Source organism: Demequina activiva, assembly GCF_016862815.1.
GTDB classification, from domain to species: Bacteria; Actinomycetota; Actinomycetes; order Actinomycetales; family Demequinaceae; genus Demequina; species Demequina activiva.
On record NZ_BONR01000004.1, the window covers coordinates 166737 to 223635 of the forward strand.

At 69.5% G+C, this 56899-nt stretch carries 55 protein-coding genes (2 of these 55 only partly in view); 30 read left to right on the forward strand and 25 right to left on the reverse strand.

What is annotated here, in order from left to right:
* The 4 genes from Dac01nite_RS09860 to Dac01nite_RS09875 form a co-directional block, all read left to right on the forward strand.
* Positions 1-163, forward strand: the 3' portion of a protein-coding gene (locus Dac01nite_RS09860; protein WP_203656465.1) for an NADPH-dependent FMN reductase. 401 nt of this gene lie to the left of the window's left edge; 163 of the gene's 564 nt are visible here — the last part of the coding sequence; its start codon lies beyond the left edge, outside the window; its stop codon occupies positions 161-163.
* Between the two features lie 177 nt (positions 164-340).
* Positions 341-652, forward strand: coding sequence for a hypothetical protein (locus Dac01nite_RS09865; protein ID WP_203656466.1), 312 nt, complete (start codon positions 341-343; stop codon positions 650-652).
* A gap of 54 nt (positions 653-706) precedes the next feature.
* Positions 707-2026, forward strand: a complete 1320-nt coding sequence (locus tag Dac01nite_RS09870) for a cryptochrome/photolyase family protein (protein ID WP_203656467.1) — start codon at positions 707-709, stop codon at positions 2024-2026.
* Positions 2027-2042: 16 nt separating this feature from the next.
* Entirely contained in the window at positions 2043-2414 is a 372-nt protein-coding gene (locus Dac01nite_RS09875) for a DUF1801 domain-containing protein (RefSeq protein WP_203656468.1), read from the forward strand.
* 3 nt (positions 2415-2417) lie between these two features.
* Here Dac01nite_RS09875 and Dac01nite_RS09880 read toward each other — a convergent pair whose 3' ends face one another.
* Entirely contained in the window at positions 2418-3368 is a 951-nt protein-coding gene (locus Dac01nite_RS09880) for a 2-hydroxyacid dehydrogenase (RefSeq protein WP_203656470.1), read from the reverse strand.
* A gap of 131 nt (positions 3369-3499) precedes the next feature.
* On the opposite strand from Dac01nite_RS09880, the gene Dac01nite_RS09885 reads away from it, so the two are divergent.
* Positions 3500-4678, forward strand: a complete 1179-nt coding sequence (locus Dac01nite_RS09885; protein WP_203656472.1) for an ATP-binding protein — start codon at positions 3500-3502, stop codon at positions 4676-4678.
* Positions 4679-4684: 6 nt separating this feature from the next.
* On the opposite strand, the gene Dac01nite_RS09890 is transcribed toward Dac01nite_RS09885, so the two are convergent.
* The gene (locus Dac01nite_RS09890) at positions 4685-5284 is read right to left on the reverse strand and encodes a polysaccharide deacetylase family protein (RefSeq protein ID WP_239066608.1); all 600 of its coding nucleotides are present in this window, start codon (positions 5282-5284) and stop codon (positions 4685-4687) included.
* Between the two features lie 38 nt (positions 5285-5322).
* A complete protein-coding gene (locus tag Dac01nite_RS09895; protein ID WP_203656476.1) occupies positions 5323-6381 on the reverse strand; it encodes a LacI family DNA-binding transcriptional regulator in 1059 nt (352 codons plus the stop codon).
* A gap of 127 nt (positions 6382-6508) precedes the next feature.
* Here Dac01nite_RS09895 and Dac01nite_RS09900 point away from each other — a divergent pair, with 127 nt between their 5' ends.
* Genes Dac01nite_RS09900 through Dac01nite_RS09925 form a run of 6 tightly spaced genes read left to right on the forward strand, consistent with a single transcriptional unit; the run spans position 6509 to position 14479 of the window.
* A complete protein-coding gene (locus Dac01nite_RS09900; RefSeq protein WP_203656485.1) occupies positions 6509-7870 on the forward strand; it encodes an ABC transporter substrate-binding protein in 1362 nt (453 codons plus the stop codon).
* Between the two features lie 42 nt (positions 7871-7912).
* Positions 7913-8962, forward strand: a complete 1050-nt coding sequence (locus tag Dac01nite_RS09905; RefSeq protein ID WP_203656486.1) for a carbohydrate ABC transporter permease — start codon at positions 7913-7915, stop codon at positions 8960-8962.
* A 2-nt stretch (positions 8963-8964) separates the two neighbouring features.
* Entirely contained in the window at positions 8965-9858 is an 894-nt protein-coding gene (locus Dac01nite_RS09910) for a carbohydrate ABC transporter permease (protein WP_203656487.1), read from the forward strand.
* A 6-nt stretch (positions 9859-9864) separates the two neighbouring features.
* The gene (locus tag Dac01nite_RS09915) at positions 9865-12129 is read left to right on the forward strand and encodes a beta-xylosidase/alpha-l-arabinosidase (protein WP_203656488.1); all 2265 of its coding nucleotides are present in this window, start codon (positions 9865-9867) and stop codon (positions 12127-12129) included.
* 2 nt (positions 12130-12131) lie between these two features.
* Complete coding sequence (locus Dac01nite_RS09920) at positions 12132-13427, forward strand: endo-1,4-beta-xylanase (RefSeq protein ID WP_203656489.1); 1296 nt, start codon at positions 12132-12134, stop codon at positions 13425-13427.
* Between the two features lie 5 nt (positions 13428-13432).
* A complete protein-coding gene (locus Dac01nite_RS09925; RefSeq protein WP_203656490.1) occupies positions 13433-14479 on the forward strand; it encodes a LacI family DNA-binding transcriptional regulator in 1047 nt (348 codons plus the stop codon).
* A gap of 33 nt (positions 14480-14512) precedes the next feature.
* Here Dac01nite_RS09925 and Dac01nite_RS09930 read toward each other — a convergent pair whose 3' ends face one another.
* The 6 genes from Dac01nite_RS09930 to ligA form a co-directional block, all read right to left on the reverse strand.
* Positions 14513-14896: an SHOCT domain-containing protein gene (locus Dac01nite_RS09930; RefSeq protein WP_203656491.1), complete on the reverse strand. Its 384-nt coding sequence runs from the start codon at positions 14894-14896 to the stop codon at positions 14513-14515.
* A 153-nt stretch (positions 14897-15049) separates the two neighbouring features.
* Positions 15050-16558: an Asp-tRNA(Asn)/Glu-tRNA(Gln) amidotransferase subunit GatB gene (gatB, locus tag Dac01nite_RS09935; RefSeq protein WP_203656683.1), complete on the reverse strand. Its 1509-nt coding sequence runs from the start codon at positions 16556-16558 to the stop codon at positions 15050-15052.
* Positions 16559-16563: 5 nt separating this feature from the next.
* Positions 16564-18069 (reverse strand): Asp-tRNA(Asn)/Glu-tRNA(Gln) amidotransferase subunit GatA, encoded by a 1506-nt coding sequence (gene gatA / locus Dac01nite_RS09940; protein WP_373307247.1) that lies wholly within the window; start codon positions 18067-18069, stop codon positions 16564-16566.
* A gap of 8 nt (positions 18070-18077) precedes the next feature.
* On the reverse strand, positions 18078-18377 hold the full coding sequence (gene gatC, locus Dac01nite_RS09945) for an Asp-tRNA(Asn)/Glu-tRNA(Gln) amidotransferase subunit GatC (RefSeq protein WP_203656495.1): 300 nt from the start codon (positions 18375-18377) through the stop codon (positions 18078-18080).
* Between the two features lie 44 nt (positions 18378-18421).
* On the reverse strand, positions 18422-18997 hold the full coding sequence (locus Dac01nite_RS09950) for a GNAT family N-acetyltransferase (RefSeq protein ID WP_203656496.1): 576 nt from the start codon (positions 18995-18997) through the stop codon (positions 18422-18424).
* 73 nt (positions 18998-19070) lie between these two features.
* The gene (gene ligA, locus Dac01nite_RS09955) at positions 19071-21170 is read right to left on the reverse strand and encodes an NAD-dependent DNA ligase LigA (RefSeq protein ID WP_203656498.1); all 2100 of its coding nucleotides are present in this window, start codon (positions 21168-21170) and stop codon (positions 19071-19073) included.
* A 112-nt stretch (positions 21171-21282) separates the two neighbouring features.
* Between ligA and Dac01nite_RS09960 the strand changes: the two genes are divergently transcribed.
* Genes Dac01nite_RS09960 through Dac01nite_RS09970 form a run of 3 tightly spaced genes read left to right on the forward strand, consistent with a single transcriptional unit; the run spans position 21283 to position 24593 of the window.
* Entirely contained in the window at positions 21283-22173 is an 891-nt protein-coding gene (locus tag Dac01nite_RS09960; protein ID WP_203656500.1) for a M15 family metallopeptidase, read from the forward strand.
* A 46-nt stretch (positions 22174-22219) separates the two neighbouring features.
* Positions 22220-23188 (forward strand): serine/threonine dehydratase, encoded by a 969-nt coding sequence (locus Dac01nite_RS09965; RefSeq protein ID WP_203656502.1) that lies wholly within the window; start codon positions 22220-22222, stop codon positions 23186-23188.
* A gap of 43 nt (positions 23189-23231) precedes the next feature.
* Positions 23232-24593, forward strand: a complete 1362-nt coding sequence (locus Dac01nite_RS09970) for an 8-oxoguanine deaminase (protein WP_203656507.1) — start codon at positions 23232-23234, stop codon at positions 24591-24593.
* Positions 24594-24809: 216 nt separating this feature from the next.
* On the opposite strand, the gene Dac01nite_RS09975 is transcribed toward Dac01nite_RS09970, so the two are convergent.
* Genes Dac01nite_RS09975 through Dac01nite_RS09990 form a run of 4 tightly spaced genes read right to left on the reverse strand, consistent with a single transcriptional unit; the run spans position 24810 to position 28432 of the window.
* A complete protein-coding gene (locus Dac01nite_RS09975) occupies positions 24810-25691 on the reverse strand; it encodes an ABC transporter permease (protein WP_239066609.1) in 882 nt (293 codons plus the stop codon).
* The gene (locus Dac01nite_RS09980; RefSeq protein WP_203656508.1) at positions 25688-26479 is read right to left on the reverse strand and encodes an ABC transporter permease; all 792 of its coding nucleotides are present in this window, start codon (positions 26477-26479) and stop codon (positions 25688-25690) included. The genes Dac01nite_RS09975 and Dac01nite_RS09980 overlap by 4 nt, the downstream gene beginning before the upstream one ends.
* Positions 26479-27300: an ABC transporter ATP-binding protein gene (locus Dac01nite_RS09985; protein ID WP_203656510.1), complete on the reverse strand. Its 822-nt coding sequence runs from the start codon at positions 27298-27300 to the stop codon at positions 26479-26481. Before Dac01nite_RS09985 ends, Dac01nite_RS09980 begins: the two co-directional genes overlap by 1 nt.
* Before the next feature lie 28 nt (positions 27301-27328).
* Complete coding sequence (locus Dac01nite_RS09990; RefSeq protein WP_203656517.1) at positions 27329-28432, reverse strand: ABC transporter substrate-binding protein; 1104 nt, start codon at positions 28430-28432, stop codon at positions 27329-27331.
* 255 nt (positions 28433-28687) lie between these two features.
* Between Dac01nite_RS09990 and Dac01nite_RS09995 the strand changes: the two genes are divergently transcribed.
* Entirely contained in the window at positions 28688-29491 is an 804-nt protein-coding gene (locus tag Dac01nite_RS09995) for an FAD binding domain-containing protein (protein ID WP_203656519.1), read from the forward strand.
* Positions 29488-32211 carry a molybdopterin-dependent oxidoreductase gene (locus Dac01nite_RS10000; protein ID WP_203656524.1) on the forward strand — a complete coding sequence of 908 codons (2724 nt, stop codon included), beginning with the start codon at positions 29488-29490 and terminating at the stop codon, positions 32209-32211. Before Dac01nite_RS09995 ends, Dac01nite_RS10000 begins: the two co-directional genes overlap by 4 nt.
* Before the next feature lie 13 nt (positions 32212-32224).
* On the opposite strand, the gene Dac01nite_RS10005 is transcribed toward Dac01nite_RS10000, so the two are convergent.
* Complete coding sequence (locus tag Dac01nite_RS10005) at positions 32225-33181, reverse strand: XdhC family protein (RefSeq protein ID WP_203656525.1); 957 nt, start codon at positions 33179-33181, stop codon at positions 32225-32227.
* 121 nt (positions 33182-33302) lie between these two features.
* On the opposite strand from Dac01nite_RS10005, the gene allB reads away from it, so the two are divergent.
* The 7 genes from allB to Dac01nite_RS10040 all read left to right on the forward strand — a co-directional run bounded on the left by allB (position 33303) and on the right by Dac01nite_RS10040 (position 40612).
* Positions 33303-34670 (forward strand): allantoinase AllB, encoded by a 1368-nt coding sequence (gene allB, locus Dac01nite_RS10010; protein ID WP_203656526.1) that lies wholly within the window; start codon positions 33303-33305, stop codon positions 34668-34670.
* Positions 34671-34682: 12 nt separating this feature from the next.
* Positions 34683-35594, forward strand: a complete 912-nt coding sequence (gene pucL / locus Dac01nite_RS10015; protein WP_203656527.1) for a factor-independent urate hydroxylase — start codon at positions 34683-34685, stop codon at positions 35592-35594.
* A gap of 12 nt (positions 35595-35606) precedes the next feature.
* Entirely contained in the window at positions 35607-37019 is a 1413-nt protein-coding gene (locus Dac01nite_RS10020) for an amidohydrolase family protein (protein WP_203656530.1), read from the forward strand.
* Positions 37020-37069: 50 nt separating this feature from the next.
* Positions 37070-37348 (forward strand): hypothetical protein, encoded by a 279-nt coding sequence (locus tag Dac01nite_RS10025; protein ID WP_203656532.1) that lies wholly within the window; start codon positions 37070-37072, stop codon positions 37346-37348.
* A gap of 198 nt (positions 37349-37546) precedes the next feature.
* A complete protein-coding gene (pgi, locus tag Dac01nite_RS10030; RefSeq protein ID WP_203656534.1) occupies positions 37547-39226 on the forward strand; it encodes a glucose-6-phosphate isomerase in 1680 nt (559 codons plus the stop codon).
* A 91-nt stretch (positions 39227-39317) separates the two neighbouring features.
* Positions 39318-40076 (forward strand): heliorhodopsin HeR, encoded by a 759-nt coding sequence (heR, locus tag Dac01nite_RS10035; RefSeq protein WP_203656535.1) that lies wholly within the window; start codon positions 39318-39320, stop codon positions 40074-40076.
* A gap of 50 nt (positions 40077-40126) precedes the next feature.
* On the forward strand, positions 40127-40612 hold the full coding sequence (locus tag Dac01nite_RS10040) for a hypothetical protein (RefSeq protein WP_203656537.1): 486 nt from the start codon (positions 40127-40129) through the stop codon (positions 40610-40612).
* 12 nt (positions 40613-40624) lie between these two features.
* On the opposite strand, the gene Dac01nite_RS10045 is transcribed toward Dac01nite_RS10040, so the two are convergent.
* A complete protein-coding gene (locus tag Dac01nite_RS10045) occupies positions 40625-41233 on the reverse strand; it encodes a TetR/AcrR family transcriptional regulator (protein WP_203656539.1) in 609 nt (202 codons plus the stop codon).
* Between the two features lie 91 nt (positions 41234-41324).
* Here Dac01nite_RS10045 and Dac01nite_RS10050 point away from each other — a divergent pair, with 91 nt between their 5' ends.
* Both Dac01nite_RS10050 and Dac01nite_RS10055 read left to right on the forward strand, forming a co-directional pair.
* Positions 41325-42224 (forward strand): ABC transporter ATP-binding protein, encoded by a 900-nt coding sequence (locus Dac01nite_RS10050; protein ID WP_203656541.1) that lies wholly within the window; start codon positions 41325-41327, stop codon positions 42222-42224.
* Positions 42221-43855: an ABC transporter permease gene (locus Dac01nite_RS10055; protein WP_203656543.1), complete on the forward strand. Its 1635-nt coding sequence runs from the start codon at positions 42221-42223 to the stop codon at positions 43853-43855. The genes Dac01nite_RS10050 and Dac01nite_RS10055 overlap by 4 nt, the downstream gene beginning before the upstream one ends.
* A gap of 106 nt (positions 43856-43961) precedes the next feature.
* Here Dac01nite_RS10055 and Dac01nite_RS10060 read toward each other — a convergent pair whose 3' ends face one another.
* From Dac01nite_RS10060 to Dac01nite_RS10090, 7 genes are read right to left on the reverse strand one after another with little or no spacing between them, the layout of a single operon-like run.
* Positions 43962-44945, reverse strand: a complete 984-nt coding sequence (locus Dac01nite_RS10060) for an aldo/keto reductase (RefSeq protein ID WP_203656544.1) — start codon at positions 44943-44945, stop codon at positions 43962-43964.
* Positions 44946-44995: 50 nt separating this feature from the next.
* Entirely contained in the window at positions 44996-45832 is an 837-nt protein-coding gene (locus Dac01nite_RS10065) for an aldo/keto reductase (RefSeq protein WP_239066610.1), read from the reverse strand.
* Positions 45833-45882: 50 nt separating this feature from the next.
* Positions 45883-46215 (reverse strand): hydroxyisourate hydrolase, encoded by a 333-nt coding sequence (uraH, locus tag Dac01nite_RS10070; RefSeq protein ID WP_203656547.1) that lies wholly within the window; start codon positions 46213-46215, stop codon positions 45883-45885.
* The gene (uraD, locus tag Dac01nite_RS10075; RefSeq protein ID WP_203656548.1) at positions 46212-46676 is read right to left on the reverse strand and encodes a 2-oxo-4-hydroxy-4-carboxy-5-ureidoimidazoline decarboxylase; all 465 of its coding nucleotides are present in this window, start codon (positions 46674-46676) and stop codon (positions 46212-46214) included. The genes uraH and uraD overlap by 4 nt, the downstream gene beginning before the upstream one ends.
* A gap of 43 nt (positions 46677-46719) precedes the next feature.
* Positions 46720-48141, reverse strand: coding sequence for a glycosyltransferase family 2 protein (locus tag Dac01nite_RS10080; protein WP_203656549.1), 1422 nt, complete (start codon positions 48139-48141; stop codon positions 46720-46722).
* Entirely contained in the window at positions 48138-49025 is an 888-nt protein-coding gene (locus Dac01nite_RS10085) for a HEAT repeat domain-containing protein (RefSeq protein WP_203656550.1), read from the reverse strand. The genes Dac01nite_RS10080 and Dac01nite_RS10085 overlap by 4 nt, the downstream gene beginning before the upstream one ends.
* Positions 49018-49383 carry a response regulator transcription factor gene (locus Dac01nite_RS10090; RefSeq protein WP_239066611.1) on the reverse strand — a complete coding sequence of 122 codons (366 nt, stop codon included), beginning with the start codon at positions 49381-49383 and terminating at the stop codon, positions 49018-49020. Before Dac01nite_RS10090 ends, Dac01nite_RS10085 begins: the two co-directional genes overlap by 8 nt.
* Before the next feature lie 105 nt (positions 49384-49488).
* On the opposite strand from Dac01nite_RS10090, the gene Dac01nite_RS10095 reads away from it, so the two are divergent.
* Positions 49489-51498, forward strand: a complete 2010-nt coding sequence (locus Dac01nite_RS10095; protein WP_203656552.1) for a sensor histidine kinase — start codon at positions 49489-49491, stop codon at positions 51496-51498.
* 10 nt (positions 51499-51508) lie between these two features.
* Complete coding sequence (locus Dac01nite_RS10100) at positions 51509-52066, forward strand: nucleotidyltransferase family protein (protein ID WP_203656554.1); 558 nt, start codon at positions 51509-51511, stop codon at positions 52064-52066.
* A gap of 14 nt (positions 52067-52080) precedes the next feature.
* On the opposite strand, the gene Dac01nite_RS10105 is transcribed toward Dac01nite_RS10100, so the two are convergent.
* Positions 52081-53040 (reverse strand): diacylglycerol/lipid kinase family protein, encoded by a 960-nt coding sequence (locus tag Dac01nite_RS10105; protein WP_239066612.1) that lies wholly within the window; start codon positions 53038-53040, stop codon positions 52081-52083.
* 45 nt (positions 53041-53085) lie between these two features.
* Positions 53086-53937 carry a PhzF family phenazine biosynthesis protein gene (locus Dac01nite_RS10110; protein WP_203656558.1) on the reverse strand — a complete coding sequence of 284 codons (852 nt, stop codon included), beginning with the start codon at positions 53935-53937 and terminating at the stop codon, positions 53086-53088.
* Between the two features lie 66 nt (positions 53938-54003).
* On the opposite strand from Dac01nite_RS10110, the gene Dac01nite_RS10115 reads away from it, so the two are divergent.
* Complete coding sequence (locus Dac01nite_RS10115; protein WP_203656560.1) at positions 54004-54441, forward strand: VOC family protein; 438 nt, start codon at positions 54004-54006, stop codon at positions 54439-54441.
* A 369-nt stretch (positions 54442-54810) separates the two neighbouring features.
* On the opposite strand, the gene Dac01nite_RS10120 is transcribed toward Dac01nite_RS10115, so the two are convergent.
* The gene (locus Dac01nite_RS10120; protein ID WP_203656562.1) at positions 54811-55650 is read right to left on the reverse strand and encodes a hypothetical protein; all 840 of its coding nucleotides are present in this window, start codon (positions 55648-55650) and stop codon (positions 54811-54813) included.
* Between the two features lie 342 nt (positions 55651-55992).
* On the opposite strand from Dac01nite_RS10120, the gene Dac01nite_RS12230 reads away from it, so the two are divergent.
* Positions 55993-56241 carry a 4-fold beta flower protein gene (locus Dac01nite_RS12230; RefSeq protein ID WP_373307245.1) on the forward strand — a complete coding sequence of 83 codons (249 nt, stop codon included), beginning with the start codon at positions 55993-55995 and terminating at the stop codon, positions 56239-56241.
* Between the two features lie 183 nt (positions 56242-56424).
* Positions 56425-56899, forward strand: partial view of a DUF3800 domain-containing protein gene (locus Dac01nite_RS10125; protein ID WP_203656564.1) — the 5' portion only. 392 nt of this gene lie beyond the right edge of the window; only the first 475 of its 867 coding nucleotides appear in the window; it begins with the start codon at positions 56425-56427; the stop codon falls past the right edge of the window.

The window sequence follows — 56899 nt, forward strand, 5'->3', positions numbered from 1 at the left end:
CCCCACGCTGGGCCAGCCCGAGACCTTCTTCCACTTCAGCGCGGACGCCTTCGGCGCGGACGGCTCGCTGCAGGACGAGGCTCAGCTCGCCGTCCTGAGGAACTTCGCAGAGGCCGCCGTGGCTCACATCGAGAGCCACGCTCACTCCGCTGCAGCGGTCTGACCTCACCTCAGCGCACGACAGGGTCCCGTCCGGCACACCGCCGGGCGGGACCCTCGTGCATGCGCCCGTCTGCGCTTGCGTCGAGGCCCGGTGTGCGGCGAGGATCGGGATACCTGGCGTGGCAGTGTCACCCGCCCCAGGAGCAGCGTCGCTCCCACGCTCACCGAGAGGACCATCATGCGCACCATCGTCGGCTTCGCCGCCGCAGTCGCAACCGGGTGCGTCCTGCTGGCGGGCTGCTCTGACTCCGGTGACCTCGCCATCACCAACGACAGCGGCGTGGCGGTGGAGGTCTCGACGGGCGACGACCTCACCTCGATCGGTCCCTACGGAGGGGTGGTGCTGCTCGAGTACGGCTGCACCCCAGGCGACGTCACCCTCACCTTCGCTGACGACGCCCAGGTGATCGTCCCCGGGCCCGTGTGCCCTCCGGACTCGATCGCCATCGCGCCCTCCGGCACCGTCACCGTCATCGAGGCCCCCGTCTGACCCCGTCTCGATCGCCGGGGAACACCGCGGCCGCAGTGCGACGTTGTGCCTGGCATGACACACCTGTGGTGGGCCCGGCGCGACCTGCGCCTGCACGACAACCCAGCCCTCATCGATGCCCAGGCTGACGGCCCCGCTGCCGCAGTCTTCGCATGGACACCGGCCCTGCACTTCTGGTCAGGTCGCCGACGGGCGCACCTGGCCCGCACGCTCTGGTCGTTGCGCGACAGCACCGGCGGCGCGCTCGCGGTGCGGCGAGGAGAGGCGGCCGATGTGGTGCTCGCCGCCGCGCAGGAGGCCGATGCGGGGGTGGTGCTGGCCGCTCGCGAATTCAGTCCTGCGGGAGTGGCCCAGCAGGAGGCCGTGGCCGCGGCGCTGGAGGCCGAGGGCCGCGAGCTGCGGTTCGTGGGATCGCCGTACGCGGTCGCGCCGGGCCGCGTGACCAAGGGTGATGGCACGCCCTACCGAGTCTTCACGCCGTTCCGGGACGCCTGGCGCCAGCACGGCTGGCGCCAGCCCGCTGACGCAGCGGATCCGCGCGGGTTCGTCCCGCTCGACAGCGACGTGGACCTCGATCAGCACGCCGCGCACGGCGATGCCGAGGACCCTCTGCTCGAGCCTCACGAGTTTCGCGAGCAGCGCGTGCTCGACGCGCTCGAGTCGTGGATCGACGACGCCCTGATCCACTACGACGACGAGCGGGATCGGCCCGATCTCGACTCGACGTCACGACTGTCGGTGCCGCTCGCGTTCGGGCAGGTGCACCCGCGCACGGTACTCGCGCTGACGGCTCCCAAGCGCTCCGACGGTTCGCGCGTGTTCGAGTCTGAGATCGCGTGGCGCGACTTCCACGCGGACACGCTCTGGCACGAGCCGCAGGCGCGTCGCGAATCGCTGTCGCGAGTGATGCTGGAGGAGGACTGGGTGACCGGCCGCGAGGCGGACCAGGCGTTCGTCGCCTGGCGTGACGGCCGCACCGGATTCCCGCTGGTGGACGCCGGGATGCGTCAGCTGGCCCAGACCGGCTGGATGCACAACCGCGTGCGCATGGTGGTCGCGAGCTTCCTCATCAAGGATCTCCGGATCCCGTGGCAGCGAGGTGCTGACCACTTCCGCCGCACCCTCGTGGACTACGACCACGCCCAGAATCAGCTCAACTGGCAGTGGGTCGCCGGCACCGGGCGCGACGCCTCGCCGTTCTTCCGCATCTTCAACCCCGAGGCGCAGCTCGACCGTCACGATCCCCAGCGCCGGTATGTGCAACGCTGGGTGCCAGAGCTCGACACCCCTGACTATCCAGGACCGATGGTGGACCACAAGGCCGAGCGCGAGACGACACTCGCGCTCCATCGCCGGGCGAAGGATCGCGGGTAGCGGTAGCGTCGGAGACATGACGCACGAGGAGGTCGAGCGCTGGATGGGGCACTACGACAACCCCATGAAGGATGTCGTGCAGCGCATCCGCCAGATCATCCTCGCCAGCGACGACCGCATCGAGGAGACCATCAAGTGGTCGACCCCCACCTTCACGTACAAGGGCAACCTCGCCAGCTTCTTCCCCAAGTCCACGCATCACGCCACTCTGATGTTCCACGAAGGCGCGCTCATCCCCGGCACGTTCCGTCACCTGGAGGGCAGCGGCAAGGAGGGGCGCGCGATGAAGATCGTGTCCATCGCGGAGGCCGAGGAGCGACGCGACGAGATCAACGCGATCGTGCAGGCATGGATCGCGTGGAAGGACGGCGCGTCCACCGCGTCCTGACGGTCAGGCCGGGAAGGCTCCCATCGCGACGAAGTTGACCGGGTCGTCCCCGTGGCGCGCTGCCTCGATCTGCCGCCGCAGCAACGCGATGTAGCGCTTGTCCGTGAGCAGGGCGAAGCCAGCGACGTGCGGGACCACGATGCACCCGGGTGCACTCCACAGCGGATGCCCGTCCGGCAGCGGCTCGGGGTCCGTCACGTCGAGCGCGGCACGCAGGCGTCCTGTCTGGAGCTCAGCCAGGAGCGCATCCGTGTCCACCACCTTGCCGCGGCCCACGTTGACCACCAGCGCATCGTCCGGGAGCGCCGCGAGGAACATCGCGTCGACGAGCCCCTCGGTCTGCTCGGTCAACGGAGTCACCAGGAACACGATCTCGGTGTCCGGAAGCAGTGCAGGGAGGTCCTCGATCGCTCGCACATCCGTGCCGTCAGGCGCGGTGCGGGCAGTGCGGGCGACTCCGGTCACGGTCGCCTCGCTCGCCCGCAGACGCGCCCCGAGCGCGCTGCCGATGCTGCCGTAGCCCACCACCAGGCAGCGCCTGTCAGCGAGCGACGGCGCGTACGGGTCCGCGTCCCAGGTCTCACGTCGCTGCGCGTCCAGGAACTTCGGCAGCCGGCGCTGGCTCGCGAGCGCGAGCGTGAGCGCCATCTCTGCCGTGCGCGAATCATGGACGCCGCGCGCGTTCGCGAGCTTCTTGCCAGCGGGCACCAAGGGCACGGCGTGCTCGTAGCCCGCTGAAGGGATCTGGATCACCCGCAGGTCAGGGCACTCAGCGAGGCGCTGGTAGACCTCGCGCCCGCCGGACAGGTGCGGGATGCACGCGATGGTGACGCGTTCGCGCTCCTCGTCGGGGATCGGACCGGCGCTGGGATCCCAGACGATCACGCGAGCGTCGTCGCCCACCTCCCCCAGCGCATCGGCGATCTTCTGGTGCGGGACGGCGACGGTGATCATGGCTCCAGTCTTCCACCACCGCGCTCGCCCCATCGCTTCCCCCGCACGTGGCATGCGTCCTCGGGGACGCTCCAACGAAAGTTTCGCGGTTGACTATGCGAGAATCCGCATACTCCCGTATACGTTGACCTATGCATCCCAACAGCAACCCGTTCAACCCCGGAGCTGGCACCCCTCCTCACACGCTCGCCGGTCGCGACGAGGAGGTCCAGGCGATCGTCACCGCGATCGAGCGATCCTCACTGGGACGAAGCGCGAACGGCATCGTGCTGCACGGACTGCGCGGCACCGGCAAGACGGTGCTGCTGGGACGCTTCTGCGAGGTGGCCTCGGACCGAGGCTGGATCGCGGTGAGGATCGAGGCCGCGGCGTCCACCTCCGCCACCTTCGCGGAGCAGCTCGTCACCCGCCTCACCCCCTTCATGCTGCGGCTGGACCGGCCCAGTGCCAGCGACCACATCAAGCGCGCGCTCGGGGCCTTCAAGTCCTTCTCCATCTCGGTGGGACTGCAGGACGTCTCCGCCGGCATCGAGGTGGAGCCGCGCCACCTCCTGAACTATGGGAAGTCCATCGAGCACTCGCTGCCAGACATGCTGCGCACGCTCGCCCAGGCGTGCGCTCAGGACGGCACCGGCGTGCTGATCGCCGTGGACGAGATGCACGACATGAGCCGCGCGGACCTGCGCGCACTGCTGGCCGTGGGTCAGGAAGCCAACGAGTCCCGCGCGCCGCTGCTGCTGTGCGGCGCAGGGCTGCCCGCACTTCCGCGCGTGCTTTCGGAGGCGCGCACCTACGCCGAGCGATTCTTCGAGTTCCGGGCGATCACCTGGCTGGCACGGGCCGATGCACGGCGCGCCCTGGTGGCGCCCGTCGAGGCGCTCGGAGAGTCGTGGACGGAGTCCGGGTTGGACGTCATCCTCGCCTCGGCGGGCGGCTACCCCTACTTCCTGCAGCACTTCGGGCGCGCGGCGTGGAACGTGGCCGCCTTCTCCCCCATCGGCGCTGGCGACGCGAACCTCGCCCGATCCATCGGCTTCGCCGAGCTCGACCAGGGCTTCTTCCACATTCGCTGGGAGCGTGCCACCACCGCGGAGCGTGCCTACCTGCGCGCGATGGCGATCGACGGCGACGGCCCATCGCGCTCGGGAGACGTGGCGGACCGGCTCGGCAAGCCGGCATCGGCTCTCAGCGCGATCCGTACCCGGCTGATCGACAAGGGGATCGTGTACTCGCCGGTCCGCGGCCGCATCGCGTTCACCGTGCCAGGAATGGCGACCTTCATCCGGCGTCGGGACGAGGCGGGCGCCTAGAGCGCCTCACCCGGCGGGGAGGACGAAGCTCCAGCCGTCTGCGAGTCGCTCGTCGACCACGCGAATCACCGCGTCCACGGTGCCGGCCCGGTCCCCGCCGCCGTCGTGAGCGAGCACCATCGAGCCAGGCGTCATGGCGGCGCGCAGGCGATCCGCCAGCACCTCCGGGTCCTGCTCGGCCCAGTCGCCGATGTGATTGACCACGCCGAGCGGCTGCATGCCCAGCTCCACCGCCACCTCCGCGGTCGCTCCCCACGACCCGTTGGGTGCCCGCCAGTACGGCACAGGGTGTCGAGGCCCCAGGACGGCGCGAATGACGTCGAGCGTGCGCGTCAGGTCCACCCACACCCTATCGGCGGGCCACTCGCCCATGTCGGCGAAGGACATCGAGTGGTTCGCGAGCACGTGACCGTCCGCGGCGATGCGGCGCAGCACCTGCGCGCCGTCGCCGCGCTCGATCTGCTCGCCCACCACGCAGAACACGGCCGTGATCTCACGCGCCCTCAAGGCGTCGAGCAGCCTGAGGGTGTCGCGACCGTTGGGCCCGTCGTCGAAGGTGAGGGCGCACACGAGGCCGTCGCCGGCCGCGGCGTCGACGGGCGTCACGCGGGGCGCGTGGTGCCCGCCGTGGGGTGGCGGAACGCTCACGCGTCGACGGCGCCGCGCGCTGCCGGCACCACGAGTGCGGGTTCGACCGCGGTCACCAGTTCGACCGGGGGCTCCGTGGTCGTGCCGCGCACCACCAGCTCGGTGGCCATGCGCACGTGCGGCTCGCGCTCGACTCCATTGATGAGGTCGAGGAGCATCGTCATGGCCGCCGCGCCCATGGACTGCATGGGCTGGCGCACGGTCGTGAGAGACGGGGTGGCCAGCGAGGCCTCGGGGACGTCGTCGAAGCCCACGATGGAGAGGTCCTCCGGCACCGCCAGACCGAACTCGTGCGCGACGTCCATCGCACGCATCGCGGTGATGTCGTTGGCCGCGAAGATCGCCGTGGGCCGGTCCTTCATCATGAGGAGCTCACGGGTGACCTCGGCCGCACGGTCGGGGACGTACCGCGTCTCGCGCACCAGCGCCTGATCCACCGGAATGCCGGCCTCCGCCATCGCGTTGCGATATCCCGCCTCGCGCAGGTGAGCGGAGTCCAGCTCCGAACGGCCGCCGAGGAACGCGATGCGGCGGTGGCCCAGGGAGATCAGATGCTCCGTGGCCTGCTCCGCACCCGTGAAGCTGTCCGCGTCGATGGTGGGCAGTCGGTTGGGACCATAGTGCGGGTCGATCGCGACCACCGGGACCACCGTGCGCGCGTCCAGAACCGTGGGGGTGACCAGCACCGCCCCAGCGATCAGCGTGCCGCCCAGCCGTGCGAGCGAGCGACGCTCCCACCCGTGGTTGTCTCCACCGGAGTGCGCCAGCAGCTCGTAGCCCGATCCCTCGGCCGCGGCGGCGGCGCCCTTTAAGAGCTCCGCGCTGAAGGGCTCGAAGCTCGCGACCAGGATGCCGAGCACATTGGTCTGCTGCATCCGCAGGCTCGAGGCGCTCAGATTCCCGGCGTAGCCCATCTCCTCGATCACGCCCTGGACCAGCTCGACGGTCTCCTTGGCGACTCCGTAGCGGCCGTTGACCACCTTGGACACCGTCGCGACGGACACTCCTGCGCGCGCAGCGACGTCAGCCATCTTGACTCGCGGCGCTGCTTCCATGGGTTGAATGGTACATGGACACACGCTCGTGACGAAAACGTTATCGAAATCGTTTGACACCGGCATGGGCGGCAGGACAGACTTCCGGTGTTCGGCTGGTCAACGAGGACTGAAAGGAACAACCAACATGGCGAACATGCGTCGTGCGGGTGCCGCAGTGGCATTCGCAACCTCCGCCGCGCTTCTGCTGGCTGCGTGCAGCTCAGATGACGGCGACACCACCCCCGAGGGCACCGACTCCCCTGATACCGAGGAGACGTCGGAGAACTCGGAGCCCGTCACCCTTACCTGGTGGCACAACTCTGTGGCAGGCGACAACGGTCAGAACGACCTTGGCGACTACTGGCAGAAGATGGCCGACGACTTCACGGCCCAGAACCCCAACGTCACCATCGAGATCGAGCAGATCCAGAACGAGGACCTGCAGCGCACGCGCATCCCGCTCGCACTGCAGTCCGGCGACGCCCCCGACCTCTTCCAGGCATGGGGCGGTGGCGAGCTCGCCACCCAGGTCGAGTCCGGATACCTGATGGACCTGAGCGAGACCCTCGCGGACGACATCGAGCGTCTGGGCGGCGGTGTCGCTCCGTGGCAGTACGACGGTTCCACCTACGGCCTGCCGTTCCAGTTCGGCGTCGAGGGCATCTGGTACCGCGAGTCCCTCTTCGAGGAGGCTGGCATCACCGAGGAGCCCACCACCATGGCGGAGCTCGGCGAGGCCGTGCAGGCGCTCAAGGACGCGGACATCACCCCCATCGCGGTGGGTGCTGCCGACGGTTGGCCCGCCGCTCACTGGTGGTACAACTTCGCTCTGCGTGCATGCCCGCAGGACGTCATCTCGACGGCCGGCACCACGTTCGACTTCTCCGACCCCTGCTGGGTCGAGGCTGGCGAGCAGCTCGAGGAGTTCCTCGGCACCGACCCGTTCCAGGACCAGTTCATCTCGACGGTCGCTCAGACCGGCGCCACCTCCTCCGCGGGCCTCGTGGCCACCGGTGAGGCAGCGATGGAGCTCATGGGCCACTGGAACGTCTTCGTGTACGAGGGCTTCACCGACGGCACCGAGGAGGGCATCCAGGCCCTTCAGGACGACCTGGGCTGGTTCCCGATGCCCGCGACCGATGGCGGCGCTGGTGACCCCACCGCAGCTCTTGGTGGCGGTGACGGATTCTCCTGCTACGTCGACGCTCCGCCGGAGTGCGCTGAGTTCCTCAGCTTCATCATGAGCGACGAGAACCAGGCTGGTGCGGCCGAGGCCGCTGGCATCCTGCCCGTGGCACCCGCCGCGGCGGAGGCCGTGACCAACCCGGTGCTCGTGGAGCTCTCGCAGGTCGCCGGTAACGCAGAGTACGTGCAGCTGTGGCTCGACACCTCCTTCGGCACCAACGTGGGTGGCGCGATGAACGACGGAATCGTCAACATCTTCGCCGGCACGGGCAACGCCCAGGACGTCGTGGACCTCATGACGGCCGCCGCACTCACTCAGTAATCAACAACCCGTCCCCCTGACACAAGAAAGCGAGGCTCCCTGGTGACTGCACTGGAGGCCTCGGGTACGGGCAAGGGCCCCGTCGTCGACGCGAAGGCGTCGGCGGCGGGGCCGCACCCTGTCACCCCCGCCACGGATAACGCCAAGAAGGACACCCGCCGCAAGTGGCTCGAGATCGCCATCTTCGTGGGTCCCGCGCTCCTGATCTTCCTGACCTTCGTGGTCTTCCCGATGGTCATGGCCGCGCGCTACAGCCTGTACAAGTGGGACTCCCGCCAGCCGTTCGAGCTCGCGGAGTTCATCGGCTTCGACAACTACACCCGCGCCCTGATCGGTGGCACCGACCCCGAGACGCAGGAGATCTTCTGGAAGGCCTACGCAGAGCCCTTCTGGAACGCCGTGGGCAACAACGTTCAGATCATCGCGCTGTCGATGCTGATCCAGCTGCCGGTGGCGATGCTCATCGCGCTGGTGCTGAACCGCAAGTTCCCGGGACGTGGTCCCACCCGTCTGATCATCTTCGCTCCCTACGTGCTCGCAGAGGTGACCGCCGGTCTCATGTGGCTCATGCTGCTCGACCCCCGCGGCCCCGTCACGGAGTGGGTGCAGGCGATCGGACTTCCCACGCCACCTCAAGGGTGGCTCGAGGATCCGACGTGGGGCTTCTGGACCTTCTTCTTCATCGTCAGCTGGAAGTACATCGGCCTGGCGATCATCCTCTTCCTCGCCGGCCTGGCAGGCGTCCCTGAGGAGCTGCAGGAGGCGGCGTCCATCGACGGCGCCAGCTGGTGGCAGGTGCAGTGGCGCATCAACATCCCGCTCATCGGTCCTACCGTGCGCGTGTGGGCGTTCCTGTCGATCATCGGTTCCATCCAGCTGTTCGACATGGCCTGGGTGCTCAACAAGGGCGGATCGACGGGTCAGTACTCGACGATCGCGACCCTCATGGTCGACATCGGCACGCAGCGCAATGACGGCGGCTACGCCTCTGCGCTCGCGATCATCATGTTCATCTTCTCCATGACCGCCGCGATCATCTACCTCACCCTGGTGATGCGTCGCGACACGGCCGGTTCGCGAAAGGGGGCCTGATCATGGCCACCGACACCACCGTCGAGCGCAAGCGCCGCGCGCCTTCGACCACGTCCCGTACGCGCACCCGCCTCCAGGGCGACTCGTCGATCTACATCACGATCTTCGTGGCGCTGGTCGCCGTCGGCTTCACCCTGGGCCCCATCATCTACCTGGCACTGGGCGGATTCCGCACCAACGGCCAGCTCGCTGCTGACCCCACGGGTCTGCCGGATCCGTGGGTGTGGCAGAACTACTGGAACATCCTCACGCAGGGCAACTTCTGGCAGTACACGCTGAACTCGCTCATCGTCGCGGTGGCCACCACCGCCGGCGTCGTGCTGTTCGGCACCATGGCGGCCTACCCGCTCGCTCGCTACAGCTTCCGCGGGCGCGAGGGCATCTTCATCATCTTCACGGCCGGCCTGATGTTCCCCCTCACCGTCGCGATCTTCCCGCTGTTCCTGCTGATCCAGGACCTCGGCTGGGTGGGTGGCTACTGGGGACTCATCGTGCCGCAGGTGGCGTTCGCGCTGCCCGTGACGGTCATCATCATGCGTCCGTTCCTGGCGGCCCTGCCGGATGAGCTCGAGGAGGCCTCCTTCATGGATGGCCTCACCCGTGTGGGCTTCTTCTTCCGCATGGTGCTGCCGCTGGCCAAGCCGGGCATGGTGACCGTGGGCGTGCTCGCGTTCCTCGGCTCGTGGAACGGCTACCTGCTGCCCCTAGTGATCCTCACCGGTCGCGACGCGCCCACCACCCTGCCGCTGGGCGTGACCCAGTTCCAGGGCCAGAACGCCGCCGACTTCGCCGGCATCATGGCCTACACCTTCCTTGCGATGATCCCTGCGCTGGTGTTCTTCCTGATGATGGAGCGGCGCATCGTCGATGGCCTCTCCGGCGCCGTGAAGGGCTAGGGGCCGATGCGCAAAGAGGGCATCAGTCAGCGTGTGCGCGATCTCGTCGACAGGCTGTCCGTCGACGAGAAGCTCGCACAGATCGTGGGCTTCTGGGAAGGCGAGGAGGGCGACTCCGTCGCTCCCCTGCAGGGAGAGCTGACCGGCACCGGCAAGCTCGACGACGCCATGCAGCACGGCCTCGGACATCTCACCCGCGTCTACGGGACCAACCCCGTGGACCCGGATGAGCGTGCGCAGTACCTGTGGGAGCGCCAGCGTGCGCTCGTCCAGGGCACCAAGGCGGGCATCCCCGCGCTGGTCCACGAGGAGTGCCTCACGGGGCTGTCCGCATGGAAGGCTGCCACGTTCCCTGCGCCTCCCGCGTGGGGAGCGACGTTCGACCCGGAGCTCGTGGAACGCATGGGAGCGCTCATCGGCGAGTCCATGCGGGACCTGGGTATCCATCAGGGGCTCGCGCCCGTCCTGGATGTCGTCCGCGACCCACGCTGGGGGCGGGTCGAGGAGTGCATCGGCGAGGACCCGTACCTGGTGGGAGAAGTGGCCACCAAGTACGTCACGGGCATGCAGTCACAGGGCGTCGATGCGACGCTCAAGCACTTCGTGGGCTACTCCGCGTCGCAGGCGGGTCGCAACTTCGCGCCCGTCCACGCGGGTCGCCGCGAGGTGCAGGACGTGCTGCTGGTCCCCTTCGAGATGGCAGTTCTCGATGGCGGCGTCAACTCGGTCATGCACTCGTACGCGGAGATCGACGGCGTGCCCGTCGCGGCGGACGAGACGCTGCTCACCGGCGTGCTGCGCGACCAGTGGGGCTTCGACGGGACGGTGGTCGCGGACTACTTCGGCGTCGCGTTCCTCCACCTGCTACACGGCATCGCCGCCAACCACGGTGAGGCCGCAGTCCAGGCCCTCACGGCGGGCGTCGACATCGAGCTGCCGACCGGCGACGCCTACCTCGGGCCGCTCAAGGCCGCGATCGAGGCCGGCGACGTCGACATGGCCATCGTGGACCGCGCGGTGACGCGCGCCCTGGTGCAGAAGGAACGGCTGGGTCTGCTCGACGAGACCTTCGAGGGAGAGCCGCCCTCGGGCGTCGACCTCGACTCCCCCGCTCACCGCGAGGTGGCCCGCCAGCTCGCGGAGAAGTCGGCGATCCTGGTGTCGAACGACGGCACCCTGCCGCTCGCGGCGCAGGACGATCGCCACGTGCTGGGCGTCATCGGTCCCAACGCGGACCGCTTCCAGGCGCTGTTCGGCTGCTACTCGTTCGCGAACCACGTGCTGGCGCTAAGGCCGGGCGTGGAGCTGGGCTTCGAGGCACCGACCGTGCTCGACGCGCTGCGCGACGAGTTCTCCGGCACCGTGAGCTTCGCGGCCGGATGCGCCGTCGAGGGAGACGATCGCTCGGGCTTCGACGAGGCCGTGCGCGTCGCCACCGAGGCGGACACCGCCGTGCTCGTGGTCGGTGACGATGCGGGCCTGTTCGGTCGCGGCACGTCCGGCGAGGGCAACGACTCGGACGACCTCGAGCTCCCCGGCGTCCAGCGAGAGCTGGTCGAGGCCGTGCTGGCCACCGGCACCCCGGTGGTGCTGGTGCTCATGACCGGCCGTCCTTACGCGATCTCGTGGGCGCTCGAACGCTGTGCCGCGGTGGTGCAGACGTTCTTCCCCGGCGAGGAGGGCGCAGGCGCGATCGCCCGCGTGCTGTCCGGCCGAGTGAACCCCTCGGGCCGCCTGCCGCTGTCGCTCCCCCGCTCCGCTGGCGCCCAGCCGTACACGTACCTGCACCCCAAGCTGGGCGGCAACGGCGACGTCACGAGCCTCGCGAGCAACCCGCCCGCGTGCTTTGGACACGGCCTGTCCTACACGACGTTCGAGCACGGCGCCCTCGAGGCGTCGGACGCACCCACGGACGGCACCATCACCGCCACGGTGACGGTGACCAACACGGGCGAGCGCGACGGCGACGAGGTGGTCCAGCTGTACGGACACGACGTCACCGCCAGCGTCACGAGGCCGGTGGCCCAGCTGCTGGGCTTCCAGCGCATCCACCTCGCTGCAGGGGCGTCCGCGACCGTCGAGTTCACGGTGCCCACCACGCGCCTCGCGTTCAGCGACCGGTCCTACCGCCGCGTCGTCGAGCCGGGCTCGGTCCAGCTGTGGACCGGAGACTCGGGCACGCGTGCGTCGGAGGCGACCATCGAGCTCACCGGTCCCGTGCAGGAGGTCTCCACGGCATCGCCCCGCATCACGACCGCCGCAGTGCGATGACCATGCTCGACTCCCGTGCTGATCGAGCCTCCGCCGGAGCCGTACGCGACGCGTACGCGCACCGGCGGGGCTCGGCCACGGTTCGCGTCACCTATGCGGACGGGACCACTGCGGCGGATGCGGACGTCTCCGTCGAGCAGGTCCGGCACGAGTTCGGGTTCGGCAACATCGGCTTCGACCTGATCTCGCTCGCCAATGGCGACAGCGAGGAGAAGGCGAGCGTCTTCGGCGGCGCCTCAGCCGCATCGGCCGCCCACCTGGCGCCGCTGTACCTCGAGCTGTACAACGCGACCACGCTGCCCTTCTACTGGCGCGGCTTCGAGCCGCGCCGGGGCGAGCCGGAGACGGACCGCATGATGCGCGCTGCTCGCTGGTTCGTCGAGCGCGGCGTGCAGATCAAGGGCCACCCTCTGCTGTGGCACACGCTCGCTCCGGAATGGCTCCTGGAGCTCGACGACGCCGAGGCGGAGGCCGTGATGCGCGCGCGCATCACCCGCGAGGCGAGGGACTTCGCTGGCGTCGTGGACCTGTGGGACGCGATCAACGAGTCCGTGATCCTCCCGGTGTTCACGGCCGAGCACAACGCGGTGACGCGGCTCGCGCAGTCGAAGGGCCGCATCGAGACCGTCCGGATGGCGTTCGAGTCGGCACGCGAGGGCAACCCGAACGCACGGCTCGTGCTCAACGACTTCGACCTGTCCTCCGACTACGAGCGGGTGATCGAGGAGTGCCTCGAGGCCGGCATCGAGATCGACGCGCTCGGCGTGCAGACTCACATGCACCAGGGCTTCCGTGGCGAGGAGCAGATCCGCGAGATCCTGGACCGGTTCGGCCGTTTCGGGCTGCCCCTCCAGATGACAGAGACGACGCTGGTGTCCGGCCACCTCATGCCGCCCGAGATCGTCGATCTCAACGACTACCAGATCGATTCCTGGCCCTCGACGCCCGAGGGCGAGTCTCGCCAGGCGGATGAGATGGTGCGTCACTACCGCACCGTCGTCGAGCACCCCGCGGTGGAGTCGCTCACCTACTGGGGCCTCACCGACGAGGGCGCGTGGTTGGGCGCACCCGCCGGAGTGGTGCGCGCGGACGGCACTCGCAAGCCCGCGTACGACGCCCTCCAGCGCCTCATCAAGGGCGAGTGGTGGCTGGCCAAGACTCAGCTGCGTACCGACCGCGACGGTGAGTTCGCGCTCAGCGGCTTCGCCGGCGACTACCGCGTCTCCTACGGGGGCCGTGAGACCACCATCCACCTGGACCGCGGCGGCGCCGGACCGTTGAGCGCCGTGCTCGAGTAGCCGCCATGACCACCGACGGACAACGGCGTCAGTCACCCAGGGTCACCATCGCGCACATCGCCCAGCAGGCGGGTGTGTCCGTTCCCACCGTGTCCAAGGTCCTCAACGGCCGCTCCGGCGTGTCCGACAAGAAGCGAGCCGCGATCCAGCGGCTGCTCGACGAGTACGGCTACGAGCGGCGCGGGACGGCCCGCCGCCAGCGCGTGGGCCTCATCGACGTGGTGATCCGCGACCTGGATCCCATCTGGGCCATGCCCCTCCTCCAAGGAGCCGAGGAGGAGGCGCGTCGCGTGGGCGCGTCGATCGTGCTGTCCTCCACGCATGGACGCCAGGCCGGATCGCGGCACTGGGTCCAGCACCTGGCCACGCGCCGGACCGATGCGGTGGTGCTGGTCGTCTCCGAGCTGGCGCCCGAGGCCGCCGAGGAGCTGTGCCGGCTGCACACGCCCATCGTCCTGGTGGACCCCGCGGGCGCGGAGCCCTCGGGCATGCCCACCGTCGTCGCCGCCAACCGCGCGGGCGGACGCCTCGCCACCGAGCACCTCCTCAGGCTAGGCCACCGGCGCATCGGCATCATCACGGGTCCGGAGGGCGTGGGCTGCTCGGAGGACCGGCTCGCGGGCTACGCGGATGCCCTGCGCGCTCGTGGCGTCCCGCAGGATCCGCGCCTTCAGCACTACGGGGACTTCATGGCGGCGTCGGGGGCGAGCGCCGCCAGGCGGATGCTGCGGCTCAAGAACCGCCCCACCGCGATCTTCGCCGGCACGGATCAGACGGCGAGCGGCGTCTACGAGGCAGCAGCCGCGCGCGGCCTGCGGATCCCCGAGGACCTGTCCGTCGTGGGCTTCGACGACGTGGTGCTGGCGGAGTGGATGCGACCTGCGCTCACCACGGTCCATCAGCCCCTCATGGAGATGGCGCGCACCGCGATACGCACGGCCGCCGCGATCGCCTACGAGGGGGCGGAGGTGCCCCAGCGCATCGAGCTGCCCACGTCGCTCACCGTCCGCCGGTCGACCGCGACGCCTACCCGTGCGGCGGCCGCGTCCTAGCGGTCACCGCACGGGCTCTCAGCACCGGTGGCGTCAGGCGAGGGCCTTGGCCTTGAGCGCCTCGAACTCCTGCTGCGAGATGGTGCCGGAGTCCAGCAGCGCCTTCGCCTTGGCCACTTCCTCAGCCGGAGAGCTCGAGCCTCCCGCGACCTTCTGGATGTACTCCTCCTGGCGTGCACGGGCGTCCGCCATCGCGTCCATCTGACGCTGGGACATGCTGCGACCGCGCGCGATGATGTAGATCAGGGCGCCCAGCCACGGCACGAGTACCAGGAAGATCACCCAGCCGGCCTTGCCCCACCCGCCCAGGGTCACGTCGCTGAAGAGATCCCAGATGCATCGAAACCAGACCATGATCGCGGTGATCCAGATGAAGATCCAGAAGGTCCACACCACGAGGTCCCAGAAGTTGTCCATGTCCGTCTCTTTTCCGGGGCGCCCGAGCGAGCGTTCCCCCTCGTATGCGGCGACAGGCATCGCCGCGGGCGCCGGAAGTGACGTCCTTGGACTCAGCATGGCCCTGTCGGGGACAGCGCGCCACCCGGGGGCAGCCGAGCTGCCAGCGCCGACCTAGCCCTCGACCCCCGCGCGCTGCAGGATGATCTCCCGCACGCGTCCCGCATCGGCCTGGCCGCGGGTGGCCTTCATCACGGCCCCCACGATCGCGCCGGCTGCCTGGATCTTGCCGTCCTGGATCTTCGCCAGCACGTCCGGCTGGGCGGCGAGCGCCTCGTCGACGGCCGCCTCGAGGGCGGAGTCGTCGGAGACCACCTCGAGACCGCGGGACTCCACGACCTCGCGAGGCGAGCCCTCCCCCGCCAGCACGCCCTCGAGCGCCTGCCGGGCCAGCTTGTCGTTGATGGTCCCGGCGTCCACCAGCGACTGCAGCTCGGCGACGTGTTCTGGCGTGACGGGCAGGTCGCGCAAGGGGACGTCGCGGTCGTTCGCGGTGCGGGCCAGCTCGCCCATCCACCACTTGCGAGCCGCCTGCGGCTTCGCTCCGGCCTCGACGGACGCCGCGATGAGGTCCAGCGCATCGGCGTTGACGGCATCGCGCATGTCCGTGTCGCTGAAGCCCCACTGCTCCTTGAGGCGGGCGCGCATCTTGGCGGGGTGCTCCGGCAGCGTGCCGCGCAGCTCCTCGACCCACTCGCGGCTGGGCTCGACCGGCAGCAGGTCCGGCTCCGGGAAGTAGCGGTAGTCCTCCGCCTCCTCCTTGGAGCGGCCCGGCGTGGTCGAGCCGGTGTCCTCGTGCCAGTGGCGGGTCTCCTGGATCACGGGCTGGCCTGCGAGCAGCAGCTCGGCCTGGCGGGCGGCCTCGTGGTGGATGGCCCTCTCGATGGCGCGCAGCGAGTTGACGTTCTTGGTCTCCGAGCGCTTGCCGAACGGCACCGCGTCCTGGTCCTCGCCCGCGGCGGCCTTGGGACGCAGCGAGAGGTTCACGTCCGCCCGCACGGAGCCCTGCTCCATGCGGCCGTCGGAGATCCCCAGCGCCTTCACGATGTCGCGGATCGTGGCGACGTACGCGCGAGCGACCTCCGCCGTGCGCGCGCCGGCGCCGGTGATGGGCTTGGTGACGATCTCGACCAGCGGAACTCCGCCGCGGTTGTAGTCGACCAGCGAGTGGCTCGCGCCCTGGATGCCGCCGGTGCCGCCCACATGGGTGTTCTTGCCGGCGTCCTCCTCCATGTGCGCGCGCTCGATCCCCACGGTCACCACGGTGCCGTCGTCGAGGACCACGTCGAGGCTGCCCTCGAAGCAGGTGGGCTCGTCGTACTGGCTGATCTGGTAGTCCTTCGCCAGGTCCGGGTAGAAGTAGTTCTTGCGTGCGAAGCGGCTGGACTCACGGATCTGGCAGCCGAGCGACAGGCCCAGGCGGATCGCGGACTCCACGGCCTTCTGGTTGGTCACCGGCATCGATCCGGGCAGTCCCAGGCACACCGGGCACACCTGGGTGTTGGGCTCGGCGCCGAACTCGTTGGCGCAGCCGCAGAACATCTTGGTCGCGGTGTTGAGCTCGACGTGGACCTCGATGCCGAACACCGGGTCGAACTGCTCCATCGCCTGCTCGTAGGTCATGGTGCTCACTCGGCCACCTCCAGCTCGGGGGCCTGCGAGGCCAAGGGGCCGCCCCACTCCTCGGCGAGCGCCTTCTCGAGCGCCGCGCCAATCCGGTACATGCGTGCGTCCTCGTGCGCCGGCGCGAGGATCTGGAAGCCCGTGGGCAGTCCGTCCTCGGGTGCGGTGCCGGACGGCAGCGACATGCCGGGGATGCCCGCGAGGTTCGCGGGGATGGTCGCGACGTCGTTGAGGTACATCGCCAGCGGGTCGTCGATGCGCTCCCCGAGCTTGAACGGCGTGGTGGGCGTGGTGGGGCTCACCAGCACGTCTGCCTGCTCGAACGCGGCCGCGAAGTCGCGCTGGATGAGGGTGCGGACCTTCTGGGCAGAGCCGTAGTAGGCGTCGTAGTAGCCCGCGCTGAGCGCGTAGGTGCCCAGGATGATGCGGCGCTTCACCTCGTCGCCGAAGCCCTCGGCGCGGGTGGCGCCCATGGTCTTCTCGATGGTGGCCTTCTCGACGCGCATCCCGAACCGCACTGAGTCGAACTTCGCGAGGTTGCTCGATGCCTCGGACGGCAGGATCAGGTAGTAGGCCGCGAGCGCGTACGTGAAGGACGGGCACGAGACCTCGACCACGGTCGCGCCCAGCGTCTTGAGCTTCTCGAGGCTCTCCTCGAAGCGCTGCTCGACTCCAGCCTGGTAGCCCTCGCCCGAGAGCTCCTTGATGACGCCGATGCGCACACCGGTGAGGTCCTGCTCGCGGCCCTGACGGGCCGCCTCGACGCACGACGGCACGGGCTCGTTCAGGCTGGTGGCATCCATGGGGTCGTGGCCGCCCATGACCTCGTGGAGGTAGGCGGCGTCCTCGACGGTGCGGGCGCACGGTCCCAGCTGGTCGAGGGACGATGCGAGCGCGATGGCGCCGTAGCGGGACACCCCTCCGTAGGTGGGCTTGACGCCCACGGTGCCCGTGACGGACGCCGGCTGGCGGATGGAGCCGCCGGTGTCCGAGCCGATGGCCAGGGGCGCCTCCCACGCGGCGAGACTGGCCGCGGAGCCGCCCCCGGAGCCGCCGGGGATGCGGTCGAGGTCCCAGGGGTTCCTCGTGGGTCCGTAGCCCGAGTGCTCGGTGGACGATCCCATCGCGAACTCGTCCATGTTGGTCTTGCCCAGGATGGGCATGCGCGCCTCGCGGATCTTGCGCGTGACGGTGGCGTCGTACGGCGGGACCCAGCCCTCGAGGATCCGCGAGCCGGCGGTGGTGGGCAGTCCCTCGGTCACGAGGATGTCCTTGATGGCGATGGGCACCCCTGCCAGCGGGGGCAGGCTCTCCCCTGCCGCGCGAGCCGCGTCGACCTCGCGCGCGGTCGCGAGGGCACCGTCGGTGTCGACGTGCAGGAACGCGTGCACGTCCGTGTCGACCGCCGCGATGCGGTCCAGATGCGCCTGGGTCAGCTCCACTGAGGTGATCTCGCCTGCCTGCAGCGCGGCGGCCATCTGTGCGGCCGTGGCTCGGGTCCAGTCCACGATGTCGCTCATCAGGCCTCCTCGCCCAGGATCTGCGGCACGCGGAAGCGGCCGTCCTCCGCCTCGGGGGCGCCGGACAGTGCGGCGTCCTGCGCCAGAGACGGGCGGACCACGTCCTCGCGGTGCACGTTGCTCATGGGGATGGGGTGGCTCGTCGCGGGCACGTCCTCGCCGGCGACCTCCGCCACCGTCGCGACGGCGTCGACGATCGCGTTGAGCTGGCCGCCCAGTCGGTCGAGGTCCTCGTCGGTCATGTCGATGCGGGCGAGCGCCGCGAGGCGCGCCACGTCTGCGCGTTCAAGGGAAGACATGGCCACGAGTCTAGTGGCGACGGAGGCGCGGCGATTCGGGCCGCTCAGGGCTCCCAGGAGTAGCCGATGAGGTGAATCGCGGTGCCGGCACGCTCGGCCTGGTCCGCCTCCGCGCGGGAGAGCTTCTGCACCGTGCCGTCGTCGTTGTCGATCACGGTCCAGTCGAGGTCCTCGCGGCGCTGGAACCCCATGCGCTCGTAGAGGCGGTGGGCCACGTGCATGGTCTCCATCGTGGACAGCACCACCCGCGACGCGCCCAGCTCGACCGCCCGGTCCATGGCTCGCTGCGTGAGCTTGGCGCCGATGCCGCGGCCGCGCTCGATGGGGCTCACGGCGAGCATGCGCAGCTCGAACTCGTCGCCCGTGGCCAGCTCGACCAGGCTCGATCCGGGCGGCACCACCGTGATGGTCCCCACCACGGGCCCCTCGCCGTCCTCGCCGTCGACCATCATCAGCAGCTCTGCGTCCGTCGCGCGCGTGTGCGCGTCCTTCAGCTGAGGGATGTAGGGGTGCGCCTGGTCCACGAGGCCGTCGGCAAGGTAGGCCAGCGCAGTGAGCTGGCCGATCTCCATGAGCCGACTCGACTCGCTGGGATCGACGGTGCGGATGATCTCGGCCATGGCTCTCCTTCGGGTTCCCACGGTCGTAGGTGGATTCCAATCTAACGCAGGCCGCACGGGACGGTGCGGGGGCTCACTCGGCGACTGCCTCCGGCCCGCCGGCGAGCAGCGCTTCGAAAGCGGCCTCGTCGAGAGTGCGCACGCCGAGCTGCTCCGCCTTGTCCGCCTTGGAGCCGGCGTTCGCGCCCACCACCACGAAGTCCGTGTTCTTGGACACGGACGAGGCCGCCTTGCCGCCGCGCACGATGATCGCCTCCTTCACGGAGTCGCGGGTGAAGTTCTCGAGCGATCCCGTCGCGACGATGGTGAGGCCCTCGAGGGTGCGCTCGACGGTCTCGTCGCGCTCGTCGGCCATGCGCACACCCGCCGCGGCCCAGGCGTCCACGATGTCGACGTGCCAGTCGACGTCGAACCACCGCCGCACGGATTCGGCGATCACCGGCCCCACGCCCTCGACGGCAGCGAGCTCCTCCTCGCTCGCGGCACGGATCGCGTCCATGGTCTCGAACGCGGTCGCGAGCGCGCGCGACGCCGTGGGGCCCACGTGCCTGATCGACAGGGACACCAGCACGCGCCACAGCGGCTGCTCGCGCGCGGCGGCGAGGTTGTCCAGCAGGCGCAGCCCGTTGGTGGAGACGTCGCCGGCCTTGCGCTCCACGCCGTCCTTCTTCGAGCCCGACTCGAGCGTGAACAGCGGCACCCGCCGCAGATCCTCCTGGGTGAGCGAGAAGAGTCCCGCCTCGTTGCTGAGCACGCCGGACTCGACCAGCGCCGCTGCGGCCTTCTCGCCCAGCACCTCCACGTCGAGCGCGCCGCGCGAGCCGATGAACGCGATCCGGTCCACGATCTGCGCCGGGCAGCCACGGGCGTTGGGGCAGCGCAGGTCCTTGTCTCCCTCCTTCTGCTCCGCCAGCGCGGTGCCGCACGAGGGGCATGCCTCCGGCATGGTCCACTCCCGCTCGTCCCCGGTGCGCGCGGCGACCACGGGCCCCACGATCTCCGGGATCACGTCGCCCGCCTTCCGCAGCACCACGGTGTCGCCGATCAGCACGCCCTTGCGCTTGACCTCATGCCGGTTGTGCAGCGTCGCGTACGTCACGGTCGAGCCCGCGACCAGCACCGGAGTCATGACGCCGTACGGCGTGACGCGCCCGGTGCGCCCCACGTCCACGCGAATGTCCTCGAGGGTGGTGTGCACCTCCTCGGGCGGGAACTTGTAGGCGATCGCCCAGCGGGGCGCGCGCGACGTCGAGCCCAGCTCCGCCTGCACCGCACGGTCGTCGACCTTGAGCACCGCGCCGTCGATCTCATGCACCAGCGAGTGACGCTTGGCCTCGAGGTCCTTCAGGTACTCCTCGATGGGACCGATACCGCGCAGCACGGCCGAGAACTCGCTCACGGGCAGGCCCCAGCTCGAGAGCACGTCGTAGATGCCGGACTGCGAGCCGATGCTCGGGTGCGGCTCCGCGGCACCCCAGTCCAACGCTCCCAGCGCATACGTCGTCACGTCGAGGGGACGCTGCGCCGTCACCGACGCATCCTTCTGGCGCAGCGAGCCTGCAGCCGTGTTGCGCGGGTTCGCGTACGGATCCTTGCCGTCCTCGACCAGCTTCTCGTTGAGCCGCTCGAACGCGTCGATGGGCAGGTACACCTCTCCGCGGATCTCGACCAGCGCTGGCACGTGATCGCCCGTCAGCGTGCTGGGGATCGAGGCGATGGTGCGCACGTTCGCGGTGACGTCCTCCCCCGTGGTCCCGTCGCCGCGGGTGACGCCGCGCGTGAGCTCGCCGTCCTCGTAGGTCAACGAGATGGACAGCCCGTCGATCTTGGGCTCGCACACGATGAGGCAGTCCCCGGCCTCCTTGCCGATGCGCGCCATCCACGCCTGGACCTCCTCGAGCGAGAAGGCGTTGTCGAGGCTCATCATCCGCTCACGATGCTGCACCGAGGCGAACCCCGTCTCAGCCCGCGCCGCGCCCACCGTCTGCGTGGGGGAATCCGGCTCGATCAGCTCAGGGTGTGCGGCCTCGAGGTCACGCAGCTCGCGCTCGAGGGCGTCGTACTCGGCGTCCGAGATCGTGGGCGCATCGTCGCCGTAATAGCGGGCGCGATGCTCCTCGACCTGCTGGACCAGGTCCTGGTGGAGGGCGCGGGGATCCTGAGTGTCGCTCACGCCCCTATCTCACCACGCACCTGCGACATCGAGCGCGCCGCGAGCGCTCCCCGCGACCTCGCACCAGCATCGGCCCTCGCCAAGCCCCTCGCTCGTTGCCTATCCTGGGCCGATGCCGTTGCGCCATACCGTCCTCGTCACCCTGAGCGCTGCAGCGCTGGGCGGGTGCTCGCTGCTGGGCTCCGAGCCCGCACCCACCGTCACCGCGCTCGCCACCGTCACCGCAGAGCCGGAGACGGTCGCCGTGCCGCGACCCACGGTGACCGTCACGCAGACGCCCGCGCAGGACCCCGAGCACGACCGCCCGCTGTGGCTGGGCCAGGTGCCGCTGCCCGTGGGCGAGGACGGCCTGGGCGCACGCGGCGACACACCGGCAGACCTCGAGGACCGGCAGCTCGCGCCGCGCGCCTGGCTGCCCGATCCCCCCGACGACGAGTGGTTCGCGGAGATCTCGATGGAGGTGCCTGCGGACGTCGCCGTCAGGTCCTCGTGGGACCGGAACTGCCCCGTTCACATCGACGACCTCGCGTACGTGACGATGCCGTACTGGGGCTTCGACGAACGGGTGCACACCGGCGAGATGATCGTGCACGAGGACCACATCGAGGACGTCGCTACCGCCTTCGAGCAGATCTTCGCGGCCGGGTTCCCCATCGAGGAGATGCGGGTGATCTCCCGCGAGGAGCGCGACTCCCCCACCACGGGCGACCACAACATCACCTCCGCGTTCACCTGCAGGCTCGTGGTGGGCGCATCCACGGTGTGGTCCGAGCATGCGTACGGCAAGGCCGTCGACATCAACCCCTTCCACAACCCCTACTTCAAGGGCGAGGAGCTGTTCCCCGAGCTGTCCGAGGCCTACCTGGACCGCGAGCGCGAGCGCGAGGGCATGATCGACGAGGCGTCCGTGGTCTACACGGCCTTCACCGGGATCGGCTGGGGCTGGGGCGGGCACTGGACCGGCCGCGAGGACTGGATGCACTTCTCCGTCACCGGCCAGTGACGATCCGCGGACACCGTCACGCACGCGACCGGGGCAGACTGGTGGCATGACCGTCACCGCCACGCCCGCCGTGTCGCCCGCCGACATCGAGCGCGCCGCCGAGCGGATCGCCACGCATGTGCGCCGCACCCCGATCATCGAGATCCCCGGGCACACGCTCGGCATCGACGCCACGCTGGTGTTCAAGCTCGAGTACCTGCAGGTCACCGGGGCCTTCAAGGCTCGAGGAGCCGTGCACTACGTCGCGACCCAGGAGGTCGCCCCGGCTGGCGTGGTCGCCGCCTCAGGCGGGAACCACGGCGCAGCGGTGGCGTACGCCGCACGCGAGTTCGGCCACGACGCCCACATCTTCGTCCCCACCACCGCGAACCCGTCCAAGGTCGAGCGGCTGCTCGCCCTGGGAGCGACGGTGCACTCGATCGGGGTCACCTACGGCGACGCCCGCGACGCGGCCGCGGAGCACCTCGTGGAGCACGGCGGCACGTCCATCGAGGCGTTCGACGACCCCGTGGTGATGGCAGGCGCCGGCACAGTGGCGCGCGAGCTCGACCTCGACGCCCAGGCAGGCGGCGGGCTGGACGCGATGATGCTCGCCGTGGGCGGCGGAGGCCTCGCAGGCGGCGCGGCAGCCTGGTGCGGATCACGCCTGCAGATCGTGGGGTGCGAGACCGCGGGGACCGCGTCCTACGCGGCCGCGGTCGAGGCAGGCCAGCCCGTGACGGTTCCCGTCTCCGGGGTGGCGGCCGATCACCTGGGCGCCCGGCGCATCGGCGACGTGCCGTGGGCCGCGCTCTCGGCCGCGGACGCGCTGTCCGTCGTCGTCAGCGATGAGGACGTGCTCGAGGCCCAGTCGCGGCTGTGGAGGCTGATGCGCGTCGTGGTCGAGCCCGGAGTCGCCGCGCCGTTCGCCGCGCTGCTGACCGGACGCTGGACGCCCGAGCCAGGGTCGCGCATCGGCGTGGTGCTGTGCGGCGCGAACGTGGTGATGCCCGCCGTGGGCCGCTCAGGTTCGTAGACTGGACGTGGCGCGCAGCGGCGCCCCGATGTGAGGAGGCCGCGTGACGCGGACGGTGATCGACGGCGCGTACATCGCGACGGTGGACGGCGCGAGTACCGAGCACGCCACGGGCTACGTGGTGATCAAGGACGCACTGATCGAGACGGTCGCCGCCGGCCGCGCGCCCAGCGAGGTCATCGACGGCGCGCGCGAGGTGATTCCCGGCGCGGGCCTGCTGGTGACGCCCGGCCTCGTCAACACCCACCACCACCTGTACCAATGGCTGACGCGCGGGTTCGCGCAGGACTCGATCCTGTTCGACTGGCTGGTGTCGCTGTACCCCGCATGGTCGCGCATCGACGCGGACCTGGTGGGCGACGGGGCGCTGGGCGCGATGGCGGTGCTCGCGCGATCGGGCTGCTCCACGGTCGCGGATCACCACTACGTGTTCCCGCGCGGCGGCGGCGACATCGTGGGCGCCATCGTGGACTCGGCCGCGACGCTGGGGCTGCGGCTGCACGCGACGCGCGGCTCGATGGACCTGGGCGAGTCCGCCGGCGGCCTGCCCCCTGACTTCGCGGTCGAGACCACGGCGGACGCGCTCGAAGCCTCCGCCGCAGCGGTCCACCGCTACGACGACCCCGCCTTCGAGTCCATGGTGCGCGTGGCGATCGCGCCGTGCTCGCCGTTCTCGGTGACCGCGGACCTCCTGCGCGAGGCAGCGGTGCTCGCGCGCGGGCTCGGCGTGCGCCTGCACACGCATGGCGCGGAGACGGTCGAGGAGGAGGCGTTCTGCCGCGAGCGGTTCGGCATGTCCCCCACCGACTACCTCGAGTCCGTGGGCTGGCTGGGCGAGGACGTGTGGATGGCGCACTGCGTGCATCTGTCGAGCCCCGACATCGACCGCTTCGCGTCCACCGGCACGGGCGTGGCGCACTGCCCGTCCTCCAACGCACGCCTCGCGGCCGGCATCGCGCCCGTGCGCGACATGCTGCGCGCCGGGGTGCCCGTGGGCCTGGGCGTGGACGGGGCAGCCTCGAACGAGTCCGGCCAGCTGGGCACCGAGGTGCGCGCCGCCGTGCTGGCGGCTCGTCTGCGCGACGGGGCCGATGCGATGAGCGGGCGTGACGCCCTGCGTGTGGCGACCATGGGTGGCGCCCGGGTGCTGGGCCGTCAGGACGAGATCGGCTCGGTCGAGGCCGGGAAGCTGGCTGACCTCGCGCTGTGGCGCATCGACGGCGTCGAGCATGCGGGGATCGCGGATCCGGTCGCCGCGCTGGGCCTGGGCGCGCTGCCGCCGCTCGAGAGGCTGATCGTGCAGGGCCGCGCCGTGGTCGACTCCGGTCATCTGGTGGGTGTCGACGAGGGCGAGGTCGCGGCGAAGGTGGCGCGCGCATCGGCCGCTCTGGCGGACCGCCTCTAGCCGCGATTCCGCGCTCCTCGCCCTCGCCCTCGCCCTTGGAAACGAGGCAACTGGCGTACGCGGATCGCGCGCGTGGCGCGTCACGAGGCATCTGAGGTTCGCTCCGCCACACGCATGACCGTCACCGGCCTCATGTGGCCGCTGCGCACCCAGCCGAGTACCTGGCGTGCCTAGGTTGGGCGGTGGTGGTGGCGAGCAGGGTGCGGCGGCCGTCCCTCACATGCGCTTGGTGGGATGCATGCCCATCCGCGTCAGCACCGTGTTCTCGAGGATCGCGATGAGGTTGTAGAGCACCAGCGACACCGCCGTGACCACCACGACGGACGCCCACATGTCGTTGAACTTCGCCTGCGCGTAGTAGCCGTTGATGACGCCGCCGATGCCGCCTCCCGTCGCGAGCCATTCCGCGAGCAGCGCTCCGGTGATGGCGCCCGGCACGGAGATGCGCACCGCCGCGAAGAACGCTGGCAGCGAGGACGGGAAGGCCACGCGGCGCAGCTTGGTGACCGCGCCGCCGCCGTAGACGGTCACGACGTCCTCCATCTGCGGAGAGGAGGCCTTGAGCCCGTAGGCGACGTTGACGAGCGCTGGGAACAGCACCACGATGCCGCCCATCACCGCCGTGGTCGCGAACCCGCGGCCGAAGATCAGGATGATCACAGGCGCGAACGCGATCAGCGGCACGGTGCGCAGCAGCAGCGCGATGGGCATGAGCGCGGCCTCGACCCCGCGCGACAGGTGGAAGATCACCGCCACCAGGACGGCCACGAACAGGCCCGCGCAGAAGCCCACGAAGGCATCGGTCATGGTGACGGCGAGGTTGTCCCCCAGCTCTGCCCGGTGATCCGCGGCGTCGGGGTCCGAGACGAGGAAACGCCACACGTCGACCGGGCCCTTCGCCACGTATGGCGAGAGCCCGAACACGATGATCGCGCCCTGCCACAGGACCAGCACGGTCACGATGGTGCCCAGGAAGGTCCCGAGCGAGGTCAGCAGCGCCTTGCGGGTGGCGCGGCGGGACTCCTGGCGCATCGCGCGCGACAGGTCGGTCACCTGGCGAGGTTCGGTGGTCGTGGACGGCACGGCTGTCTCGGTCATGCGGCCACTCCCCTCGCCCAGGGAGCGCTCAACCGCGTGAGCATCCCCACCAGCAGGTACGCGATCAGCGCGACCGCGCCGGACGCGAGGGCGATCGCCCACACGCGCGGGGCGTTCAGCGACTGCTGGGCGATCACCATCGCGGGGCCCACGCCCACCTCCACCTTGCCCAGGTACTCGCCCAGGATGGCGCCCAGGAAGGCGGCAGGCACCGCGATCTGCAGCGCGGTCAGCACGGCCGGGAGCGCGGAGATGAGCCGCACCTTGCGCAGCTGCGTGAAGCGCGAGCCGCCATAGACGGAGACGACGTCGAGCGACGCCTTGTCAGCGGACTTGAGGCCCAGCAACGAGCCCACCACGGTGGTGAAGAACACGCTCATCGCGGCCAGGAAGATGGCCGTCGAGGACGGCTCGCCGGGCGCCGGGATGCCGAGGATGAGCAGCAGCAGCGGGCCGATCGCCACGATGGGGATGCAGTAGGACACCACGGCCAGCTGCATCACGACGCCCTCGAGTCGCGGCACCACGAGCACGAACGCGCTCAGCAGCAGCGCGAGCCCGTTGCCCCACAGGTAGCCCTGAGCGGCCTCGTTGAGGGTGACGGAGAAGTTGTTCCAGTAGAACGCCCAGCCGGACTCCGCGTAGCTCTGCGCCACCTGCGGCGGCGTGGGGATGCCGGCGGTCTCGCCGGACCGCCCCTGCGCGATGGCGCCGATCACCCACCACACGGAGACGATCGCCACCGCGCCGATGAGCCCCGCGGCCCACGGCGGCACTGCCCGGGGCATCAGTCCTCCTCGGCGGCGGCCCCGCCGGCGCCGAACAGCAGGTCAGAGGCCTGGTCGACATAGGCGTGGAACTCGGGAGAGCGCTGGATGTCCGGCGTGCGCGGGCGCGGCAGGTCGATGTCGATGATCTCCTTGACGCGGCCGGGACGCGGGCTCATGACCGCGACCTGGTCCGCGAGGAAGATCGCCTCGGTGATGCCGTGCGTCACCAGCAGCGTGGTCGCGGGCTTCGCGGCGAGGATGCGCAGCAGCTCCATGTTGAGCTTCTGGCGCGTCATGTCGTCGAGCGCACCGAACGGCTCGTCGAGGAGCAGCACGGAGGGCTTGAGCACCAGCGACCGCGCGATCGACACTCGCTGGCGCATGCCGCCGGACAGCTGCGCGGGCTTGGCCTTCTCGAAGCCGGTGAGCCCCACCAGCTCGATGAGCTCGCGGATGTAGGAGTCGTCGACGGAGACGCCCGCCACCTCGAACGGCAGCCGGATGTTCTTGTAGACCGATCGCCACGGCAGCAGCGCACTGTCCTGGAACGCGATGCCCAGCTCGTTGTAGGCGCGCAGGTCCTCGGGAGTGCGTCCGTCCACCCTGATGGTGCCCGACGTGGGCGACTCCAGCCCGGCGAGGATCCGCAGGATCGTGGACTTGCCGCAACCGGAGGGGCCCAGCAGCGCCAGCAGCGAGCCCTGCTCGGTCTGGATGTGGGCGTCCTGCAGGGCCGTCACCGGTCCCGAGCGCGTGATGAAGACCTTGTTGAGGCCCTCGATGTGCAGGCCGGTGCCCAGGGACGAACCCTGGGCACCGGCCTCAGTCGTGGTGCTCATTGCACAGATTCCCTTGCGAGAGTCCTGATCAGCCCGCGTAGTCCACGAGCTCGGGGTACTCCTCGTAGACCTCCGCCAGCAGGCTCATGTCGAACAGCTGGTCAGCGGCCACGGAGATACCAGCACCCTCGAGCGACGCGATGGTCTCCGTCTGGAGCGCCTCGGAGATGGTGAACAGACCGTTCTCCGCGGTCTCGTCAGAGACGACGAGTTCCTCGGACTGCGTGATCGAGCCCTGGAGGGAGACCTCGGGGTTCAGGCCCAGGTCCACGCCGTACTCCTCGACTGCCAGGCGCGAGCCCTCGGCCGGGTCGAGCACCGCGTCGGTCCAGCCCTTGATCTCCGCGACCAGGAAGGCCTTGAGCATCTCGCGGTCGTTGGCGATCGCGTCGTCGGTGACCGTGAAGGTCTCCGCGACGAACGGCAGGCCGTTGTCCGCGAAGGGCAGGTTGGTGGTCTCGTAGCCCTCGGCCGCGACGGTGAGCGACTCGTTGGTGAGGTACGCGATGAAGCCGTCGACCTCACCGGAGATCAGCGGGGCGGGGTCGTACTGCACGGGCACGATCTCGAGGTCGTCCTCGCTGATGCCGTTGGCCGCCAGCAGCGCCATGAACAGCGCGGTGTTGGAGTCCTGGACGCCGATGCGCTTGCCGATCATGTCCTCCGGCGTCGCGATGTCGCCGCCGTCAGCGAGCGACAGCACCGTGAAGGGGTTCTTCTGGTAGGTGGCGCCGATGATCTTGAGCGGCGCGCCCTCGTTGCCGATGCCGGAGCCGATCGACACCGCGTCGGACAGTGCCACGTCGACCTGTCCGGACACGAGCTCGGCGACGCCGGTCGACGGTCCGGGGATCAGGTTCACGGTCTCGAAGCCGGCCTCGGTGTAGTAGCCCTTCGAGTCAGCGAAGAACTCGCCGGCGAACTCCTCGTTCTTGATCCACGAGAGCTGGACGGTGAGCTCACCGAACGACTCCATGGCCTCCGTGGTCTCCCCGCCGTCGGTGGCGGTGGGCTCGGATGCGGCGTCCTCGCCGGATGAGCATGCGGCGAGCGCCAGAGCGGCCGCGGTGGCTGTCGCAGCGGCGGCGACCTTCTTCGCCGTGGACCCGAAGGTCTGTGGGAGCAGGGACATGCGTTTCCTCCTTGAATGGTGACGCGCGCGGGCCATCCCACGCACGGTGCCGCACTCGCCGCCATTGCCGAGCTCCCCTCGCGGGGCGTCACCCGCTGGACGCTACGGGAACCGTGTTTCCGCGACGAAGCCCCTGGTGTTTCGCGTCGGTTAAATCCTTCATCTTTGGTCCTCAACCGCTGTGAGGTCGTGGCACATTCGTGTTCTACGGCCGATGCGCTGGCTCGGTCGAGCCCCAGGGTGGAAGGTGGAGTCGTGGACCTGACGGCGGTGCGGACAGTGCGGGCGGCGCGCTCGCGCGCGGATCTCGCGCTGGCGCCGGGCGAGGCGCTGCTGGCCGGTGGAACGTGGCTGTTCTCCGAGGATCAGCCGGGCGTGACGGGACTGGTGGATCTGTCGCCGCTCGGGTGGGATGAGCTGGGCCTCACCAGGGAGGGCGACCTGCGCATCGGCGCTCTCACGACCGTGGGCGCGCTCGATGCGTGGGCGCGGGAGCAGACGTTCGCCGCAGCCCCGCTCCTGTCGCAGTGCGCCGACTCCCTGCTGGCGAGCTTCAAGGTGCAGTCCGCCGCGACGGTGGGCGGCAACATCTGCCGCAGCTACGCCGCGGGCGCGATGATCGCGATGGCCGCCACGCTGGATGGCGTCGCGACCGTCTGGCACCGCGACGGCACGGACTCGCGCGTGGACGTGGGCGCCATCCCCAGCGGCAACGGCACCTCCTCGCTGCCGGACGGCGACGTGCTGCGCGACGTGGTGATCCCGGCGCGTGCGCTGACGGCTCGCACCGCCCACAGGCGCATCGCGCTCAACGAGCACGGCCGCTCGGGAGCGCTGCTGACGGCACGCCGGGACGTCGACGGCGCCTGCACCTTCGTGATCACGGCCGCGACGCTGACCCCGGTGGTGTTGCGCTATCCGTCACCGCCGAGCGCTCAGGAGCTCGCCGCCGATGCCCTCGCGGCCGAGGGCTACTACACGGACCCGCTGGGCACCGCGGACTGGCGCCGGCAGGTGAGCGCGGTGCTGCTGGCCGAGCTGCGCGAGGAGCTGTCGTGAGGGTCGACGGCCAGGAGGTCACGCGCGAGCCGCGCCCGGGCCAGTGCCTGCGCACCTACCTGCGCGAGGCCGGCCACACCGAGGTCAAGAAGGGCTGCGACTCGGGCGACTGCGGCGCGTGCTCGGTGGTGGTCGACGGCGTCCCCGTGCATTCCTGCATCACGCCGGCCTTCCGCGCGGCCGATGCGGACGTCACCACCGCCGGCGGCCTCGCCTCGGGAGATGATCTGCACCCCGTGCAGGACGCGCTCGTGGACCACTTCGGCTTCCAGTGCGGCTTCTGCACCCCTGGCATGGCGGTCACCGCGTCCGCGCTCACACCCGCGCAGCTCGAGGATCTGCCGCGCACCCTGCGCGGGAACCTGTGCCGCTGCACGGGCTACCGTGCCGTGGAGGAGTCGATCCGGCACGGCCTGTGCGGGGAGCGGGACGGCTGCGGCGGGTGCGCTCGTGGACTGGAACGCGCGGCCGGCGCCGTGGTGGCCGAGGGCGTGGGGACGTCCGCTTCGCCCCCTGCCGCCCGGCGCGTGGTGCAGGGTCGCGAGCCGTACACCTTCGATGAGGTCCCGGCGGGCCTCGCGCACCTCGCCGTGGTGGGCTCCCCGCACGCGCATGCGCGGGTGGTGGCGGTCGATGCGTCCGATGCGCTGGCGATGGACGGAGTGCTCGCCGTGCTGACGCACGAGGACGTGCCGGGAACGCTGCACTCGACCGCGCGCCACGAGCACCGCACGGATGATCCCGACGACACCCGGATCCTCGACGACGTGGTGCGGTACGTCGGCCAACGCGTCGCTGCCGTGATCGCCGAGTCCGCGCAGGTGGCCGTCGAGGCGGCCCGGCTCGTGAGCGTCGAGTACGAGGTGCTGCCGGCGGTGCTCGACCCCGAGGAGGCCCGTGCACCCGGCGCTCCCCTGCTGCACCGCGACAGCAACGTGGTGGCGGCGACCCACGAGCAGGTGGGGGACGTGGAGGAGGCGCTGCGCACATCGGCCGTCTCCAGCTCGGGAACCTGGCGCACGTCGCGTGTCACTCATGCCCAGCTCGAGACGCACGGGTCCATCGCGTGGGTCGCGGACGACGGCCGCCTCACCCTCCGGACGTCCTCGCAGGTTCCCTTCCTCGTGCGCGACGAGCTCGCGCGCGTGCTGGACCGGCCGGCGGACACGGTGCGCGTCTTCACGGCGCGCGTGGGAGGCGGGTTCGGCGGCAAGCAGGAGATGTTCACCGAGCCCCTCGCTGCCGTGGCAACGCTGCACGTGGGACGGCCGGTCTCCTACGAGATGACGCGCGAGGAGGAGTTCGTGCGCACCTCCGTGCGCCACCCCTTCCGGGTGTCGGTGCGTGCCGGCGCGGACGAGCGCGGGCAGCTGACCGCACTCGCGGTCGACGTGCTGAGCGACACCGGCGCCTACGGCAACCACGCGATCGGCGTGCTGTTCCACGGCTGCTCCGAGTCCATCGCGGTCTACCGGGCGCCCGCCAAGCGCCTGGACGCGGAGGCGGTGTACACCAACAACGTCCCCTCCGGCGCGTTCCGCGGCTACGGGCTGGGCCAGGTGATCTTCGGGATCGAGTCCGCCCTCGACGAGCTCGCGCTGCAGCTCGAGATGGATCCGTTCGAGCTGCGACGACTCAACGCCGTGAGGCCCGGCGACCCGTTCGTGGTCGCAGGCAAGCCTGAGGAGGACCTGGTCTTCGGCTCCTACGGCCTGGACGAGTGCCTCGAGCTCGCACGCGAGGGCCTCGACGAGGCCGACGACGTGCCCGCGCCGGACGGATGGGCCGTGGGCGAGGGAATGGCCGCGTCGATGATTGCGACCGTGCCACCGCGCGGCCACCAGGCGGTCGCGACGGTCAGCGTGAGCGCCGATGGCGTGTACCGCGTGGGCGTGGGCACTGTGGAGTTCGGCAACGGCTCGGTGACCGTGCACTCGCAGATCGCGTCCGAGGCCCTGGGCGTGCCGCGCTCACGCATCGACATGAGCTTCTCCGACACGGACGCCGTGCGGTACGACACGGGCGCCTTCGGCTCCACGGGCATCACGGTGGCCGGCAAGGCGCTGCACGCGGCGTGCACGTCGCTGCGCGAGGCACTCGTGGAGGCCGGAGCGCGCGTGGCGGGAGCGGATGCGGCGGCGTGCACCCTGGGGCCGGACGGCGTCACCACCCCCACGGGTTCCGTGGGCTTTGGCGACCTGGTCGCGTCAGTCGAACCCGCGCATCGGCGCGGCGACGCGGCCTGGGCCGAGTCCCACCTGGACGAGCGCGTGAGGTCCGTCGCCTATGACGTGCAGGCCTTCCGCGTCGCGGTGCGGCGCGACACGGGTGAGGTGCGCATCCTCCGCTCGGTTCACGCGGCCGATGCCGGCCTGGTGATGAACCCCGAGCAGTGCCGGGGCCAGATCGAGGGCGGTGTCGCGCAGGGCATCGGATCCGCACTGTACGAGGAGGTGCTGATCGGCCCGGACGGCGCCGTCGAGAACCCCGCGTTCCGGCAGTACCGGGTGCCGCAGATGGCGGACATCCCGCGCACCGAAGTGCTGTTCGCGTCCACGTCCGATGCCTTGGGACCGTACGGCGCGAAGTCGATGTCCGAGTCGCCCTACAACCCCGTCGCGCCCGCGCTCGCGAACGCGATCCGGCGGGCCGTGGGCGTACGGCCGCATGAGCTGCCGATGTCCCGCGACCGCGTGTGGCGCCTGACCGCACACGGCTGAGCCTGCGCGACCGTCAGGCCAGCTCCGACGGCGCCGCCATCGGCGCGCGCGTGTGGATGGGCCCAGCGGTGTCGCTGAGATGAGGAGCGTTCGCGCCGCGCGCCTCAGCCACCAGCTCGGCGACGATCGAGATGGCCGTCTCCGCCGGCGTCACGGCGCCCAGGTCCAGGCCGATGGGACTGCGGAGGCGGTTGAGCTGCCGCTCGCTGACCCCGGCCTGGCGCAGCAGCTCGCGGCGGCGAGCGTCGGTGCGTCGTGAGCCCATCGCTCCCACATACGCGGCGTTCGTGGCCAGCGCCGCGACCAGGGCGGGGATGTCGAAGCGCTCTTCGTGGGTGAGCACGCAGATCGCGTCTTGAGGGCCGATGTGGGCGTCGGCGAGGTAGTCACCGGGCCAGGCGCGGATCACTTCGTGGGCCTCGGGATGGCGCGCGGCGGTCGCGAAGGCAGGCCGGGCGTCCACGACGGTGACGCGATAGCCGAGCGGCCGGGCTGCCGTCGCGAGCGCGGCGGAGAAGTCCACGGCGCCCACGATGATCAGGCGCGGAGCGGAAGGCCGCTCACACCGCAGGGTGCCGCCACCGTGCACCAGCTCCACCACCGCCGCCTCTCCACGACCCGCGAGCCTCAACTGCTCGCGCACGCGGGCATCGGCCGGTGTCAGGACGCTCGCCACCACGGTGAGGTGGCCGCCGCAGGACAGTCCGGCGAGCAAGGCGTCCTCGTCGGACAGGCCCAGCGTCGTCGTCGTGGACGGGTCACCGCCCGCGAGCGCCGCGACCGCGAGCTCGTAGGCCTCGGACTCGACGCAGCCCCCGGAGATCGCGCCGATCACCCGGCCGTCGTCGGTGACCGCCATCGACGATCCCACGGCGCGCGGCGCGGAGCCGTGCACGGCCGCGACCGTCACCATTCCCAGGCGATGCCCGGCGGCGAGCTCCCGCTCCAACTCGGAGGCGATGTCCAGCATGTCCCGAGCATACGAGCCGCACGTTTCGCCGGCATTGCGGGAGTGCGGCGGCGCTTGAGGTCGTCGCGAGTGGTCACCGGCTCGACACGCGCGCGCAACATCGGAGCCGTACTCTCGCGCCATGACGGACTTCGACCTGGTGGTGCGCGCGGACCGCGTGCTGATCGACGGGAAGTGGCGCTCCGCTGCGGTGGGGGTGAGCGACGGCGTGATCACGCGCATCGGCCCCCGGCATGCCGAGTGGAGCGCACGGGAGATCGTCTCCATCCCCAGCGACGAGGTGCTCATCCCCGGCGTGATCGACACTCATGTGCACGTCAACGAACCCGGCCGCACCGAGTGGGAGGGCTTCGCCTCCGCCACCCGTGCGGCGGCCGCCGGTGGCGTCACGACGATCATCGACATGCCGCTGAACTCGATACCGCCTACCACCACGATGGAGGCGCTCGAGCTCAAGCGCGCCGCGGCCGAGCCCCAGGCCAGCGTCGACGTGGGCTTCTGGGGCGGAGCGATCCCGGACAGCCTGGGATCGCTGCAGCCGCTGCACGATGCGGGGGTGTTCGGGTTCAAGGCCTTCATGTCGCCCTCGGGCGTGGACGAGTTCCCGCACCTCAGCACGGCGCAGCTGCGGGAGGCGCTCGCGGAGACCGCCGCCTTTGGCGGCATGGTGATCATCCATGCCGAGGACCCGGACCACCTCGAGCCCTATGGCGGCGGCATCCACTACGACGACTTCGAGGCCTCCCGGCCTGACCGCGTGGAGACCAGCGCCATCGCGAGCGTCATCAGCGCCTTGCGCGCCACCGGGGGCCGCGCGCATATCCTCCACCTGTCGAGCGCCAAGGCACTGAATCAGATCCGCGGCGCCAAGGCCGAGGGGCTGGGCCTCACCGTCGAGACCTGTCCCCACTACCTGGTGTTCGACGCGGATCAGATCGACGACAGCGCCACGCAGTACAAGTGCTGCCCTCCGGTTCGCGGCGCTGCCAACCGCGAGGCCCTGTGGGACGCCCTCAAGGACGGCACCATCGACTTCGTGGCCTCGGACCACTCCCCTGCGACGGCCGAGCTCAAGCTGGAGGGCAACTTTGGCCGCGCGTGGGGCGGGATCTCCGGCCTGCAGTCCATGTTGGCCGCGGTGATCTCCGGCGCTCGCGACCGCGGCATCGCGCTCGAGACGGCGCTCGAGTGGCTCACCGTCAAGCCAGCGGCGTTCGCCGGCCTCACGGACAAGGGCGCGATCCGGGAGGGTGCGCGAGCGGACCTCGTGTCCTTCGCCCCGCAGCGCACATGGACCGTGCGCGCCAAGGACCTCGAGCACCGCAACAAGGTCAGCGCGTTCGACGGCGAGACCCTCACGGGGCAGGCCACGCGCACCTGGGTGGGCGGCGCGCAGGCGCACCCGCACGTGGATGAGGAGCCCAATCCCGGACGGCTTCTGACCCGCGCGAGTGCCACGATGGAAGGTGCGGGCGCCGCAGCCCGCTGAGAAGAGGAACGCATGGGCATCAGGCTGGGCGACCACCAGTACGGCAAGGCGGAGAACCGCATCGTCCGTATCCAGCGCGACACCGCGCGCCACGAGATCACCGACGTCAACGTGTCGACGTGCCTGCGCGGCGCGTTCGAGGATGCGCACCTGACCGGCGACCAGCACGCCGTGCTGCCCACGGACACGCAGAAGCAGACCGCCTACGCGTACGCCAAGACCGTGGGGCTCGCCTCGATCGAGAGCTACGCGCTGGCCCTGGCCACGCACTTCGTCGACGACGTCGAGCCGGTGAGCGGCGCGCGCGTCGAGGTCGAGCAGTACGGCTGGACGCGTGTCGATGCTGACGGCACCGGCGCGGGTCACGACCACACCTGGGTGCGCTCGGGCCAGGAGATCCGCACGGCCGCGGTCACGGTCGAGGGACCGGCCGATGCGCGACGCACCTGGGTCACAGGCGGCCTCAAGGATCTGGTGATCCTGAAGTCGACGGGCAGCGAGTTCCACGGCTTCCTGCAGGACGAGTTCACGGTGCTGGAGCCCACGAACGACCGCGTGATGGCGACCGCGCTCGAGGCGCAGTGGCGCTTCGCCGGCACGGACGTGGACTGGAACGCGACCTACGCGGGCATCAAGGCTGCGATGGTCGCGGTGTTCGCGGAGCTCCAGTCGCTCGCACTGCAGCAGACGCTGTACGAGATGGGACGCGCGGTGCTCGAGCAGTTCGAGGATGTGGTCGAGGTGCGCATGTCCGCGCCCAACAAGCACCACTTCCTGTACGACCTGGGCAGGTTCGGCATCGACAACGACAACGAGGTGTTCCACGCGGACGACCGCCCGTACGGACTCATCCAGGCGTCCGTGATCAGGGACGATGCGCCCGATGCGGGTTCCGCGTGGCAGCAGTACAGCGGCCTGGTCTGAGCGGAGCCACGCGTGACCCACGTCTACCGTGCCCACATCTTCCACATCGCTGGCGCCCCGCAGCAGTCCGAGGTCGAGGCGCACCTGGTGTCGATCCCCGATGGTGCCCTCGCCGTCGATGGTGCGGGGCGCATCGTCTGGGTGGGCGCCTGGAGCGCCCTGCCGGCCACCTACGCTCACGCGCGCGTCACGCGAGCCGACTACCTGATCCCCGGATTCGCCGACGCCCACGTGCACTTCCCCCAGTCCTACGCGACCGCGGCGCACGGCGGGGGCCAGCTTCTCGAGTGGCTGGACCACTGCATCTTCCCCACGGAGGCACAGTACGAGGACGCGCAGTTCGCGGACCGTGCCGCCCGGTACTTCACTCGCCGTCGCATCGCCGCCGGGACCACCGCGGCGCTGGTGTTCGGCAGCGCGTTCCCGGTGGCGCAGGACGCGCTGTACCCGGAGACGCTGGCCTCAGGGCTGCGCACCGTCTCCGGTCGGGGGGTGCAGACCGTGGGGCCGCCGGCGGCGCAGGCGCTGATGACCTCCGAGGAGCGCGCGATCGACCTGGTGGCGGACGAGATCGACCGCTGGCACGCGGTCGACACGGGTGACCCCCGGACGGCGAGGGTCCAGGTGGGGATCGTGCCGCGCTTCTCGCTGTCGGTGACCGCGCACACGCTCGCCGCGATGGGCGAGCTGTACGACGAGGCCCGCATGCGGGGCGTCTACTTCCACAGTCACCTGAACGAGAACAACCGCAAGGGCGACGGCGAGATCGCCGCGGTGCTAGGCACCTACGGTGTGGACACCTACCTCGACACGTACGACGGCCGCTTCCTTCCCGGCTCGGAGGAGGGTGGACGCACGCTGCTGGGACGCCGCTCGATCCTGGCCCACGCGGTGCACAGTCAGCCGCGCGAGCTGGCGCGCATGGCGGACACGGGCACGTCGATCGCTCACTGCCCCACCTCTCAGCTGTTCCTGGGCTCCGGGACCATGCCGTGGCGCGCGACCGTCGACACGGGCGTCAACGTGGCGCTGGGCACGGACATCGGCGCCGGAGACGAGTGGCTCATCTCCCGCGTCGCCGGTGACTGCTACAAGGTCCACATCTCGGAGGGCGAGGAGGCCGGCACTGCGCTGCATCCTGCGGAGCTGCTGTTCGCGGCGACGCTCGCCGGGGCGCGGGCGCTCGACATGGAGCACGCCTTCGGCAACTTCGACGTGGGCAAGGACGCGGACTTCCTGCTCATCGACAAGTCCCGCTGGGAGCCGCTGGACGGCATGCTGTCCATGGGCATCCGCTCCGACGACGAGACCGAGGCGACCCTCGAAGAGCTGTTCACGCTGCTCATGGGCCTGCGCCAGCCGGCGATCTCCGGCGTCTACGTCCAAGGCGAGCAGGTGGTCACGCCGGGCCTCGACCCGGACTGACGCGCGCCTTCGCGCGGGGCGTCCCTCCACACCGTGGAAGAATCGCGCCCATGCCCGTTGTCACCGACCGCATCCGCGAGCGCTTGGTCGAGGACTTCCCCACCGTCTCGCCGGCAGTGCTGGGCCGCCTCGAGCGCCTGACGGTCGCACCCCAGGTGGACCCCGAGCGCATCCACGCGGCCGTGCTGATCGCAGCGCGCGGCAACCTCAGCATGTTCGACGACGCGCTCGAGCACGCCCGCGACGACTGGCGGGACCTCCTGGACCGCGCGGGCCTGGCCGATGCGGGCTGGCCCGGCCGCCTCGACGAGAGTTTCGGGCCGACCTGAGCCGCCTCGGTGCGCCCCAGCAGTCAGTGAGTGCAGGACGCGGCGGGAATCCCGCCTTCGACGACTGCCAGGACGGACCAGCAATTCTGGCGTGGAGCCACGCTGCGATGGTTCTCCGCGCCCGGTCTGAGACTCGCGCTCGGCACCGGGACCACCGCCCTGGTGACGGCGCCGCGCGACCCCACTAGCCTGGGAACCGTGAACTCACCTATCGACGCCACGACCACGTCCGCCTGGGCCGAGCTCGACGCCCACAAGCACGCCTTCGCCCCTGACCTGCGCGGCTGGTTCGCCGAGGATCCGGGCCGGGTCGAGCGCATGAGCCTGCAGCTGGGCGATCTTCACGTGGACCTGTCGAAGAACCTCGTGACCGACGAGATCCTCGCGAGCCTCGTCAAGCTCGCGCAGGAGACGGGCGTCCTCGATCGCTACCAGGCCATGCTCGCCGGTGAGCACATCAACACCACCGAGGACCGCGCCGTGCTCCACACCGCGCTGCGCCGCCCGGCCGATGCGGCGCCGGACCTGGTGGTGGACGGCCAGAACGTGGACCAGGACGTCCAGGAGGTGCTGGGACGCCTGAACGAATTCGCGGACGGCGTCCGCTCCGGCGAGTGGACCGGCGTGACCGGCAAGCGCGTCGAGACGATCGTCAACATCGGCATCGGCGGCTCGGACCTGGGCCCCGTGATGGTCTACGAGGCCCTCGAGCTCTACGCGAACGCGGGCATCAGCGCTCGGTTCGTGTCCAACATCGACCCCACCGACATGGCGCAGAAGGTCAAGGGCCTGGACCCGGAGACCACGCTGTTCATCGTCGCCTCCAAGACCTTCACCACGCTCGAGACGCTCACCAATGCGCGGCTGGCACGCGCGTGGCTGTGGACCACGCTGGCCGAGGCCGGGGTGGACCTCTCCGACGAGGACAAGAAGGCCGATGCCGTGGCGCATCACTTCGTGGCGGTCTCCACCGCGCTGGACAAGGTCGAGGAGTTCGGCATCGACCCGGCCAACGCGTTCGGCTTCTGGGACTGGGTGGGCGGCCGCTACAGCGTCGACAGCGCCATCGGCCTGTCGCTCGCGATCGCGCTCGGCCCGGACGTGTTCGGCGAGCTGCTCGAGGGCTTCCACACCGTGGACCGCCACGTCGCGGAGACTCCTGTAGAGCAGAACGTGCCCGTCCTCATGGGCCTGCTGAACGTCTGGTACGTCAACTTCCTGGGCTCTCAGTCGCACGCCGTGCTGCCCTACGCCCAGCAGCTCCACCGCTTCGCCGCGTATCTGCAGCAGCTCACCATGGAGTCCAACGGCAAGTCGGTGCGCTGGGACGGCAGCCCGGTCACCACGGATACCGGGGAGATCTTCTGGGGCGAGCCCGGCACGAACGGCCAGCACGCGTTCTACCAGCTCATCCACCAGGGCACCCGCCTGATCCCGGCGGACTTCATCGCCGTGGTGAACCCCGCGTACCCGCTCACGGACGGGGAGCAGGACGTCCACAGCCTGTTCCTCGCCAACTTCCTGGCGCAGACCAAGGCGCTGGCCTTCGGCAAGACCGCCCAGGAGGTCGAGGCGGAGGGCACCAAGGGCGCGCTCGTGGCGGCTCGCACGTTCGCGGGCAATCGCCCCACGACGTCGATCTTCGCCCCGGCGCTCACCCCGGCCGTGCTCGGTCAGCTCATCGCGCTCTACGAGCACATCACCTTCACCCAGGGCGTGATCTGGGGCATCAACAGCTTCGACCAGTGGGGCGTGGAGCTGGGCAAGAAGCTCGCCCTCGAGATCGCTCCGGCGATCGAAGGGGACGATGCGGCACTCGCCTCGCAGGACGCCTCGACCCAGGCGCTCATCGCGTACTACCGCGAGCACCGCGCGTAGCTCGGCACCGGCCGTGGAATCAGACGGCCGATGCACGGGTTGAGTCGAGCAAGGCCGTCACCGGCCGTCACTCGACGCTGAGGAGAGTCTCGTGGACACTGCGCTTGCCAAGCTGCGACCGTTCAACCTGATCGCGGGGCTCCTTCACCTGGCGTCCTTGGTCGCGATCCTGGTGCTCGCCAACGACGCCTCGCTTCCCGTTCGAGCGACCTACCTGAACGGCCCGCCTGGATCGGACGCGTTCGGCGAACCGGTCACGCTGTTCTCGATCAGCATCGCCTACGCCGTCGCGGGGTTCCTGCTGCTGTCCGCGTTCTTCCACTTCCTGATCATCTCGCCGCGCGTGTTCCCGCGGTACACCGCGGGGCTTCGCGAGAACCGCAATACGTTCCGGTGGGTCGAGTACTCGCTGTCCTCGTCCATCATGATCGTGCTGATACTCCAGCTCAATGGGATCGCGGACTACGCGGCGCTGGCCGCGCTGTTCACGGTGAACGCCAGCATGATCCTGTTCGGCTGGCTCCAGGAGCGCTACGCGACGCCGGGCGATGGGGATCTGCTGCCGTTCATCTTCGGCAGCATGGTGGGGATCGTCCCGTGGATCATCATCGTGATCAACCTGATCGGTCCCGGCAACACCAGCGATGCGAGCATCCCCGGCTTCGTGTGGGGCATCGTCGTGTCCCTGTTCGTGTTCTTCAACTGCTTCGCGGTGGTGCAGTGGCTGCAATACCGCGCCCGGGGAAGGTGGGCGGACTACCTGCGCGGCGAGCGCGTCTACATCGCCCTGAGCCTGATCGCGAAGACGGCGCTGGCGTGGCAGGTGTTCTCCGGGTCGCTCGCCGCCTGAACGTCGCCCCTGCCTTGCGGCCACGTTGATGGCCCCTCTAGTCTCCGATCATGGCCGGCCGCACCAGCGTGGTGGTGGCGGCGACGCTCGCAGCGCTCGTCGCCGGCTGCGCTGCGCAGGAGGACGGAGTCGCCTCCCTCACCACCGATGATCTCGAGATCGTCGTCGACGGCTTCGGGGATCAGACGACTCTGATGAGCGGACGGCTCCAGGTGCAGTCCAGTGGCTGCGTCGCGGTGCTGATCGATGGGACCGCCCGGCTCCCGTTCTGGCCGTCGGGAACCACGGAGATGAACGTCTCGGTGGACCCGGACGTGTACGAGGTTCGCCTCCCAGGCGGGACGGTGCTGCAGGCCGACGGCTCTGGCGGGGACCACTTCACCGCGCAGATGACCGTGCACGAGGACCAGGAGGTGCCGATGGCCACGGCGGATGGCACCGACTACGAGAAGATCGCGATCATCGCATCCTTCTGCGACCTCGAGGGCCCTGCGGTGCTCATCCCCGATGCTGGCACGGTGACGGTCGCGCCGTAGCGGCAAGCCGGATCAGCGGCGCGGCAGGCCGGACGCGAGGTAGCCGTCGATCACGGGGCCGATCTGGTCGAGAAGCTCGTCGCGTGGGATGGTCGCCATGAGCGGTATCTCGACCACGTAGCGCATCAGCGCCACGCCCAGCAGATGACCGCCGGCCAACCCGAGGCCGCGCAGAGCGGGGTCGCCGGTGTCCGGCTCGTCGAGCGCGGCCCCACCGATCACGTGGCGCATGAACTCGGGTGCGCGGCGCGATGGGAGGGCGGAGCGCACGAGGGCCCGCAGCATCGGCCCGCTCGAGGGATCCTCCCACAGCGAGAAGTACGCGTCTGCGAGGCGGCGGCCCTGGCCGGGCGAACCGTCCATGAACGCCGCCCGCAGCCGGGTGACCGTGGGCGTGCGATCCAGGACGGTCTCGACGAACAGCCCTTCCTTGTCGCCGAAGTAGTGCCGAATCATGCCGGGATCCGTGCCGGCCCGAGCAGCGATGGCGCGCATCGACGCACCGTCGTAGCCATGCTCGGCGAACAGCGCCAACGCCGCGTCCAGGAGGTCCTCGCGGGTGCGCGCGTCGCCGCCGCGCCGCCCGCGGGGCGGCTGTCCGGCCTCAGAGTCCTGTGCCATTCCAGAGACTCTAGCGCCAGCGGTTGCCTATTTCCACAGGCGTGGAGTTTAATGGAGGAACACCGCCAATCGAAACGGAGAGGCCCGCCTCATGACCGCTGATTCCCCTGTGATCGACGTCCACGGGCTGGTCAAGTCCTACGGTTCCTTCACGGCGCTCGACGGCCTCGACCTGACCGTCACGCGAGGAGAGGTGCACGGCTTCCTGGGCCCCAACGGCGCGGGCAAGTCCACGACCATCCGCGTGCTGCTGGGACTGCTGCGGGCCGATGCGGGGCACGTCAGGCTGCTGGGCGGGGACCCATGGAAGGACGTGGTCGAGCTGCACCGCCGCCTCGCGTACGTTCCGGGCGACGTGTCGCTGTGGCCGAGCATGACTGGCGGCGAGGCCATCGATCTGCTGGGGAGCCTGCGCGGCAGCCTGGACGAGCAGCGGCGCGAGGAGCTCACCGAGCGCTTCGAGCTCGACACCACCAAGCGCGGCCGCCAGTACTCCAAGGGCAACAAGCAGAAGGTCGCGCTCGTGGCCGCGCTGGCATCCGATGCCGAGCTGCTGATCCTGGACGAGCCCACCTCAGGGCTTGACCCCCTCATGGAGCAGGTGTTCCAGCAGTGCATCGACGAGGCCAAGCGGCGTGGCACCACCGTGCTGCTCAGCAGCCACATCATGTCCGAGGTCGAGAACCTCACGGACCGTCTCAGCATCATCCGTGACGGCGTGATCGTACGAACCGGCACGCTCGACGACCTGCGCACCGACACCCGCACCTCCATCCGGGTCAGGCTCGAGCGCCTGCCCGACCCGGGCTCGGACCTGTCGCCGCTGCACGACGTGTCGACCGAGGGCCACGACCTCACGGCCACCGTCGAGCCGGACCAGGCGGGAGCGGCGATGACGCTGCTCGCCGGCTACGGGATGTCGAACCTCACCGCCGAGCCACCCAGTCTCGAGAGCCTGTTCCTCCAGCTCTACGCCGAGGTCAAGCGATGACGGCGACCGCCGCATCGGCCGTCCGGACTCGACGGCGCCGCTCAGGCGCCGCCACCGGCACGCGCCTGCTGCTGCCCGTCTCGCTCCACCACAACGGCCGCCTGATCGCGCCGTGGATCCTCATCGTCAGCGCGCTGTCGGCATCGTCGGTGCTGGTCTACCCATGGGTGTTCCCGGACCAGGAGGACCGCGAGGGCCTCCAGCAGGCGGTCGACGCGAACCCTGCGATCGGGTTGATCTTTGGCCCTCCCGGCGACCTGCTGACAGCGGACGGCTTCAACGCGTGGCGCGCGCTCGCGCTGGGCGGCTTCCTCGCGGCCATGGGTGCGGTCCTCACCGTGACGCGGGCCACGCGCGGTCAGGAGGACTCTGGGCAGGCGGAGCTGCTGGCGTCCGGCGTGCTCGGCCGCTCCGCGCGACTGATGACGGGCGTCGCGATGTCGCTCCTGGGCTCCCTCGTGCTGGGCGTGGTCGCGGCGCTGCTGACGATCCTGTGCGGTGGCGGCACCGAGCCGTCGCTGCTCCTCGCGGCCACCTTCACCGTGACCGGCTGGATGTTCGCCGCGCTCGCGGCCGTCACCGCGCAGATCGGCGCCGATGCGCGCACGTCCAACGCGATCGCTGTCGCCACGTTGGGATCGCTCTTCATCCTGCGCGGCTTCGCGTACTCGGTCGAGGCACCGTCGTGGACCATCTGGATCAACCCCCTGGGCTGGATGCAGGAGACCGCGCCCTCCGGTGACAACCTGTGGTGGCCCCTGGCGCTGGGGATCGCGCTGACCGCGGTGCTCCTTGCGGTGGCGTTCGCGCTCGAGAACCGTCGAGACTTCGGCCAAGGCCTGGTGGAGCCGCGGCCCGGGCCTGCCCGCGGCAAGGTCCGCCGCCCGTGGGGGCTCGCCTGGCGGCTCAGCCGCGGCTCGGCGCTGACGTGGGCCATCGCCTTCGTGCTGCTGGGGGCCGTGTTCGGCTACTTCGCGACGTCCATCGTCGACCTGATCGACCCCACCAGTCCCATGGCAGTGGCGCTGGCGGGAGGCGCCGCGTCGGCTGAGGCGCTGGTCGCCGCCTTCGTCGTGATGATCCTCTCGATGATCGGCATCTTCGCCGCGATACCCAGCGTCCAGGTGATGCTGCGGGTGCGCTCCGAGGAGGTCGAGGATCGCGTCGAGCCCGTCATGGCGACGGCTGTCGCACGCCCGCGGTACTACGCCGCGAACGTGGCGCTCGCGTTCGCGCTCCCGGTGCTCTACATGGCCGTTGCCGGCACCGTCGTGGCCGCGCTCGCCTCAAGCTCGGACCTGGGCGTGGACTTTGGCGAGGTGCTCGCTCAAGCGCTCGTCATGGTGCCGGCCACCTGGACCATCGTCGCGGTGTCCGTGTTCGTGGTGGGCGCGAGGCCCCATGTCGCCGTGGCGGCGTGGGCGGGTGTCGCGGCGTCCTTGGTCCTGACCCTGTTGGGCCCCTCATTCGGGCTCGCGGACTGGGTGCTGGGCATCAGCCCCCTCTGGCACGTCCCCGACGTGCTGCTGCCCGATCCAGACTGGACCGGCCTGATGTTGGTGTCGCTGTTCACGCTGGCGTTCACCGTGATCGGGTTCGTGGGCTTCCGTCGCCGGGACCTCGCGGTGTAGGACCGCGTCGTTGCGGCGCTGCAACTGAGGACCTCAAACCGTACACAGTTTGGCGACACCGGCCATCTGCGTACGCTTTGCGGCGCCCAGTTGCCGCCAGCCCGCGTCAGCCGTCGACCAGGCGCATGTGCGCCTCGCCGTAGCGGTCGCCCGCGACACCGACGGCGGCGGCGAGCCCGTCGAGCGCCGCGATGTCGTCCGCGGACAGTGCGACGGCGGTCGCCGCCGCGTTCTCGTCCACCCGCTCCAGCCGTCGCGTTCCGGGGATGGGCACAATCCAGGGCTGCTGAGCCAGCAGCCACGCCAGGGCCACCTGACCGGGAGAGGCGCCCTGCGCATCGGCGATGCCGCGCACGCGCGCGACGAGCGCCTCGTTCGCCGCTCGGTTGTCCTCGCTGAAACGCGGGATCGTCGAGCGGATGTCACCCTCGGTGAAGTCCGTGGAGGCATTCACGGTGCCCGTGAGGAATCCCTTGCCGAGCGGGCTGAACGGCACGAAGCCTATGCCGAGCTCCGCGAGCGTGGGCAGCACCTCCGCCTCGGGGTCCCGCGTCCATAGCGAGTACTCGCTCTGCACCGCAGAGACGGGATGCACGGCGTGCGCCGCGCGGATGGTCGCGGCGGACGGCTCGGACAGCCCGAAATGCGCGACCTTCCCCGCGGTGACGAGCTCCGCGACTGCGCCAGCGACGTCCTCGATGGGCACGTTCGCATCCACGCGGTGCTGGTAGAACAGGTCGATGCGCTCGGTGCGGAGTCGGGCCAGCGACTCATCAGCGACGCGTCGTATCTGCTCCGGACGGCTGTCGAGGCCCCCCTCGCCGCCGGCGATGTCGAAGCCGAACTTGGTCGCGATCACCACCGAGTCCTGCAGCGGCTCGAGGGCCTCTCCCACCAACTCCTCGTTCACGTACGGGCCGTAGACCTCGGCGGTATCGAAGAACGTGACACCGCGCTCAGCGGCGCCGCGCAGCACAGCGATCATGTCCTCGCGCGATCCCGGGTTGGGCCCGTAGGACTGCGACATGCCCATGGCTCCGAGGCCGATCGCGGACACCGTCAGGCCTTGGCCGAGCGTGCGCTGATGCATGGCAGTCCTCCTCGAGAGAGTTCAACGCCCACGCTACGCGTGTATCTGCTTCAAACCCGATCGAACGTGTTGGGGTTGGGACCCTGACGGCCGTCCTCGCCCTTGTCGAGGGCGTCGATGCGCTGCATCTGCTCGTCCGTCAGTTCGAAGTCGAAGACCGCGAGGTTCTCGGTCATGCGGTCCCGGTGCATCGACTTGGGGAACACGATGTCTCCGCGCTGAATGTGCCAGCGCAGCGTCACCTGCGACGCCTCGCGCTCGACTTCGGCAGCGATCCCCTGCAGCACCTCGTCCTTCAAGGCCTCGCCCTTGGCGAGAGGGCCCCACGCCTCCACGGCGATCGCGTGCTCGTGCGAGGCGGCGCGCGCGGCGTCGTTGCGGAAGAACGGGTGCGCCTCGATCTGGTTGACCACGGGAGTCACGCCCGAGTCGTCGATGATGCGCTGGAGGTGATCGGGCTCGAAGTTCGACACTCCCGCGGACGTGAGGCGTCCGTCCTCGAGCAGCTCCAGCATCGCCTTCCACGTGGACTCGAAGTCGCCGTCGAACTGCGTGGGCACCGGCCAGTGGATGAGGAACAGGTCCAGGCGGTCCAGGCGCAGCTTCTCGAGGGTCTCGTCGAAGGAGCGCAGCACGTCGTCGCGACGGTGCATCGAGTTGGTGAGCTTGGACGTCACGTAGACCTCGTCGCGGGCGATGCCCGAGTTGGCGATCGCCTCACCCACCTCAGCCTCGTTCTGATAGCCCTGGGCGGTGTCGATGTGGCGGAAGCCCACCTCGAGCGCGGTGCTCACGGTCTCGACCGCGCTCTCCGGCGGCACCTGGAAGGTGCCGAATCCGAGCTGCGGGATGGACGTGCCGTCGTTGAGCGTGACTGTAGGGATCATGGTGTGGCCAACCATCGGCACGGCCGGAGCATTCCGGCCGATGCGCGCCCTCAGCTGCCGCGGTAGGTCGAGTACGCGAAGGGGCTGAGGAGCAGCGGCACGTGATAGTGCTCGCCCCCGGCGACCTCGAACGTGATGGTCACCTCGGGATAGAACGTGGGCACCTCCCGAGTCGAGAAGTACATGCCCGTGTCGAAGCGCACCTGGTAGATGCCGTTGTCCAGGGCGTCGGGGCCGAGGTCGCCGATGCGCCCATCGGCATCCGTCACGCCGGACGCGAGGGGCTCCCAGCCCTCTCCCCCGCGCTTGGCGAGGGCGACGGAGACGCCCGCGGCGGGACTCCCGCTCACGGCGTCCAGCACGTGTGTGGTCACGAAGCTCATGCGTCCTCCCAGATCTGCTCGAGTCGGATGGCGGCGATCTGCCGCAGCTGGTCCGCGACCTCATCGGTCTCGACACCGGGGTCGTTGAGAAGCCGTCGATTCAGCTCCTCGAGGATCTCGCGCCGGTCCCGGCCGGCGGCGCGTATCAGGAACACGCGCCCGAACTGCGCCTCGTAGCGCTCGTTGCCCTCGCGCAGCGCCTCCGTAGTCTGCGCGTCGGCGTCGGCGTCGCCTTGCTCGGCCCGGGAGTACCGGGCCTCCGCGCTGTCGCCCTGCGCACGTTCGCCGATGCGCGGGTGTGCCGCGAGCGCCTCGTCGATCTCCGGCTCGCTCAACGGCGTGGCGGCCTCCATGGCGGCCGCGAGCAGTGCATCGGCCGTCTCGAAATCCCTGCCCGCCAGTGCATCGGCCCAGCGCTCGACGCGCAGGCACTCCAGCAGGCGTTCCTTGTCGAACCTCATTCGCCCATCGTAGGCGGGACGTCACTTCGCGCACACGGGCGCGCTACTGTCCGTCCGCGAAGCCCTTGCGCGTCATCTCGCCCCATACAGCACGCTCGCCACGAATCGACGCGACCAGACCACGGATGCGCCAGATCGCGTGGATGGGCCGGAACCAGAACGGCTCGAACACTGCGGCCAGCGCGAGGCGCAGGGTGTCCGAGACTCGTTGGTAGCGACCGAAAGCGATGACCTCGACCAGCAGCGCTGCAAGCGACACTGCTATCGACAGCAGGAACGAGACCGCGACGAACAGGAGGAACAGCCACGGATCGACCCACCCCACGGCGACGCCCAGCACTGCGGTGGACAGGCCGAGCAGCTCGACCACGGGACCCCACAGCTCGAAGAGCAGGAAGTACGGCATGGTGACCACGCCCAGGCGTCCGTAGCGCGGGCGGCCAATCATGTCGCGGTGCTGGGACAGCATCTGTCCCAGACCATGCGACCAGCGACGGCGCTGCCGCGCGAGCACCTTCGCGGTCGAGGGGGTCTCCGACCAGCACACCGGCTCCGCGACGAACACCACCCGGTAGTCCTCGCGTCGCCGTCGGTGTGCGCGATGCACGGCGACCACAAGCTCCGCGTCCTCGGCCAGCGACTCCTCGTCGAGGCCGCCCACCTCCGCCATCACCTCGCGCCGGAAGATGCCGAACGCTCCGGAGATGATCATCAGACCGTTGGATGCGGACCATCCGGAGCGTCCCACGAGGAAGGCCCGCAGGTACTCGAGCACCTGGGTGCGCTCAAGCCACGTCCGCGGCACGCGTGCGTCGGTGACGCGGCCGCGCTCGACCTTCGAGCCGTTGGAGGGCAGCACCACGCCGCCCGCGGCCACCACGGATGGATCGTCGACGAACGGCTGCGCCACGCGGAGCAGTGCGTCCGGCTCGAGGATCGAATCGCCGTCGATCATGCACACCAATGGCTGGGTGCTGCGACGGAACGCGGCGTTGATCGCATCGGACCGGCGACCCACGGACGTCTTCGACAGCACCTTCAGGCCGGGAGCCTTGCGGGAGGCATACGTCTTGAGCACCCTGCCCACCTGACCGACGCGGGGTTCCGTGACGGGAAGCTCCGCCTCGTACAGGTCGAAGGCCTCGTGCAGGCGCTCGACCGTGGCGTCCTTCGAGCCGTCGTCGACCACGATGATCTCGACGTGCGGGTAGTGCGCCTCGACCAGCGAGGTCACCGACGCCACGATGCCGGCCTCTTCGTTGTGCGCAGGAATCAGCACAGAGATACCCGGTGCCAACGGGTTCGAGAAGGTGAGGGCGTGCGCCTGCTCGTCCTCCCACCGCTGCTGCCGTCCCACGTGGAAGGCCGCGCGGACGATCACGGAGCCGAAGATCAGGTGATGGATCAGGTAGTAGAAGATCGCCACCGTTGTGACCACCGTGAAGATGGTGTGCAGCACGTTCATGGTTCGAGCCTCACGCCGTGCATGTCCGCGTAGATGCCGTGGAGAGCGATGCGAGCCCACGGCTGGACGTCCTCGCGCTCCAGCGAGCGAGCGATGGCATCCGTGGAGCGCGGGTCGCCGAGGCGCTGGAGCGCGGTCGCGGCGCTCACGACCACAGGCGAGTCACCGGCGACGAGCAGCCTCTCGATGCGCACGCGCGCGTCGGTCAGGTGCAGGAATCCCGCGACCTCCGCTGCCATGGCCGCGATCGCGGGGTTGTCTGAGTCCCATGCGAGGCCCAGGCCTCGAGCGGAACGCGGAGCCGTGTGGATGATCGACATGGCGGCGACGGAGACGGGCAGCGGACGCGTGCCTGACTGGGCGGCGCGCACCAGGAACGGCACCGCAGTGCTGATGCCGCACTGGCCGAGCGCCCGCGCGGCCGCGGCGCGCACGCGCGCGTCGCGATCCTCAAGCAGTTCCAGCAACGGGCCCGTCTCGCGATCGCACAGCGCCGCCACGAACAGCCGGGTCCCACGCGCCCTGCGGATGGCGAAGCTGGATCGCATCATCTCCACCGCTCGCTGCCGGTACCCATGACTCTGCAGCCAGTTCGCGAGGGCCGCACGATCAGCGCCGCGGAGCTTGCTGGACAGGCGCATCGCGGTATCAGCGACGGCGCGCTGACGCAGCGGACCCCGTGGAGCCTGCTCTTCACCGTCGGCGAGCACGCCGAACAGGAAGGTGCGCGCCCATTGGTCCCGGCCGTGGCGCGACGCCGCCACGAGCCATCCGACGGCGCGAATCGACACTGCCGCCACGATCATCGCCACGACCAGCACCACCGAGCCGGCGAGAAGGATCGCCGCGACTGCTTCGAAGCCCGTGGCGGCGAACTCAGGCACTGAGAAGGCGCTCCACTCTGACCACCAGCTCTCGCGTCGAGAACGGCTTCTGGATGTACTCGTCGACTCCCACGCCGTAGGCACGCTCGAGGTCGATCTCCTGAGCCTTGGCCGTCAGCATGAGCACAGGGATCTCCGCGAGCTCGGGGTCCGCACGCATGGCCTCGCACACCTCGATGCCATTCATGCGAGGCATCATCCAATCGAGGATGACGAGCTCGGGCTTGACGGATCGCACCGCAGCCAGCCCGGCCTGCCCGTCGGTCTCGACCTCGACGTCGTGGCCCGAGGACCGCAGCTTGTGGGACACCAGCAGGGAGATGTCCGGGTCATCCTCGATCACGATCACCTTCGCCACGACATGCTCCTTCACTGCTGTGACGCACCGTGCGAGTGCGCCGTCGCAAGTTGCGACGTGGTCAAGCCTAAACTGAAGGCCGACGCAACACGGGAGGCAGGACGCATGGCCGCGGTGACTCGGCAGGGGCGACGATGGCTGATCGAGCGCTACCTCGTCATGGTGTCGGTGACCTTCCTGCTCGGTGTGGGCGCCGTCGAGCTCGCTGCTCGCGGCGAGAGCACGTCCGCATGGTGGCCAGCGGCAGGGGCCGCGGCGATCACCCTGATGCTGATCCCGCGGTCATGGCGGCTGCCTGGCGCTGCGGGAATCGTGCTGTTCACGTGTCTGTCCAACGTGGTCGCCGGCCGCGCGTGGGACCTCTCGATCGCCTTCGGTTTCGTCAACGCGCTCGAGGCTCTCACCGTGGTGTGGCTGCTGACGCGCTCGGGCCCGCCGCCGCGACTTCTGGCGGTGCGCGACGTGTCGACGCTGCTGCTCGCCGCGGCTGGCGGCGCTGCGGTGGCGGGCGTGACGGCGGCCACCGCCGTCACGGTGTTCGCCGGGGACGAGTTCCTCGGAACGGCGATGTCGGTGTTCGCCAGCCACGTCTCCGCACTGCTCAGCATCCTCCCCATCGCCTTGGCCTGGCGCCCGGATATCCGTTCGCACGGGTCGTCGTATCGGTGGCTCCAACCAGTGGTGCTGGGCTTCGCGGTGCTCGTGGTGTTCGCGCCAGCGAACCAGCTGCCCATCACCTTTCTGATCTTTCCCGTCCTGATGTGGGGCGCGTTCGTGCTGTCGACGCGCGCGCTCGCGGTGGAGCTGGTGTTGATGGCCACGGCCGTCACCACACTCACCATGTTCGGCGGTGGCCCGTTCGCGCTGGACCAATGGGGTGAGCTCGAGCGTCGGGTGGTGGTGCAGGGCTATCTGCTCACCTTCGTCATCTTTGCGATCTACGTGTCTGCCGCGCGAGTCGAGCAGCTCATCAGCTCGGAGCGCGTGAGGCGTCGTGAGGAGCTGCTCCAGCGCGGCATCACAGGTGCGCCCATCGGCATGCTCATGCTCCAGGAGTCGCAGGACGGAGAGGTTGTCGCGCTGCAGAGCAACGGACGTGCGCAGGCGTCGCTGGGCATCGCCTTGCGCGGGCCGCTCGAGGATCCGTCCGGTCGCAATGGGCCCCTCACCCGCGAGGAGGAGGCGACCCAGGCGGTCCTGGTCGCCGTGCGCGCCGCCGCGAAGGCCGGCACGCATGAGGCCCATCCCTTTGAGGCGCGGGTGGGCGACCGCGTGCTCGCGCTCACAGTCGCGCGCATCGACGACGAGGCGGACAGCACGCTGATCACGGTCCATGTGGACGATGTGACGGTGAGGCGAAGCGCGGAGAGGGCCGTGCGCAAGGCGCTGCGTGACGAGCGGGAGACGGCGATCGCGCTCAGGGCCGCCGACCGTCAGCGGGAGGAGTTCGTCGCCGCGGTCAGCCACGAGTTGCGCACCCCGATCACCAGCATTCTCGGGTTCGTCGAGGTGCTGCTGGACGACTCCGATCCTGATCCTGAGAGCCGCGAGCATCTCGAGATCATCGAACGCAACGCGGTGCGCTTGCGCGTGCTGGTCGAGGACATCCTTGCCCTGACCGCTCAGTCCAAGGCGCGCTCGACGGCATGCAACCTGGGTGCGGTCGCGGCGGATGCGGTGACGGACCTGCACCGTACCGCGCGCGATCACGGCGTCGATCTCCGCCTGAGCGACACCCCGGCGGTGTTCGTCATGGGCGTGCGCGCGGACCTGGAGCGCATCGTCATCAACCTGCTGAGCAACGCCGTCAAGTTCACTCCCAGCGGCGGCTCCGTCACGGTGGAGATCGACGTGAACGCGGATCCTGTGGTGCTGAGGATCATCGACACCGGCCCGGGAATCCCGCCCGATCAGCTCTCCAGGGTGTTCGGACGGTTCGAGCGTGGCGAGTACGCGAAGGCGAACCAAGTGGCAGGCGTGGGTCTGGGGCTGTCGATGGTCAAAGAGTTGGCGGACCGCAACGGATTCTCCGTCACCCTCGAGTCGGACGGCGTCTCCGGCACCACGGCGGTGGTCGAGCTCCCGCGGACCACCGCTCCCGAGTTCACCACCTAGGGTGGCGGTCATGGATGTGACGGGAGTGGTGCTGGCCGCCGGAGAAGGTGCCCGCGCCGGGGGTCCCAAGGCGCTGCGTCGCGCTCCCGATGACGAGCCGTGGCTGGTGATCGCCTGCCGTGCGCTGCACGACGCGGGGTGCCGCGAGGTGATCGTGGTGCTGGGCGCACAGGCCGAGGCGGCGGCGCAGCTGCTGCCCCGCGGCGCGATCGCCGTGGTCGCCACGGACTGGCACCGAGGGCAGTCCGCATCGCTCAAGGTGGGGTTGGGCGCCGCTGCGACGTCAAGCGCCGATGCGGTGCTGCTGACCCTCGTGGACCTTCCCGGTCAGACCGCGGAGGCCGGGAAGAGGGTGATCGCTGCGAGCGCGGAAGACGGCCGCGAGGCTCTCGCTCGCGCGCACTACGACGGCGAGCCAGGCCATCCCGTGCTCATCGGTCGTGACCACTGGGGCGAACTGGCTGAATCCGTGAGCGGCGACCAGGGGGCGCGCGAATACTTGCGCCAGCACCTCACGCTCGAGGTCGACTGCTCGGACCTGGGCGGCGGGGCGGATCAGGACGACTGACGCGCCTCGCGCCGTCAGTCCTGGGGCGCGCGGACCTGCAGGGCGCTGGGCTGGATGCTGAACTCGACCCGCGAGGTCTCCCCCACGTCCTCGCCGTCGAGCTCGAGCATGCGGGGCTTGCCGAAGTCGACGCTGACCGACGTGACGCGCCGGTGCGCGACGGACTCGCTGCTCTCGGCGCCATCGGTGGCTCCCACCAGACGCTTGAGCCCGTTGTCCCACATCATGGAGCGCATGGTGTCGAGCCATCCGGCGACGCCGTCCGCGCTCAGCACCAGCAGGTCGAGCTCGCCGTCCGCCGGGTCCGCGTCAGGCAGCAGCGTGACGCCTCCGGTGAGGATCCCGCAGTTGCCCACGATGAGGGTGTGCGCGTCCTCGTTGGTGGCCTCCTCGCCGTCGACCTCGAGGGTCATGGAGATCACGTCGCTCGCGGAGACCGCACGTCCCAGGGACTCGACGTAGGCGAGCCAGCCCACCTTGTCCTTGAGGTCCTCGTCCGTCTCCGTGATCATGTTCGCGTCCACGCCCACGCCGGCCATGACGGTGAAGGCGAGCCGGCTGGGACCGTCGCCGCAGTCGGCCTGCGTCCATGCCAGGTCGATGGTGCGGGGCGCATTCTCGATGGCGGCGGTGAGCGCCTTGTCGATGCTGCCCAACGGGATGCCGAGGTTGCGGGCCAGCAGGTTGCCGGTGCCCAGGGGGATGATCCCCAGCTGGGTGTCGGTGTCCGCATCGGCCAGGCACTCCGCGACGGCGCGCACGGTCCCGTCGCCTCCCGCGGAGATCACCAGGTCGCACCCGGCTTCGAGGGCATCCTGCGTCATTCCGTGACCGGGATCCTCGACGGAGGTCTCGAACCACGAGACCTCGATCTGGGGGCGCTCCTCGAGCAGCGCGGTGAGCGGCTCCTCGATGTCGTCCCTGCTGGTCTTGGACGGATTGAGGACGATGCCGATGTGCCGGGGTGTGTTCACCTGCTCAGGATAGGCGCGCATGCGCCCGGAGGGTGCTCGAGCGCGTCACGCGTCGATCGTGCCGGTCACCGCCACGTGGGTGAGGCCGCCGATCCACAGCTCGCCGTCGCTCCCCGAGACGGTCACGCGGCCCTGCCGATCGAGCATCGTGCCCTGCCTCGCGACGTATGGCGCGGCAAGGCGCCCCGATTCAGTGAGCCACTGCGCGAGCGAGGCGTTGAAGCTGCCCGTGATGGGGTCCTCCCGCAGCGGTCCGTCGGTGTCGTTGAAGAAGGTGCGGACCTCGACGTCGGCGACGCCCGGATCGGCGTCGGCGTGAAGGCCTGCGACGCCCACCATGACGAGCCCTGGCTGAGGCGAGAGATCCGGGTCCAGGGCGAGCACCGCATCGGCGTCCTTCAGCAGCAGCCCCACCCAGCCTGGACCGTTGTCCGCCCACGCCGCGTCGAGCACCTCCGCTGGAGCGATGCGCAGCAGACGGCAGGCCTTCTCGAGATCCTCTGAGGAGACTGCGCCGGAGCGGATCCGCGGCGGGGCCGCGAACGCGAGCTGCTCCCCACTGACCCGAATAGGCACAAGGCCCGCGCCGCACTCCTGAATCACCACCCCCTCGCTGTGCGGCTGGCCTCCGGCGTCGAGCCATGCGCGGGCCGTGCCCAGCGTGGGGTGGCCGGCGAACGGCAGCTCGTTGGTGAGGGAGAAGATGCGGACGCGGTAGTCCGCATCCGGCTCGGTGGGCTCGAGCACGAAGGTGCACTCGGAGAGGTTGGTCCACGCGGAGATGCGCGCCATCTGCTCAGTGGAGAGGCCATCCGCGCCGAGGACGACCGCGACGGGGTTGCCGGTGTAGGGGTCCGCGCCGAACACGTCGACCTGGCGAAACTGAAGTGCGGTCATGCCTCGACGCTAGTGCGCGGACCCGGGTCCAGAGCAGGCAGCAGTGGCACCCGTACGATGCGAAGCATGGGTATTCGGTTGGAGAACGTGGGAATCGCCGTGCGGGATCTTGATGCCGCGGTCAACTTCTTCACGGACCTAGGGCTCACCCTCGTGGGCCAGGACGAGGTCAGCGGCGAGTGGGCCTCGACCGCCGTGGGCCTGGACGGCAATCACGCCACGATCGCGATGCTCCAGACCCCGGACGGCCACGGCCAGATCGAACTCTTCGAGTACATCCACCCTGACGCGATCGAGACCGAGCCCACGCAGCCGAACGAGATCGGCATGCACCGCGTGGCGTTCTCGGTAGACGACATCGACGCGTCGCTCGCGATCGCCGCCCGGCATGGGTGCCACCCGCTGCGCGGAGTCGCGACCTACGAGGAGCTCTACAAGCTCACCTATGTGCGCGGGCCCAGCGGGATCATCGTGATGCTTGCGCAAGACCTTCGGAAGCGCTGACTGCGCCGCTGCCGCGCGAGAGTGAACCGAGGCTCCCAATGGAATAACTCGTCAAGCCGTCCCTGGTGACTGCTACGACAGCGCCGCCGGTGTCGACGATTCTGAAGCGTGGCTGAACGACTGCCGATCAGCCGCGGATGGTGCAGGCACTCTGTTGAGCGCACCCCGCGACGGTGATACATTTGTGGCACACGCAAGTGAGGGCATCTGGCAAGACCACCCCCGGTTCGCGACCGGAATGCTCACAGAAACGGGAGACCCAGGTTCAATTCCTGGCGGTTGGAGGACCGTAGCTCAGTGCTAGAGCGCCGTGTTTCCTAAGCGAGGGGCCAGCCGCAAGGCGGGCCCCTCGCCCTTTTTCTGTTGGGACTAACGAGACGACACGATCTCGGCGATCTCTTCAGCGGTTACCTCGAGCGGGGCGTAGTACATCGACACAAAGCCGCGAAGCTTTCGCTGTCTCTGAGCCTCGTTCGCGCCCTTGGGCGCATGGGGTCCGTCGAACCAGTCGGCCTCAATAATCCGTAGCCACTCATCTCGCGGCAGCGTGTGCCTGAGTCCGTCGTTCACTTGTTCGGAAAGGCGTTTCGAAACGGCTAGGGCCGCAATCAAATGGCTGAAGCCGAGTTCCACCCTGTCACCGATGGCGTATGTGCGGATCTTTGTGCTAGTAAGCTTGAGCCAGAGTCTCTTTGAGTCCTCCGTGATCAACGCGCAATCGTCCTCGAACTCACGGTCAGCAAATCCGCCTTGGTGGATGTGTTTGTTGCGTGAGTTGCGCACATAGTTGAATACCTGTTTCGAGTCCATCGCCAGGTAGCCGCCTGCAAGCGAGTCGAAATGATCGTGCATTGATTTTGCGTTGAAGTTTCCCTTCGGGTGTTTGCGTTTGGGCGCCACCGCTTTGAGCGAGTCAACGGATTGGCGCATCATGTCTTCGTGCACCGCAAGAACTCCCGGAACGGCCAGTTGGGCTAGTAGCTCATCGCTATTGGAGAGGATCCGCTTGGCCTCCTGGGGTGTCATGTTGAATCGCCTGACGTGCTTGATCTCTGGGAAGAGCTCGCCCAGAGTGTGCGAGGATCCATCGGTAAGTTCAAGCAGTTTCGAAGAGATGTGGGCGCCCACCAAGAGCCCCATCACTGTGTCGTTGATCCTTATTCGTGTCTCACGTACATCGCGAAACCCCGGATAGTGGATTACTCCCATGCGCCGAGACTAGCGCGGCGACATCTCCGCTTCACTCTTCACAGGATCACACCTTGGGATTTCTGAGGCGCGCTCAACTCGCAAACACACGTCGCACCGATCGGGACCGCTGGGAGCTGCTCGCGGATCGTGGAGCGCCGTCAAGCCCGCGAGTTGTCGATCCACCCCGTCAGCGCTTGCAAACAGGGGCCTTGCCAGTTCGCCCCCGCGCGCGTGTCAGACCGGCGGTCTAGCGCGCCACTACAGAACCGATTTACGGCCCTCAGGGGAGAGTTGTCGCTTGGTTGGACGACGACGGAGAAACGTGCCGTGACCTCGCCGGCAAAGTGAACGCGTAGCTTTTTGGCGACTGCGTCATACTCGCTAAGGGGACAGCATGTAGGTCACTTCGTGAGCGGGAGCTTCCGCGATGCACGCGGCGCTGTGGTCGGGTTCCTTGCCGGCGCGAGCGGTGAGCCCCCGAAGCCAGCGCGTCCTGCGCGTGCTGCTCGCCCGGCACGCCCCGTACGGTGCGCCCGCATCGCACGCCCCGCGAGGTCGACGTCCTGGTCGGCGCTCAACTTCGATGCCTACGTGTCGGGCGCGTGGTGACAGACAATCCATGGTGTGATGCTCGCCGAGTCTCTCGCCGGCTAGTGGCTGGCGGCGGGCGTCCGCCCGAAGTCCGTCCCAATGGCCCTGTGCCAAATTGCAGTCGTGAATGCCCCGCGCCTGTTGGCTCCACTAGTAGGCTCCGTGACAGGAAAAGCCTTGCTATGGAGAAAGGGTCTACGCGTGATCGTCTTCTATGCGGATGAATGTGGCGATCACTCGATGGCCACCGCGCCTGAGTCGCCCGGGGCGCTGAAGAGCGGAGTGAGCCCGTACTTCGTATTTGCGACGGTTGGGATCAGAGATTCATCTCGCTCCACGCTTGCTAACGAGCTCGTAGAGGTCAAGGCAAAGCACTTCGGCGAGGACGTTCTCGATCTAGCTTGGGGCGACAGTGAGATCAAGGGACGCTATCTCTACCGAGCGAGCCGGAGTGTGGCAAACGGCAAGATTCTCAGCAAACCCGCTGCTTTCGGCCGGCTTGACTCGCCGGAGAAGGTGTCCGCGCTTGTTCACGATCTCGGGTTGATCTTCTCGAAGTATCGGCCGCTCATATTCGCTGTAACCGTCGACAAGGTGGAGATTCTGAAGCAGGGGCAAGACCATCAGCGCAGTCCGCTGGGTGTCGCGTATGCATACATTCATCAGCGAATCGCGC

Bases quoted from the DNA above. Each gene is read 5' to 3' on its own strand.
- Dac01nite_RS09885 (WP_203656472.1), top strand. From the start codon at position 3,500: ATGCATCCCAACAGCAACCCGTTCAACCCCGGAGCTGGCACCCCTCCT.
- Dac01nite_RS10110 (WP_203656558.1), bottom strand. From the start codon at position 53,937: ATGACCGCACTTCAGTTTCGCCAGGTCGACGTGTTCGGCGCGGACCCC.
- allB (WP_203656526.1), top strand. From the start codon at position 33,303: ATGACGGACTTCGACCTGGTGGTGCGCGCGGACCGCGTGCTGATCGAC.
- Dac01nite_RS09950 (WP_203656496.1), bottom strand. From the start codon at position 18,997: ATGGCCGAGATCATCCGCACCGTCGATCCCAGCGAGTCGAGTCGGCTC.
- Dac01nite_RS09975 (WP_239066609.1), bottom strand. From the start codon at position 25,691: ATGACCGAGACAGCCGTGCCGTCCACGACCACCGAACCTCGCCAGGTG.
- Dac01nite_RS09990 (WP_203656517.1), bottom strand. From the start codon at position 28,432: ATGTCCCTGCTCCCACAGACCTTCGGGTCCACGGCGAAGAAGGTCGCC.
- Dac01nite_RS09865 (WP_203656466.1), top strand. From the start codon at position 341: ATGCGCACCATCGTCGGCTTCGCCGCCGCAGTCGCAACCGGGTGCGTC.
- Dac01nite_RS09915 (WP_203656488.1), top strand. From the start codon at position 9,865: ATGCGCAAAGAGGGCATCAGTCAGCGTGTGCGCGATCTCGTCGACAGG.
- Dac01nite_RS10095 (WP_203656552.1), top strand. From the start codon at position 49,489: ATGGCCGCGGTGACTCGGCAGGGGCGACGATGGCTGATCGAGCGCTAC.
- Dac01nite_RS09880 (WP_203656470.1), bottom strand. From the start codon at position 3,368: ATGATCACCGTCGCCGTCCCGCACCAGAAGATCGCCGATGCGCTGGGG.
- Dac01nite_RS10120 (WP_203656562.1), bottom strand. From the start codon at position 55,650: ATGGGAGTAATCCACTATCCGGGGTTTCGCGATGTACGTGAGACACGA.
- Dac01nite_RS10060 (WP_203656544.1), bottom strand. From the start codon at position 44,945: ATGCATCAGCGCACGCTCGGCCAAGGCCTGACGGTGTCCGCGATCGGC.
- Dac01nite_RS09965 (WP_203656502.1), top strand. From the start codon at position 22,220: ATGACCGTCACCGCCACGCCCGCCGTGTCGCCCGCCGACATCGAGCGC.
- gatB (WP_203656683.1), bottom strand. From the start codon at position 16,558: ATGACCTACGAGCAGGCGATGGAGCAGTTCGACCCGGTGTTCGGCATC.
- Dac01nite_RS09930 (WP_203656491.1), bottom strand. From the start codon at position 14,896: ATGGACAACTTCTGGGACCTCGTGGTGTGGACCTTCTGGATCTTCATC.
- Dac01nite_RS10040 (WP_203656537.1), top strand. From the start codon at position 40,127: ATGGCCGGCCGCACCAGCGTGGTGGTGGCGGCGACGCTCGCAGCGCTC.
- Dac01nite_RS09960 (WP_203656500.1), top strand. From the start codon at position 21,283: ATGCCGTTGCGCCATACCGTCCTCGTCACCCTGAGCGCTGCAGCGCTG.
- Dac01nite_RS10115 (WP_203656560.1), top strand. From the start codon at position 54,004: ATGGGTATTCGGTTGGAGAACGTGGGAATCGCCGTGCGGGATCTTGAT.
- Dac01nite_RS10005 (WP_203656525.1), bottom strand. From the start codon at position 33,181: ATGCTGGACATCGCCTCCGAGTTGGAGCGGGAGCTCGCCGCCGGGCAT.
- uraD (WP_203656548.1), bottom strand. From the start codon at position 46,676: ATGAGGTTCGACAAGGAACGCCTGCTGGAGTGCCTGCGCGTCGAGCGC.
- Dac01nite_RS09980 (WP_203656508.1), bottom strand. From the start codon at position 26,479: ATGCCCCGGGCAGTGCCGCCGTGGGCCGCGGGGCTCATCGGCGCGGTG.
- uraH (WP_203656547.1), bottom strand. From the start codon at position 46,215: ATGAGCTTCGTGACCACACACGTGCTGGACGCCGTGAGCGGGAGTCCC.
- Dac01nite_RS09895 (WP_203656476.1), bottom strand. From the start codon at position 6,381: ATGGAAGCAGCGCCGCGAGTCAAGATGGCTGACGTCGCTGCGCGCGCA.
- Dac01nite_RS09870 (WP_203656467.1), top strand. From the start codon at position 707: ATGACACACCTGTGGTGGGCCCGGCGCGACCTGCGCCTGCACGACAAC.
- Dac01nite_RS09875 (WP_203656468.1), top strand. From the start codon at position 2,043: ATGACGCACGAGGAGGTCGAGCGCTGGATGGGGCACTACGACAACCCC.
- Dac01nite_RS10055 (WP_203656543.1), top strand. From the start codon at position 42,221: ATGACGGCGACCGCCGCATCGGCCGTCCGGACTCGACGGCGCCGCTCA.
- Dac01nite_RS09920 (WP_203656489.1), top strand. From the start codon at position 12,132: ATGCTCGACTCCCGTGCTGATCGAGCCTCCGCCGGAGCCGTACGCGAC.
- Dac01nite_RS10065 (WP_239066610.1), bottom strand. From the start codon at position 45,832: ATGATCCCTACAGTCACGCTCAACGACGGCACGTCCATCCCGCAGCTC.
- Dac01nite_RS10080 (WP_203656549.1), bottom strand. From the start codon at position 48,141: ATGAACGTGCTGCACACCATCTTCACGGTGGTCACAACGGTGGCGATC.
- Dac01nite_RS09925 (WP_203656490.1), top strand. From the start codon at position 13,433: ATGACCACCGACGGACAACGGCGTCAGTCACCCAGGGTCACCATCGCG.
- Dac01nite_RS10050 (WP_203656541.1), top strand. From the start codon at position 41,325: ATGACCGCTGATTCCCCTGTGATCGACGTCCACGGGCTGGTCAAGTCC.
- Dac01nite_RS10100 (WP_203656554.1), top strand. From the start codon at position 51,509: ATGGATGTGACGGGAGTGGTGCTGGCCGCCGGAGAAGGTGCCCGCGCC.
- Dac01nite_RS09985 (WP_203656510.1), bottom strand. From the start codon at position 27,300: ATGAGCACCACGACTGAGGCCGGTGCCCAGGGTTCGTCCCTGGGCACC.
- gatC (WP_203656495.1), bottom strand. From the start codon at position 18,377: ATGTCTTCCCTTGAACGCGCAGACGTGGCGCGCCTCGCGGCGCTCGCC.
- pucL (WP_203656527.1), top strand. From the start codon at position 34,683: ATGGGCATCAGGCTGGGCGACCACCAGTACGGCAAGGCGGAGAACCGC.
- Dac01nite_RS09910 (WP_203656487.1), top strand. From the start codon at position 8,965: ATGGCCACCGACACCACCGTCGAGCGCAAGCGCCGCGCGCCTTCGACC.
- Dac01nite_RS09900 (WP_203656485.1), top strand. From the start codon at position 6,509: ATGGCGAACATGCGTCGTGCGGGTGCCGCAGTGGCATTCGCAACCTCC.
- Dac01nite_RS10025 (WP_203656532.1), top strand. From the start codon at position 37,070: ATGCCCGTTGTCACCGACCGCATCCGCGAGCGCTTGGTCGAGGACTTC.
- Dac01nite_RS10045 (WP_203656539.1), bottom strand. From the start codon at position 41,233: ATGGCACAGGACTCTGAGGCCGGACAGCCGCCCCGCGGGCGGCGCGGC.